The organism is Gemmatimonadota bacterium, assembly GCA_016712265.1.
Classification (GTDB): domain Bacteria; phylum Gemmatimonadota; class Gemmatimonadetes; order Gemmatimonadales; family Gemmatimonadaceae; genus RBC101.
In genome coordinates this window covers 229,277-286,947 of record JADJRJ010000029.1, presented here as the reverse complement: position 1 = coordinate 286,947, position 57,671 = coordinate 229,277, and the positions used below count along the sequence as shown (strand labels likewise).

The 57,671-nt window shown below is 67.4% G+C and carries 47 protein-coding genes, 1 tRNA gene and 1 pseudogene (2 of these 49 running past the window's edge); 30 read left to right on the top strand and 19 right to left on the bottom strand.

The annotated features are described in order from the left end of the window. Both IPK85_15095 and IPK85_15090 read right to left on the bottom strand, forming a co-directional pair. Positions 1-1,117: the 5' portion of a BatA domain-containing protein gene (locus tag IPK85_15095; protein MBK8248716.1), read on the bottom strand. It extends 689 nt beyond the left edge of the window; only the first 1,117 of its 1,806 coding nucleotides appear in the window; the start codon lies at positions 1,115-1,117; its stop codon lies off the left edge, out of view. Then, entirely contained in the window at positions 1,114-2,025 is a 912-nt protein-coding gene (locus tag IPK85_15090; protein MBK8248715.1) for a DUF58 domain-containing protein, read from the bottom strand. Before IPK85_15090 ends, IPK85_15095 begins: the two co-directional genes overlap by 4 nt. 159 nt (positions 2,026-2,184) lie before the next feature. Between IPK85_15090 and IPK85_15085 the strand changes: the two genes are divergently transcribed. The 13 genes from IPK85_15085 (at position 2,185) to IPK85_15025 (ending at position 15,115) form a co-directional block, all read left to right on the top strand. Next, a complete protein-coding gene (locus tag IPK85_15085) occupies positions 2,185-3,852 on the top strand; it encodes a DUF4384 domain-containing protein (GenBank protein MBK8248714.1) in 1,668 nt (555 codons plus the stop codon). A gap of 105 nt (positions 3,853-3,957) precedes the next feature. Then, positions 3,958-5,754, top strand: a complete 1,797-nt coding sequence (gene lepA / locus IPK85_15080) for an elongation factor 4 (protein ID MBK8248713.1) — start codon at positions 3,958-3,960, stop codon at positions 5,752-5,754. A gap of 38 nt (positions 5,755-5,792) precedes the next feature. Continuing rightward, the gene (locus IPK85_15075) at positions 5,793-6,794 is read left to right on the top strand and encodes a glycosyltransferase family 9 protein (GenBank protein ID MBK8248712.1); all 1,002 of its coding nucleotides are present in this window, start codon (positions 5,793-5,795) and stop codon (positions 6,792-6,794) included. Between the two features lie 5 nt (positions 6,795-6,799). Further along, positions 6,800-7,576 (top strand): sulfite exporter TauE/SafE family protein, encoded by a 777-nt coding sequence (locus IPK85_15070; GenBank protein ID MBK8248711.1) that lies wholly within the window; start codon positions 6,800-6,802, stop codon positions 7,574-7,576. Between the two features lie 48 nt (positions 7,577-7,624). Beyond that, positions 7,625-8,626, top strand: a complete 1,002-nt coding sequence (locus IPK85_15065; protein ID MBK8248710.1) for an ROK family protein — start codon at positions 7,625-7,627, stop codon at positions 8,624-8,626. A gap of 11 nt (positions 8,627-8,637) precedes the next feature. After that, positions 8,638-9,597 carry a carbohydrate kinase family protein gene (locus IPK85_15060; protein MBK8248709.1) on the top strand — a complete coding sequence of 320 codons (960 nt, stop codon included), beginning with the start codon at positions 8,638-8,640 and terminating at the stop codon, positions 9,595-9,597. Continuing rightward, a complete protein-coding gene (locus tag IPK85_15055) occupies positions 9,594-10,484 on the top strand; it encodes an ATP-binding protein (GenBank protein ID MBK8248708.1) in 891 nt (296 codons plus the stop codon). Before IPK85_15060 ends, IPK85_15055 begins: the two co-directional genes overlap by 4 nt. Continuing rightward, positions 10,481-11,041, top strand: coding sequence for a hypothetical protein (locus IPK85_15050; protein MBK8248707.1), 561 nt, complete (start codon positions 10,481-10,483; stop codon positions 11,039-11,041). The genes IPK85_15055 and IPK85_15050 overlap by 4 nt, the downstream gene beginning before the upstream one ends. Then, positions 11,038-11,331 carry a hypothetical protein gene (locus IPK85_15045; protein MBK8248706.1) on the top strand — a complete coding sequence of 98 codons (294 nt, stop codon included), beginning with the start codon at positions 11,038-11,040 and terminating at the stop codon, positions 11,329-11,331. Before IPK85_15050 ends, IPK85_15045 begins: the two co-directional genes overlap by 4 nt. 94 nt (positions 11,332-11,425) lie before the next feature. Next, positions 11,426-12,121: a cell division ATP-binding protein FtsE gene (gene ftsE, locus IPK85_15040; GenBank protein ID MBK8248705.1), complete on the top strand. Its 696-nt coding sequence runs from the start codon at positions 11,426-11,428 to the stop codon at positions 12,119-12,121. Beyond that, positions 12,118-12,969: an ABC transporter permease gene (locus tag IPK85_15035; protein ID MBK8248704.1), complete on the top strand. Its 852-nt coding sequence runs from the start codon at positions 12,118-12,120 to the stop codon at positions 12,967-12,969. The genes ftsE and IPK85_15035 overlap by 4 nt, the downstream gene beginning before the upstream one ends. Further along, positions 12,966-14,162: a peptidoglycan DD-metalloendopeptidase family protein gene (locus IPK85_15030; protein ID MBK8248703.1), complete on the top strand. Its 1,197-nt coding sequence runs from the start codon at positions 12,966-12,968 to the stop codon at positions 14,160-14,162. Before IPK85_15035 ends, IPK85_15030 begins: the two co-directional genes overlap by 4 nt. 83 nt (positions 14,163-14,245) lie before the next feature. Continuing rightward, positions 14,246-15,115, top strand: coding sequence for a deoxyribonuclease IV (locus IPK85_15025; protein MBK8248702.1), 870 nt, complete (start codon positions 14,246-14,248; stop codon positions 15,113-15,115). Here the strand turns inward: IPK85_15025 and IPK85_15020 are convergent. Continuing rightward, the gene (locus tag IPK85_15020) at positions 15,112-15,813 is read right to left on the bottom strand and encodes a hypothetical protein (GenBank protein MBK8248701.1); all 702 of its coding nucleotides are present in this window, start codon (positions 15,811-15,813) and stop codon (positions 15,112-15,114) included. The genes IPK85_15025 and IPK85_15020 overlap by 4 nt on opposite strands. A gap of 130 nt (positions 15,814-15,943) precedes the next feature. Here IPK85_15020 and rpiB point away from each other — a divergent pair, with 130 nt between their 5' ends. The 5 genes and pseudogenes from rpiB to IPK85_14995 all read left to right on the top strand — a co-directional run bounded on the left by rpiB (position 15,944) and on the right by IPK85_14995 (position 23,554). Next, a complete protein-coding gene (gene rpiB, locus IPK85_15015) occupies positions 15,944-16,582 on the top strand; it encodes a ribose 5-phosphate isomerase B (GenBank protein ID MBK8248700.1) in 639 nt (212 codons plus the stop codon). Between the two features lie 55 nt (positions 16,583-16,637). Further along, positions 16,638-18,056 carry a peptidase dimerization domain-containing protein gene (locus IPK85_15010; GenBank protein MBK8248699.1) on the top strand — a complete coding sequence of 473 codons (1,419 nt, stop codon included), beginning with the start codon at positions 16,638-16,640 and terminating at the stop codon, positions 18,054-18,056. A gap of 191 nt (positions 18,057-18,247) precedes the next feature. Continuing rightward, positions 18,248-20,553, top strand: a pseudogene (locus IPK85_15005) (NADP-dependent malic enzyme). Between the two features lie 67 nt (positions 20,554-20,620). Then, entirely contained in the window at positions 20,621-22,201 is a 1,581-nt protein-coding gene (gene pckA, locus IPK85_15000; protein ID MBK8248698.1) for a phosphoenolpyruvate carboxykinase (ATP), read from the top strand. 135 nt (positions 22,202-22,336) lie between these two features. Then, complete coding sequence (locus tag IPK85_14995) at positions 22,337-23,554, top strand: HD domain-containing protein (GenBank protein ID MBK8248697.1); 1,218 nt, start codon at positions 22,337-22,339, stop codon at positions 23,552-23,554. Here the strand turns inward: IPK85_14995 and IPK85_14990 are convergent. The 4 genes from IPK85_14990 to IPK85_14975 all read right to left on the bottom strand — a co-directional run bounded on the left by IPK85_14990 (position 23,551) and on the right by IPK85_14975 (position 27,288). Further along, positions 23,551-23,745: a hypothetical protein gene (locus IPK85_14990; GenBank protein ID MBK8248696.1), complete on the bottom strand. Its 195-nt coding sequence runs from the start codon at positions 23,743-23,745 to the stop codon at positions 23,551-23,553. The two genes, IPK85_14995 and IPK85_14990, sit on opposite strands and share 4 nt — an antisense overlap. Continuing rightward, positions 23,723-24,511 (bottom strand): Stp1/IreP family PP2C-type Ser/Thr phosphatase, encoded by a 789-nt coding sequence (locus IPK85_14985; GenBank protein ID MBK8248695.1) that lies wholly within the window; start codon positions 24,509-24,511, stop codon positions 23,723-23,725. The genes IPK85_14990 and IPK85_14985 overlap by 23 nt, the downstream gene beginning before the upstream one ends. Further along, positions 24,512-25,771: an FHA domain-containing protein gene (locus IPK85_14980; protein MBK8248694.1), complete on the bottom strand. Its 1,260-nt coding sequence runs from the start codon at positions 25,769-25,771 to the stop codon at positions 24,512-24,514. It lies immediately after the preceding gene. A gap of 131 nt (positions 25,772-25,902) precedes the next feature. Beyond that, positions 25,903-27,288 (bottom strand): S8 family serine peptidase, encoded by a 1,386-nt coding sequence (locus tag IPK85_14975; protein ID MBK8248693.1) that lies wholly within the window; start codon positions 27,286-27,288, stop codon positions 25,903-25,905. 120 nt (positions 27,289-27,408) lie between these two features. Here IPK85_14975 and uvrA point away from each other — a divergent pair, with 120 nt between their 5' ends. Next, positions 27,409-30,216, top strand: a complete 2,808-nt coding sequence (uvrA, locus tag IPK85_14970; protein MBK8248692.1) for an excinuclease ABC subunit UvrA — start codon at positions 27,409-27,411, stop codon at positions 30,214-30,216. Here the strand turns inward: uvrA and IPK85_14965 are convergent. Beyond that, on the bottom strand, positions 30,213-31,022 hold the full coding sequence (locus IPK85_14965; protein ID MBK8248691.1) for an SDR family oxidoreductase: 810 nt from the start codon (positions 31,020-31,022) through the stop codon (positions 30,213-30,215). The genes uvrA and IPK85_14965 overlap by 4 nt on opposite strands. A 60-nt stretch (positions 31,023-31,082) precedes the next feature. Here IPK85_14965 and IPK85_14960 point away from each other — a divergent pair, with 60 nt between their 5' ends. The 3 genes from IPK85_14960 (at position 31,083) to IPK85_14950 (ending at position 34,330) form a co-directional block, all read left to right on the top strand. Then, positions 31,083-32,585 (top strand): bifunctional metallophosphatase/5'-nucleotidase, encoded by a 1,503-nt coding sequence (locus IPK85_14960; protein MBK8248690.1) that lies wholly within the window; start codon positions 31,083-31,085, stop codon positions 32,583-32,585. Between the two features lie 106 nt (positions 32,586-32,691). Beyond that, complete coding sequence (locus IPK85_14955; GenBank protein ID MBK8248689.1) at positions 32,692-34,188, top strand: serine hydrolase; 1,497 nt, start codon at positions 32,692-32,694, stop codon at positions 34,186-34,188. A 69-nt stretch (positions 34,189-34,257) separates the two neighbouring features. Then, positions 34,258-34,330 (top strand) — tRNA-Asn (locus tag IPK85_14950). 90 nt (positions 34,331-34,420) lie between these two features. Here the strand turns inward: IPK85_14950 and IPK85_14945 are convergent. Both IPK85_14945 and IPK85_14940 read right to left on the bottom strand, forming a co-directional pair. Beyond that, the gene (locus IPK85_14945; GenBank protein ID MBK8248688.1) at positions 34,421-34,819 is read right to left on the bottom strand and encodes a hypothetical protein; all 399 of its coding nucleotides are present in this window, start codon (positions 34,817-34,819) and stop codon (positions 34,421-34,423) included. Continuing rightward, complete coding sequence (locus IPK85_14940) at positions 34,819-35,295, bottom strand: hypothetical protein (protein MBK8248687.1); 477 nt, start codon at positions 35,293-35,295, stop codon at positions 34,819-34,821. The genes IPK85_14945 and IPK85_14940 overlap by 1 nt, the downstream gene beginning before the upstream one ends. 79 nt (positions 35,296-35,374) lie before the next feature. On the opposite strand from IPK85_14940, the gene IPK85_14935 reads away from it, so the two are divergent. Beyond that, a complete protein-coding gene (locus tag IPK85_14935) occupies positions 35,375-35,992 on the top strand; it encodes a DNA-3-methyladenine glycosylase I (GenBank protein ID MBK8248686.1) in 618 nt (205 codons plus the stop codon). Between the two features lies 1 nt (position 35,993). Continuing rightward, positions 35,994-36,377 (top strand): phage holin family protein, encoded by a 384-nt coding sequence (locus tag IPK85_14930; GenBank protein ID MBK8248685.1) that lies wholly within the window; start codon positions 35,994-35,996, stop codon positions 36,375-36,377. A 67-nt stretch (positions 36,378-36,444) separates the two neighbouring features. On the opposite strand, the gene IPK85_14925 is transcribed toward IPK85_14930, so the two are convergent. The 4 genes from IPK85_14925 to IPK85_14910 all read right to left on the bottom strand — a co-directional run bounded on the left by IPK85_14925 (position 36,445) and on the right by IPK85_14910 (position 45,196). Continuing rightward, positions 36,445-39,411: an AAA family ATPase gene (locus IPK85_14925; protein ID MBK8248684.1), complete on the bottom strand. Its 2,967-nt coding sequence runs from the start codon at positions 39,409-39,411 to the stop codon at positions 36,445-36,447. 101 nt (positions 39,412-39,512) lie between these two features. After that, the gene (locus IPK85_14920) at positions 39,513-40,910 is read right to left on the bottom strand and encodes a hypothetical protein (protein ID MBK8248683.1); all 1,398 of its coding nucleotides are present in this window, start codon (positions 40,908-40,910) and stop codon (positions 39,513-39,515) included. Positions 40,911-40,931: 21 nt separating this feature from the next. Next, positions 40,932-44,045 (bottom strand): SusC/RagA family TonB-linked outer membrane protein, encoded by a 3,114-nt coding sequence (locus tag IPK85_14915; GenBank protein MBK8248682.1) that lies wholly within the window; start codon positions 44,043-44,045, stop codon positions 40,932-40,934. 170 nt (positions 44,046-44,215) lie between these two features. Beyond that, on the bottom strand, positions 44,216-45,196 hold the full coding sequence (locus IPK85_14910) for a calcium/sodium antiporter (GenBank protein ID MBK8248681.1): 981 nt from the start codon (positions 45,194-45,196) through the stop codon (positions 44,216-44,218). 69 nt (positions 45,197-45,265) lie between these two features. On the opposite strand from IPK85_14910, the gene IPK85_14905 reads away from it, so the two are divergent. The 3 genes from IPK85_14905 (at position 45,266) to purK (ending at position 48,606) form a co-directional block, all read left to right on the top strand. After that, a complete protein-coding gene (locus IPK85_14905) occupies positions 45,266-46,915 on the top strand; it encodes a D-aminoacylase (GenBank protein MBK8248680.1) in 1,650 nt (549 codons plus the stop codon). Between the two features lie 99 nt (positions 46,916-47,014). Continuing rightward, positions 47,015-47,473, top strand: coding sequence for a 5-(carboxyamino)imidazole ribonucleotide mutase (gene purE / locus IPK85_14900; protein MBK8248679.1), 459 nt, complete (start codon positions 47,015-47,017; stop codon positions 47,471-47,473). After that, on the top strand, positions 47,470-48,606 hold the full coding sequence (purK, locus tag IPK85_14895; protein ID MBK8248678.1) for a 5-(carboxyamino)imidazole ribonucleotide synthase: 1,137 nt from the start codon (positions 47,470-47,472) through the stop codon (positions 48,604-48,606). The genes purE and purK overlap by 4 nt, the downstream gene beginning before the upstream one ends. A 39-nt stretch (positions 48,607-48,645) precedes the next feature. Here the strand turns inward: purK and uppS are convergent, their stop codons facing one another. From uppS to IPK85_14875, 4 genes are all read right to left on the bottom strand, one after another. Beyond that, entirely contained in the window at positions 48,646-49,335 is a 690-nt protein-coding gene (gene uppS / locus IPK85_14890) for a di-trans,poly-cis-decaprenylcistransferase (GenBank protein ID MBK8248677.1), read from the bottom strand. A 53-nt stretch (positions 49,336-49,388) separates the two neighbouring features. Continuing rightward, the gene (locus IPK85_14885) at positions 49,389-49,730 is read right to left on the bottom strand and encodes a transcriptional regulator (protein MBK8248676.1); all 342 of its coding nucleotides are present in this window, start codon (positions 49,728-49,730) and stop codon (positions 49,389-49,391) included. A 34-nt stretch (positions 49,731-49,764) separates the two neighbouring features. Next, positions 49,765-50,418 carry a hypothetical protein gene (locus IPK85_14880; protein ID MBK8248675.1) on the bottom strand — a complete coding sequence of 218 codons (654 nt, stop codon included), beginning with the start codon at positions 50,416-50,418 and terminating at the stop codon, positions 49,765-49,767. A gap of 155 nt (positions 50,419-50,573) precedes the next feature. Beyond that, positions 50,574-53,726 (bottom strand): hypothetical protein, encoded by a 3,153-nt coding sequence (locus IPK85_14875; protein MBK8248674.1) that lies wholly within the window; start codon positions 53,724-53,726, stop codon positions 50,574-50,576. A gap of 172 nt (positions 53,727-53,898) precedes the next feature. Between IPK85_14875 and IPK85_14870 the strand changes: the two genes are divergently transcribed. Then, a complete protein-coding gene (locus tag IPK85_14870; GenBank protein ID MBK8248673.1) occupies positions 53,899-55,215 on the top strand; it encodes an aminopeptidase P family protein in 1,317 nt (438 codons plus the stop codon). Here the strand turns inward: IPK85_14870 and IPK85_14865 are convergent. Then, the gene (locus tag IPK85_14865) at positions 55,205-55,921 is read right to left on the bottom strand and encodes a L,D-transpeptidase (GenBank protein MBK8248672.1); all 717 of its coding nucleotides are present in this window, start codon (positions 55,919-55,921) and stop codon (positions 55,205-55,207) included. The two genes, IPK85_14870 and IPK85_14865, sit on opposite strands and share 11 nt — an antisense overlap. 196 nt (positions 55,922-56,117) lie before the next feature. Between IPK85_14865 and IPK85_14860 the strand changes: the two genes are divergently transcribed. Together IPK85_14860 and IPK85_14855 are read left to right on the top strand one after the other, a co-directional pair. Next, positions 56,118-57,227, top strand: a complete 1,110-nt coding sequence (locus tag IPK85_14860) for a hypothetical protein (GenBank protein MBK8248671.1) — start codon at positions 56,118-56,120, stop codon at positions 57,225-57,227. A gap of 57 nt (positions 57,228-57,284) precedes the next feature. Next, on the top strand, positions 57,285-57,671 hold the beginning of the coding sequence (locus IPK85_14855; protein MBK8248670.1) for a N(4)-(beta-N-acetylglucosaminyl)-L-asparaginase. It continues 810 nt past the right edge of the window; the window shows 387 of its 1,197 coding nt (coding positions 1-387); it begins with the start codon at positions 57,285-57,287; its stop codon lies beyond the right edge, outside the window.

Below are 57,671 nucleotides of genomic sequence, written 5' to 3'. Positions count from 1 at the left end.
GGCGTTCCAGGGTGCGGTTCGCTGTGCCGATCCGTGTCGGGTCGGACGGGGCGACGAGCAGCGCCGGGAGACGTGTTGCCACGTCGGCCGAGGCAATCACGACGTCGCCACCCATGGTGACCCGCTGGCTCTGGACGAGTGCCTCCACCGCGGTACGGAGGAATGCTCCTGCGGAGGGATCCGGCAGGACCCGTGGCGCTGCGCCTGCCCAAACGGCAAAGTGCCTCGCGTCATCTCCGCGCAGCTCGTCAGCCTCCAGCTCCACGACACCGGCCCGCCATCCCGGCTCCGCCGAGGTGCCATGCACGGTCAGGTCTTCCCCGCCCCGCGCCGTCCCGCTCGCCAGTCGCTGGGTGCCTAACGCGATTCGGTACGTCGCCGAGTCCGAGCCCGCGGACCGCGCCACGACCGAGCCACGCGGCGTCCAACGGGCCGGCCGGGCGTCCGCCTGCACGATCGCCCGGTTCGAGATCACGGGCAACACCGGCGCGAGCACGGAGACGGCGACCGCGCCGACCGCCACCGTCCCATCCCAGGCACTTGCCTGGCCGTCGGTGACCACCACGACCTGCTGCGCGCCGAGACCGGCACCGGCGACAAGTCCTGTCGCACGGGTGATCGCCGTGGCAAGGTCGCCCCGACCCGTCAGCGCATCCGCCCGATCGATCGCGTCAAGCACCTGCTCCCGCGAGCCACCCACGACCTGGCCATCCGCCGTTACCAGCCAGATCCGGTCGGACCCGGTGGCGGCGGACGCGGCCTGCCGCGCCGCCGACCTGAGCGTTGCGAGCACCGGCTCGCCGCTGACAATCGCCGAGGTGCTGAGCGAATTGTCGAGGACGATCGCCATCGCCGTGGGCACATGCCCGGCGCCGAAGAACGCACCGAGGGGTCGCGCCGCGGCGAGGGCCAGCATCAGGACGGCCAGCACGCGCAACACCATCAACAGCAGGTTGCGCATCTTGAGCTGCCGCACGTTCTCGCGCTCGGCGCGGGCCAGGTACGCCACCGCCGGAAAGTCCACCTCGGAGTGAATGCGTCGACGCAGCAGGTGCAGGACCAGGGGAACGGCCGCACCAACGCCGAGCAACAGGAGCAACGGCTGAAGGAAACTCACGGAAGTCGCTGCCTCGCGGCAAACGCCTTGCGCAGCGGCACGCCGAACGGCTCGTCGGTGAAGACCACTTCGTAGGACACCCCAAGAGCGGAGAGGCGGTCCCGCCATTCCTGGATCGCCCGGTCCACCGTGCGCCGATACGCCTCGCGCACTTCCGAGGCCGTCGCCGGCACCTTGAGGTTTGTCTCCGTATCGGCAAAGACACCCTCGGGCACCAGGTCCAGCTCACGCTCGGACCGGTCGAGGATGTGCAGGACCGTCACGTCATGGCCACCGGCGCGCACCGCCCGGAGCCCGGCCATCGTCGCCTCGGGGTCCACGAGCAGGTCGCTGACCAGAATGACGATCCCCGGGCGCGAGACCATGCGACCGGCATGCATCATCGCCGTCCCCATCTGGGAATCCCCGCCGCCGCCGGGCTCCTCCAGTGCCTTCATCAGTCGGCGCCAGTGGATGGTCCGGGCCTTCGGAGGGATCACGCTCCGCACCTGGTCGTCGTAGCGGACCAGCCCGACGGCGTCCTTCTGCTTGAGGAGGAGGAGGCTGATGGACGCCACGATCTGCTCGGCGTACTGGAGCTTGGTGATCCCCGTGGTCTTGCCCTTCCAGTCCATCGACTTCGAGACGTCCAGGACGATCGCCGCGCGGAGGTTGGTCTCCTCCTCGAACTGCTTGATCATCCACTTGTCCGCCCGGGCAACGACCTTCCAGTCCATATACCGGAGGTCGTCCCCCGGCTGGTACTGGCGGTACTCGGCGAATTCGACGCTGAAACCTTTCCGGGGGCTCCGGTGTAGCCCCTGCAGAAATCCCTCGACGACCCACCGCGCAACGATCTCCATGCGGCCGAGGGAGGCCACTTGAGCGGGGTCCAGCTGGTCGGCGCGGGGGTTCCGGACGGTTTCCATAGAAGGGGCGGAAGGTAGGGGCGGGACGCGGCTGGTGGGAGGGCAAGGGAAAAACCGGTGGCGCATCGGGCGCCGACCGATACCTTAGAGAGGCGGTCCGGGGACGTACCTGAAAGACGGGGTAGTCGTCGAACACCACACGGAGAGGGAGATCAAACCATGCGACGCTTGAGATTCGCGATGGGCCTGGGGGCCTTGTTGGCCGCCCCGCTGCTCGCGCAGAACACCGTGCGCTGGAACGATGTGGTCCGCTCGCTGGATCCCCTGGACGGCGACCCGCCGGCCGTGAAGGTGTGGCTCGACCAGCGCGTGGCCAGCTGGGGCCAACCGATCCGTGTGGGATTCCGGGTTGAGGAGGACGCCTTCGTCGTCGTGGCGCGCGTGGATAATGACGGGCGCCTCACTGTGCTCTTCCCCGCCGGCCGGACTCGCGCCGCCGAAGTGAAGGGCGGCGAGGACAACTTCATCCGGTCCAATCGCCTGGGCGGTGCGACCTTCGCCTCCGGTGAGTATCCCGGGGCCACCGGCTACGTCTTCGCCATCGCCAGCCGCACCCCGATGGACCTGACTCGCCTGCGATCCAATGACTTTTCTGCGTGGGTCACTGGAGTGCCACGGAGCGCGCCTGTCTCGCGCTACAACGGTGACCCGTACCGCGTCATCCAACGCTTCGCTCGTGTAGTCGCGTACGGCGACGCCGCCGAATTCGACTATGACCTGGAGTATTACTCGGTCGACCAACCGACCTTCGTGACGACCAGCAGCTACTGCGGCTATGGGAACATGGGCTCCGCCATGTGGCGCACGCCCAGAGCCGGATGGTGGAACCGCGGCCTGATGTTCGACGAATACGACCCCGTCTCCAGCTATGGCGGCTGGAATGGCTGCTCGCCGAACTTCAACTGCCTGATGCCAACGCTCGGGATGTGGGGACTCGGGGTGCCGTACTTCTTCTACGGCGCGACCGGGTATGGGTGCGGCCTCACCCCAACTCAGGTGGCCACCACGGGGACGACCGGCGTACCGCCGGTCGCTCCTCCGCTGGACAGTCCGCCGGTCAACCCGTGGGCCCCCGACTCGATCTCGCGGCCAAACGTTGACAAAGGAACCAACGCGGACGGCCAGAATGCCAACGGCCCGCACATCATGATGGATCGGCCGAACCCGGTTCCGGGGACCTGGAACGACCGGGACGACCTTTCCTTCTCGATCCCGTCGCGCGCGCTTCGCGCGATGCGCGGTGCCAACCGCACGGACAATGGGGCCACGCCGATCAGTGCGCCGGGAGCCAACGCCAGCGGCCCGATCCCAATGCCTGATCGGCCGACGATCGAGAATGCCCCGCAGCCCACGATTGACTGGGTGCGGCCGCCGCGGTCGTTCGACGCCCCGCCACGCGACCCGGTGGATCGCATGCCGTCGCTCGGTGGACGCCGCACCGCCGTCGCTCGCGGTGAGGACATGCCTGGCCGGCCCATCGGTCGGAATGACATCGGGCCGCCGCCCCGCATGGGCTCGCCCATGTTCGATCGGGAGCCGGGCCGGAACTCCGGCTTTGTCCCGATGATCCGCTCCTCCGATGGAGGCCCCCGCTGGAACAGCGGGACCAGCGGCGGCGGCATGTACAGCCCGCCCGCATCATTCGGTGGGGATGGGCGCCCAATGGGCGGCCAGGTGTACACCGGGTCGAGCACCCCTGCACCGATCTCGACCAGCACATCGGGCTCGAGCGGCACCACGGGCACGAGCGCGCCCCCGATCCCGCCGAGCGGGTCGAGCAGCTCCGGCACCTCGGGGTCCTCCGGCAGCGAGAAGAAGCCGCAGTAGCTGCAACATCGCCATTCGGGCGACGAAGGGGTCCTGCGCTGAACGCGCGGGACCCCTTCTGCTAGATTGGTGGGCTGTCCCAAGTCCCCGCACCGCAGGCTACTCGTGAAGCTCGACCAGATTCGCAACTTTTGCATCGTCGCCCACATCGACCACGGCAAGTCGACCCTTGCCGACCGGCTCATCGAGGCGACGGCGACGCTGGAGAAGCGCGCGATGAAGGCCCAGGTACTGGACACGCTCGACCTCGAGCGGGAACGCGGCATCACCATCAAGCTGAACGCGGTCCGGATGGGGTACACCGCTCCGAGCGGACAGTCGTACGAGTTGAACCTCATCGACACCCCCGGGCACGTCGACTTTACCTACGAGGTGTCGCGATCGCTGGCCGCCTGCGAGGGGGCCATTCTGGTCGTTGATGCGTCGCAGGGCATCCAGGCGCAGACGCTGTCCAACCTGTTCCTCGCCCTGGACGCCGGACTGGAGATCATCCCGGTCCTGAACAAGATCGACCTGCCGGGCGCAGAACCCGAGCGCCGCAAGCAGGAGGTGCACGACCTGATCGGCGTGGACCCGGACGACATCCTCCTGGTGAGCGCCAAGGAAGGCCTGGGCATCCCCGCCCTGCTGGAGGCCATTGTCAAGCGCGTGCCTCCGCCGAAGGGCGAGCCCGACGCCCCACTGCGGGCCCTGATCTTCGACTCGTATTACGATCGGTATCGCGGCGCCATCCCGTCGATCCGCGTGGTGGACGGGGCGATCAAGCCCGGGATGAAGATCACCTTTGGGGCAAACGATGCCCAGTATGAGGTGAGCGAGGTGGGGTACCTGCAGCTCCGCCAGGTGAAGGCCGAGGTGCTCACCGCCGGCGAAGTTGGGTACGTCCTGGCCAACGTCCGCACGGTGCAGGAGACGCGCGCCGGCGACACCATCTTCGACGCGGTCAACAAGGCCCCGGAGCCCCTGCCCGGCTACAAGGACGTGCACTCGATGGTGTTCGCCGGGATCTACCCGACGGAGACCACGCAGTACGAGGCCCTGCGCGACGCGCTCTCCAAGCTCAAGCTCAACGACGCCTCCCTCAACTACGAACCCGAGACCTCCACCGCCCTCGGCTTCGGCTTCCGTTGCGGGTTCCTCGGCCTCCTGCACATGGAGATCGTGCAGGAGCGCCTCGAACGCGAGTTCAACCTCGACCTCGTCACCACCGTGCCGAACGTGGAATACCACGTGTATCGCACGGACGGCGAAATGGCGTTGATCGAAAACCCCGCGAAGCTCCCCGCCCCCGCAGAAATCGAGCGGATCGAGGAGCCGTATGTGAAAGCGCGCATCGTCTCACCGACGGAGTACATCGGCCCGATCATGACGCTGGGGACCGAACGTCGGGGGGTGTACAACGGGATGCGGTACATCGACACCACGCGCGTCGAGTTTGACTGGGAGTTTCCGCTCGCCGAGATCATCCTCGACTTCTACGACCGACTCAAGACGATCTCCCGCGGCTACGCCTCGCTCGACTACGAGATGGCCGACTACCGGCCGGGGAAGCTCGTGAAGCTCGACATGCTGATCAACGGCGACGTGCTGGACGCGTTCTCCGTGATCATCCACACGGACAAGTCCTACGACTGGGGGCGCAAGATCGCCGACAAGTTGAAGGAGTTGATCCCGCGCCAGCTCTTCGAGGTGATCATCCAGGCGGCGATCGGCACGAAGATCATTGCCCGGACCACGGTGAAAGCCCTGCGCAAGGACGTGCTCGCGAAATGTTATGGCGGCGACATCTCGCGCAAGCGCAAGCTCCTGGAGAAGCAGAAGGAAGGCAAGAAGCGCATGAAGAGCGTGGGGAGTGTCGAAATCCCGCAGGAGGCCTTCCTGGCGGTCTTGCAGGTCGACTAACTGGCGCGCCGGCGTCAGCGACGGGAGATTCCCCGCACATGCGCGCCACCCCGTCCCTGGTGATTCAGACGTCGTTCCTCGGCGACGTGGTGCTAACGACCCCGTTGGTGCGGCGCCTGGCCCAACGGGGACCGGTCACCGTGGTGACCACCCCCGGCGCCGCCGCCCTGCTCCAGGGGCATCCCGATGTGGCGCGCCTGGTGGTGTACGACAAGCGCGGCGCCGATGCCGGCATTGGCGGGTTTGTTCGGATGGCGAACGCGCTGTCCACGCATGCCGGGGACGCCGTCGCCTACCTCGCCCAGGGCTCGCACCGGACCGGCGCCCTGGCCCGCGCCGCTGGCTACCACCATCGCGTGGGCCTGGCCACGTCGACCGGGCGCATCTGGTACACGACAGCCCTCAGCACGCCTGAGGGCATGCACCACGCCGAGCGGCTCTGGCGGCTCGCGGGAGACATGCCCCCGACGGCCGATGACCTGCGGCCGCACCTCATGCCTGCCGGGACCGACCTCGCGGCGGCTGAATCCTTGCTGCAATCGCAGGGCGCGTTGCACGAACCGCTGGTGGCCCTCGCCCCGGGCAGCATCTGGGGAACCAAGCGCTGGCCCCACTACGCCGAACTGGCCGGCGCACTGCGTGGGCTGCGTCCCGTGGTGATCGGGTCGCGCGATGACGCGGCCCTCGCCGCCGAGGTGGTGGCGGCAGCCCCGCACGCCATCGATGCCACGGGACGGCTCCCCCTGCTGGCGTCGGCCGCCCTCATCGGTCGCTGTCGCGCGGTTGTCACCAACGATTCACTGCCGCTCCACCTGGCCACGGCCACGGACACACCAACGGTGGCGATCTTCGGGCCGACGTCACCAAGCTTCGGCTTTGGCCCGCTCGCGACACGCCACGTCGTCGTGGAGCACCGCACGCTCACCTGCCGACCGTGTCACCGACACGGGCCACCGACCTGTCCGTTGGGCCACTTTCGTTGCATGACCGAAGTGACGGTGCCCCAGGTCGTGGACGCGCTCGCCCGGGTGACGGCGTGACCGCACTGCTCGCCCACGGAATCGCCGGGCTCCTCCTTCCCCTTGCCGTTGGCGTGGTGCTGGGACTGCTCGGAGGCGGCGGATCGATCCTGGCGCTCCCGATTTTCCTCTATGTCTTTCAGGTCCCGACCAAACCCGCGGTGGCGATGAGCCTGGCCGTGGTGGGTATGGCGGCCTTCGTCGGCTTTCTGGGTCACTGGCGACAGGGAACCGTCAGTCCCCGCATCGCCCTGCCGTTCGGCGGTTTCGCGATGCTGGGAGCCTTCGTCACTGCACGCCTGGCGCACCTCGTGCCCGAACGCGTGCAGCTCGGACTGTTCATGGCATTCGCGCTGACCGCGGCCGTGTTGATGCTCAGGGACGCCGCCCGCACGCCCGCGCGCGACGCCCCGGTCGAGGAGCTCCGCCCAGTGTTTTCGCCCCTGCTCGGCGCCCAGGCCCTGGGCGTCGGGATGCTGACGTCGCTGATCGGTGCTGGCGGCGGCTTCGTGATTGTGCCGGCGCTCGTGATCCTCGCACGGGTGCCCGTGAAGGTCGCCGTGGGGTCGTCCCTCCTGATCATCACGATGAACGCCCTGGCGGGATTCGTTGGCTACGTTGGGACGGTGGCGATCGATTGGCCCCTCGTCAGCGCGTTTACCGGTGTGGCGGCGCTCGGGGCGCTCGCCGGGACACGTCTTGTTCGGTATGTGCCACAGCGGCGCATCAAGCAGGGGTTCGCCGTGCTCATCCTCGTGCTCGGAGCCATGGTGATCGCTCGCTCTCTCGGCGTGATCGGCTAGATTGGGGCCAGCGCGTTCCGCGCGCGTCCCTGCCCTTCACTTCGACGGATGACAAGCCGCAAAGCCGGGAAGTTCATCGTGGGTGTCGACCTCGGCGGCACCAACATCGTGGTCGGCTCTTTGAGCGAAGACGGATCGCGGGAGTACGCGATGCGTTCCGAGCCTACCCGGTCGGGTCAGGGGGCAGACGCCGTGGTGGACCGCATGGTGCGGATGATCGACACCGTGATTGCCGAGACAATTGCGGCCACCGGAGCCAAGCGGTCGGCATGCCTCGGCGTGGGGGTGGGCGCCCCGGGCCCGCTCGATCGGGAGGCCGGGGTGGTGCTCACGACGCCGAACCTTGGATGGACCAACTTTCCACTGCGTGCGGTGATCGCCGAGCGGGTTGGACTGCAGGCCACGCTGGACAATGACGCCAATTGCGCGACGCTGGGAGAATGGTGGCTCGGCGCGGCCCGCGGGGGGCGCAACGTGGTTGGCATGACGATCGGGACAGGGATTGGCGGCGGGCTGATCCTGGACGGCCGACTGTACCACGGCGTCTCCGACGTCGCAGGAGAGATCGGGCATACGACCATCGACCTGACGGGCCGACGCTGCAAGTGCGGCAACTATGGGTGCCTGGAGGCGTATGCGTCCGGGCCGTCGATCGCGGATCGAGCGCGCGAGGCCATGGGCGACGACACGTCGTCGCGGCTCTACGCCATGGTGAACGGCGACCTGTCCATTCTCACCGCCGCGACGGTGTATGCCGCCGCCCAGGCAGGGGATGACACGGCGCTCGATGTGGTGCGCGAGACCGCCCGATTCCTCGGCACGGGGATCGCCAACTTGTTGAACATCTTCAACCCCGATGTCGTCGTCATCGCGGGTGGGGTGACGCAGGCCGGGGATTCACTGTTCGAGCCGATGCGACGCGAGGTGCGGCGGCGGGCGTTTCGCGCGGCGGTGGAAGCTTGCCGCATTGTGCCGGGGTCCCTGCCAGGGACGGCCGGCGTGGTGGGCGCGGTGGCGACGTTTCGGCAACAGGCCCTCGGCGCGGTGTGAAGCGGGTCGGGGTGATTGGCTCGTTCGTGTGGGACATCATCCACGGACGAGACCCGGGGCGTCGCCCCGTGGAGGAATGGGGGGGGGTGACCTACGCGCTCTCCGGGTTTGACGCCGCGCTGACTAGTGACTGGCAGGTGGTCCCGCTGGCCAAAGTCGGGCGCGATCTGTGGCCACGCGCGTGCCAGTTCCTGCGCACGTTGCGGCGGGTGGCCCCAGACGCCCACCCGATCGAGGTCGAGCAGCCTAACAACCGGGTGACACTGCGCTACCTGGATGACGAGCGCCGTTCCGAGGTCTTGACCGGCGGCGTGCCACCGTGGCACTGGCTCGGCCTCAAGCCGCTCCTCGCGGACCTCGACGCGCTCTACGTGAACCTCCTGAGCGGCTTCGAGCTGGACCTCGAGGTGATGCAATTGATCCGGCAGCACTTTCGCGGGCCGATCTACTGCGACCTGCATTCGCTGTTCCTCGCCGTGCAGCCCGATGGGTTGCGCACGTGGGAGCCGATCCCCAACGTCGATGGCTGGCTGCGCTGTATGGACCTGCTCCAGGTGAACGAGGAGGAGATGCGGATGATGGCCGACGACCCGATGGCGCTCGCCGCCCGCGCGATGAATGCGGGGGTGACGTCGTTGATCGTCACGCTCGGTGCACGCGGTGCGGTGTTCGTGAATGCGCCACACTTCTCGCGGCTGTCCGACCTCGCGACACGCGATCGTGCCGCCTTTGTGTCGGGGCCAGTGCAAACGGCGCTAGTGCACGCGCACGCGGCGCGTGTCAAGGGGACAGATGGCGACCCCACGGGATGCGGTGATGTGTTTGGTGCCACACTCTTCTCGCGACTGCTCTGTGGTGATACGTTTTCGGTCGCGTTACACACCGCCCACACGGCCGCGGCGCGCAACGTCGAGTTCCATGGAGCCTCCGGGCTTGCGCACCATCTTCGCGGCGAGTTGATCCCCACGTGACAACGGTCATCACCGTTCCACCATCCCTCGACGACCAGACCCTTGAAACGGTGCTGGACCAGCTGGCGCCGCTTCCCGCGGACCAGAAGGTGCTCGTGGATGCGCGTCACACGCGATGGGCATCGCCGTATGGACTGACGGCCTTGCTCACCATCGCGCAGTCGCGCGCGGAGCGGGCCTCGTTCGCTGGGCCCGAGACCGAGGAGACGGCGAGCTACTGGCAACGGGCCGGCTTCTATGAACACGCCGAGCGCGTCTTCGAGATGCACGGCCACGTCCCGCGGCCACGCGGCCACGCCGGGGAGTCGCAGGTACTGCTCGAGATCACGCCGGTCGCGAAGAGCGATGACGTGCACGAAGTGGTGGAAAAGATCCAGTCGAAGGCGCAGACGATCCTCGTCAACGAGTTGCACCTGGACCCGATGGCGACGATGCGGTTTGCCATGACGCTTTCTGAAGTTTGCCAGAACATCGTCGAGCACGCCCAGACGACCGGGTGGGTGGCGGTGCAGACCTATCGGTACCGCCAGCGGTTGGGGCGACGGGTCGTGGTGATCGCCGTCTGCGACGGCGGAATCGGGTTTCGGCGCTCGCTGGAGTCAGCGCAGGGCCGCAAGCTCAGCGACCGTTGGGACGACGGGATGGCACTCGAAGACGCGATGTTGCGTGGCGTCAGTCGCTTTCGGGACCCGGGCCGCGGCCAGGGACTCGCCGGCGTCCGACGGTACGTGGGAAAATGGGATGGCAAGCTGGCCATCCGCAGCGGCACAGCACGGATTGCGCTCATCCCATCGTGGGACGAGGATATCGCGCTCCGGGAAGGGCTCGCGCCCTTCCCCGGATCTCAGGTGCAAATCACGATTCCGGAACGGGTGGCCAAGGGTTGACCTACCACATCGCCATCGACGTCAGCTCCGTGCTTCGCCGCACGGTCTGCGAGCTGTATTCCAACCTGGTCACCCGTCCGACGGGTGCGACCGTGCGTCGCGCCATCGAGGAGGCGTTGGTCGGGCTCCCCGAGCCCAACGTTACGGTGATCGATTTTTCGCATGTCACGCTGCTCGACTTTTCGTGCGCCGACGAGATCGTCGGCAAGCTGCTGGATGCCCAGCAGCGGGCGGACGGTCGGCCGCGCACGTACTTCCTGATCCGTGGCCTCCACGAGCCGTACCTCGAGGCTATCGAGGCGGTCCTCGAGCGCTACGACCTCGCCGCCCTCGTCCAGGACCCGTCGGGGAACGTGCACCTCGTGGGGACCCTCGACGACGGTGCCCGTCGTGCCTGGCACGTGGTACGCCAGCGTGGGTCGGTGCAGGTCCAGGAGATCGAGGACGAACTCGGTGAGCCGTTGGTCCCGTGGGAAGAAGTCGTGAGCCAGCTCTCGTCACGACGATTGGTCGTGCGGCGCGACGACGGGCGGGTGGCCCTCCCCCAGGCCTCATGAGCCTCCTGCGCTCCACCCCGCCACTCCATGTGGTGGGATTTGTCGCCACTCGTCGTGGCGACCCGGAGCGCGGCCCGCTCGCCAGCCTGCGTACCGAGGAAGCGGTGGCCCGGTTGATCGAGGACGGGGAGCTCGTGTACCTCGTGGGCCCGCGACGCAAGGAAATGGTCGAGGTCCGGTACGATGACGCTGTGCCTCGCGGGGCGGTGGTCATTCGCGACGTGAGCGGGGTCAGCGTCTCCGAGGTGATCCGCCTCGAGAAGCGTCCCCCGCCCCGCGCCCCGACCTGAGCACGCCGCGGCCCGTTACCTTTTCGTCGGTCAAAGTGTCCGAGGGTGGGAGCGACCTCGCTCGCCTGAACCCTCGCAACGACCGGACCGTCGTGTGATTCGTTTCTCGCACGTTCACAAGGAATACCCCCGCACGGGCGTCGCCCTCAACGACGTCTCGTTTGCCGTCAACCGTGGCGAGTTTGTCTTCCTCACGGGACCGAGTGGTGCCGGGAAGAGCTCGATCCTCAAGCTCATCTACATGGACGAGCTGCCGACCAAGGGAGACGTCATGGTCAGCGGCACGCACTCCACCGGGGTGAAGCGCAAGGCGATTTCGCTGCTACGCCGCAAGCTGGGCGTAGTGTTCCAGGACTTCCGGCTCCTCGAGGACCGGAGTATTGAGGCCAACGTCGCGTTTGCGCTGGAAGTGATCGGTACTCCGCGCGACAAGATCCGGCCCAAGGTCGCCCGGCTGCTCACGCAGGTGGGGCTGGCGTCCAAGGCGACGAACGTGCCGCGGGAGCTGAGTGGTGGCGAACAGCAACGCGTCGCGATCGCACGCGCCCTCGTGAACGACCCGTTCGTGCTCGTCGCGGACGAACCGACGGGGAACCTCGACGACCGCGCCACGCGTGGCGTCTTCCAGCTGCTGCGGGAGATCAATGCCGCCGGGACAGCGGTGGTGATGGCCACCCACAACCTGGAGCTCGTGAAACGCGAGAACCTCCGCGTGCTCGAGATCAACCGCGGCCAGGTGGTCTACGATACGAACGACGACAAGGGCCGCGCCCCGGAGCTCACCCCATGAGCCTCGCGCTCCGAGAAGCGATGATCGGGTTCCGGCGGGCCCCGATGCTCTCCGTCCTGTCCATCACGACGATCGCCTTTTCCCTGTTTGCCTTTGGGCTCTTTTCGCTGGTGGCGATCAACTTGCGAAGTGCGCTCGAGCAAGTGGAGTCACGCGTTGAGATCCGTGGATTCCTGGAGGAAGGGGTCAGTGCCGAAGCGGTGGCCGACGCCATGCAGGTCATCGGCTCATACCCGGAAGTGGCGCGGGTGGAGTACGTGAGCCCGGAGCAGGCCCTCGACCGGGCGCGCGAAGAGCTCAGGGAATTCCGGGACGTCTTCGAAGCCGGGTTCCTGCCGGGTTCGCTGGACATTCAGCTGCGTGAGGGATCCCGGGACCCGGTGAAGGTGGCTGAGGTGGCGCAACGCCTTCGCGGGTTCAACTTCGTGAACGACGTGCGCTTTGGCGCCGAATGGATCCAGAAGCTCTACACGATCCGCAACATCGCGACGGCCGCCGGGATCATCCTCGGGCTGGCCTTTGCCGCCGTCGCGGTGATCATCATCAGTGCGACGATTCGCATGGCCGTGATGGCCCGCGCCCGCGAGATCTCCATCATGCGACTAGTGGGAGCGACCGACGGCTTCATCCGTCGCCCATTCCTCATCGAGGGATTCATCAAGGGGGTCCTGGGTGGTGCCTTGGCGCTCGCCCTCACATGGATCGCGAGCCTGGTCATCAGCAAGTACTTCATCCAGACCGAGTTCTTCGCCCCAGGCCTCGCGATGCTTGGCCTCCTGGGCGGCGCGGTGATTGGCGTGGCCGGGAGCGCGATCTCCGTCGGACGACAGATCCGGCACGTGTCATGACGCCGGTACGGCGCGGCGTGTGCCGCCTGGCGCGTACGCTGGTCATCGCCGCCCTCCTCCCGGGGGCGGCGAACGCCCAAACGGCGGAGCAGCGTCTGCGCCAGCAGCAGAATGAGCTGGAGGCCATCCGCAAGGAACGCGCAGACCTGCAGAAGCGACTCGGTGAACTCCAGGGGAAGGCCCACGACCTCAGTGAGGAAGCGACCAACCTCCGACGCCAGGCCGACGCGACCGCACGGCTCGTGCGGCAGCTCGACGTCCAGCTCGTCGAGATCAATCGCGATGTGCAGGCCTCTGAAGAAACGCTGCAACGGGCCGAGCAGGAGGTCAGCCGCAAGCGTGGCTCGCTCAAGCAGCGATTGATGGACATCTACAAGCGCGGCCCGATGTACACCACGGAGGCGCTGCTCTCGGCGCGGTCGTTCGGCGAGCTCGTGGGCCGATACAAGTACCTGCATGAGCTCACCCTCAACGACAAGGCGGCGGTCAAGAACGTCGAACGCCTCTACGAGGAAATCGACGCGCAGCGCACCCTGTTAGTGCGGCTCCAGACCGAGATCGAGAGGAACCGCGGGGAGAAGGCGCAAGAAGAGACCCGACTGCGCTCCATGCAGGGGCAGCGACAGCGTTCCCTGCAGGAGGTGCAGCAGACCGAGCAGCAGGTACGCGAACGTCTCGCGCGCATCCAGCGCGATGAGCAGCGCCTGGGCCAGCTGTTGGCGAGCATGGAGGACACGCGACGGCGCAACGAGGCACGACCCAATGCCCCTGCCCCATCGGCGAGCACACTCAAGACCACCGACCTCGGGCGGCTGGACTGGCCGGTCGACGGCGACATTCTCTACTCGTTCGGTCGGGTGATCAACCCGAACAACACGGCGGTCCGCTGGAACGGGGTGGGAATTGGTGCGCCCTCAGGGACCGCGGTGCGTTCTGTGGCCGCTGGAACGGTCACGTACGTGCAGCCCATCGGGACGTACGGGCTCACCATCATCGTCCAACACGGGGGCGGTGACTACTCTGTCTATGGCTCGTTGAGTCGTGCGGATGTGCGCGTGGACCAGCAAGTGACGAAGGGCCAGGTGATCGGCGGAGTCGGTGCCGCCGACCCGGACATGCCCCCGCACCTGCATTTCGAGATTCGTCCGAAGGGGCGCGCGACGGATCCGCTAGGTTGGCTGCGACGGCAGTAACCTGCCCCCCGGGCGACAGGTCGCAGGTTTCCAGATCGCGCATCGGGCGCAGTAGACTTGTCGGGACACCTCGCGACGCCGCCCTGCCTGTGCCCCCACGTCCCCTTGCGCCTCTCGGTGCCCACGTCTCCGTTGCGGGTGGGGTGTCGACCGGCATCGCCCGGGCGCAGGCCATCGGCGCGACGGCCATGCAGATCTTCACCAAGACCTCCAACCAGTGGAAGGAGCCAGCCATCGAGGAGGAGGAGCGCGACGCGTTCCGATGCGCCCTCGCGGAGTCGCCGATCGCGTTCACCAACGCGCACGACTCCTACCTGATCAACCTCGCCTCGCCAGATCCCGTCCTCTGGGTCCGTTCACTGATCAGCTTCACGAGTGAGTTGCGACGATGCGAGGCCCTCGGGTTGCACGCCCTCGTGAGCCACCCGGGGAACTTCATGGACGACCGCGCCAGCGGGATCGCCCGCAACGTCGCGGCGATCACCCTGGCCCTGGAGGCGGTGCCGGGCCGCGTGCGGCTCTTGATGGAACTCACGGCGGGTAGCGGGACATCCATCGGTTCGTCGTTCGAGGAGATGGCACTCCTCCTCGACGCGCTCCCCCGATCGCTGCAAGCGCGAGTTGGCGTCTGCCTGGACACCGCGCACGTCTTTGCCGCCGGCTACGACCTGCGCGATCACTGGGACGATGTGTGGCAGTCGTTCGACGGCACCATTGGCCTCGACCGGCTCGGCCTCCTGCACCTCAACGACTCCAAGGCGCCCCTCGGCTCCCGAAAGGACCGTCACGAGCTGATCGGCGAAGGGGCCATTGGCCTCCACGCCTTTCGCCGCATCATGGCGGACGAGCGCCTGACCCCGATCCCCAAGGTGATTGAAACACCCAAGGGGACGGACGAGGTGACCAACGACCGCCGGATGCTTGCGCTTCTGAGGGAGGCGGCCGGCGGTTAGGCCGCGCGCGGCGCGGGCAGGGCGTCCAGCACGCGCTCCCGCACCCGGACCCAAGCGGCCGGACGGGACAATCCACTGGCAGACGCCGCATGGGCGGCGGCCACCATTCCGGTCATTGCCACCAGTTCGCCATAGTCCTCGAGTAACGCGAGGAACTCGCGTGGGGCGCGCGGCGAGCGCCACCCTTCATGCAGTGCGTCAAACCCGATACCGCACATCGCGACGACGCCTGCGGCAAGCACGAGGTCGAGGTTCGCGCGTCGCACATTGCGACTCGCCCGTCGCCACGCGAGTGCCAGGACAAGCAGGGTCACCGAGGACACACCGGCGAGATAGATGATCTCGCCCACGTCACGCCCGCGGAGGTGCAGCAGGAACCGGGGAAGCCCGAGTCCCCTCGCAATGGCGACCCCCATCTGCTCGTGCACCCCAACGATGTCATCCAGGAGTAAGGTGGTGCACAGGGCAGTCCACACGGTGAAACTCCAGTCCTTCAAGCGAAATGCGCGACTCCCGAGCATCCCGATGACGAGGGCGAGCTTGGCGTAGCCGACCACCTCGGCCAGTCCGCCGTCCCGCGTGACATCAAAAAACGTCAGGGTGCCATCTGCGGCGGTTCCCATCGCCACGTGGGCGACGAGAACGCTCAGGTCGAGCGCTAGCATGGCGTAGAGCCAAGGCTTCAGGACGGATGGCATGCGGGGCATTCGTGTGAGACACGACCGTTACGATGGTGTGACCACGTCACAATCCGTGCCACCGTAGGTGAACCCCCGACAGGGGTCGCCGAACTGGCCGACGGTTTGGTCGCCTCCTAACTTGGCCGGCATGGCCACTTTGCGACGGCGTGTGCTCACGGAGAAGGAGGTTCGGCAGGCCGCCAAGGCCGGCCAGAGGTCCCTGGACCCCGCCGGAGCCATCGTGACACCAGCCGCCAGAGACGCGGCGTCCGCCCTGGGCGTCTCGCTCGAGGTGAGGCTATCCCCGGTTGTGCCTTCGCCTCCCTCGGCCCTTACGGGACCCGCCGCTATAGTGGTGGGCGCAGACCACGGAGGTGTTGCACTGAAGGACACCCTTGTTGCGCACCTTCGGACGGCCGGCCATGAGGTGAGCGACGTCGGGACCTTTGGCACGGCGGCCGTCGACTACCCGGACTTCGCGGCGGCGGTCGCGCACGCCGTGGCCTCGGGCCAGGCGCGGTTCGGAATCATGATTGACGGTGCCGGGATCGGTAGCTGCATGGCGGCCAACAAGATTCCTGGCGCCCGCGCGGCGGCCTGCCACGACGTCACCACGGCCGCCAACGCCCGGGAACACAACAACGCCAACGTGCTTACCCTCGGCGCCGGGCTACTGGGCACACGGCTGGCGCTGGACGTTGTTGACACCTTCTTGCGCACCCCCTTCGGCGGGGGGCGCCACCAAGCCCGGGTGGACAAGGTCGACGCCCTCGATCGGCGCCGGTAGTTCCGCGTCGGCGAACGCGCTTGCGCCGCGCCGAGCGGCGCGCGAGGCTTGGCCCATGCGAACACAGATCCTGACCCTCTGCCTCCTGCCGCTGGCCCTCGTCGCGCAAGAGACACCGACCCAACGCGCCGCTGCCGCCGATGTCGTGCGACGCATGGCGGAGTTGCACAAGACGGTTGACGCCGCGGCGCTCGCCACCCGCCTGACGAGTCGCGCCAGCCCGTCTCGCGATGCCGTCATCGCCCGTGCGAAGGCGCTCTGGGACACCGAGCTGCAGGCGATGAGCGACGACATCACCAAGCATCCCGAGATCGGCTTCAAGGAAACGCGGTCGGTGAAAATCCTGGCCGACTACCTGACCGCACATGACTTCACGGTGGAGATGGGGGTGGCCGGGCTCAGCACGGCCTTTGTCGCCCGGTACAACAAGGGGACCCCCGGCCCGAACCTCGGCGTGATCCTCGAGTACGATGCGCTGCGTGGGACGGTGCGGGACTACCACGGCGACCAGCACAGCGCCCAGGGGCCCGTGGGGATGGCCGCCGCCATCGCGGTCGCGGAGTTCCTGACGAAGACCCGGACGCCTGGCACGGTGACGGTGATTGGGACCCCCGCCGAAGAGATGATGCCCCCGCCGTCCAAGACCCTGATGCATGAGAAGGGGGTCTTTACCGGGGTCGACGTGTTCGTGCGGTCCCACTCGTCCGTGAACACCCAGCGGCCGGCCCCGGGGTTCGGGACGTGTTGCCTCAACATCGATGGGGTCCGCTATGTGTTCACCGGTGCGCCGGCGCACCAGATGATGTCGTGGGAGGGCCGCGATGCGCTGTCCGCGGTGGTGCGATTCTTCAACAACGTGGACGGACTGCGCAAGAGCATCCGTCCCGAGGCGCGGATCCAGGGGATCATCCCTGAGGGAGGCAAGGCGCCTAACGTCGTTCCGGATCGCGCCGTGGCGGACTTCTACATCCGCTACCCCGACGAAGTGTACCTCGCCCAGATCCGCGAGTTGATCGACAACGCCGCGCGCGGCGCCGCACTCGCGACCGGGACCAAGGTCACCATCGAGCCATACGGCAGCATGCGCGACGGGATCTCGGTGGGCGCGCTGAACGAGGTGGCGTTTGCGTACCTGAAAAAGTTCGGCTCCACGCAGGTCGTGGCGGAACCGCAGAAACCGCAGGGCTGGGAGGAAACCGGCTCGGTATCACGGGACATCCCTGGGGTCGGGTTCAGCGCGTTTTCGTCGTCGGGCGGTTTTCATACCTACGAGATGGAGACGGACGCCCTCAACGAGATCGGGCACACCGGCTTCCGGTTTGACGCGATGGGGATGGCCGCGTTGCTCCATGACTTTGCCACGGACGCCGAGTTTCGGTCGCGGGTGAAGCAGGAGTTCGCGGGGACGAAGTCGTTATTCGCGGACTACGTCGAGGCGTTGCGAAAGGCGTATCCGGTGCCGGTGGTTCCCTGAGGAGAGTGGGCGTGGCGGGTGGACATGCGGCGACCCGCGCCGCGGGCTCTCGAGGGCGAAGCACGAGTAGCACGAGTAGCACGAGTAGCACGAGCGGCACGGGGGACAGGCGTTTCGGACCGGACCGGCGGTGACCCGTGCCGCCCCGGACTCGTGCCGCCCGCGCCGCACGGTCTTGTAGATTGCAGGCCATGAAGCGCAAAGACGCCCTCGACTACCACGCGAATCCCCGTCCCGGGAAGATCGCCGTCGTCCCGACCAAGCCGCTGACGAATTCGCGCGACCTGGCCCTCGCCTATTCCCCCGGGGTCGCAGAGCCCTGCCTGGAGATCCACAAGAACCCGGACGACGCCTATCGCTACACGGCCCGGGGGAATCTGGTCGCCGTGGTCACCAACGGGACGGCCGTACTGGGCTTGGGGAACATCGGCGCACTCGCCGGCAAGCCGGTGATGGAGGGCAAGGGCAATCTCTTCAAGCAGTTTGCCGACATTGATGTCTTTGACCTGGAGGTGGGGTCGGAGAATCCGGACGACGTGATCCGGTTCTGCCAGCTCCTCGAACCGACGGTCGGGGGGATCAACCTCGAGGACATCAAGGCCCCCGATTGTTTTTACATCGAGGAGACGTTGCGGAAGACCATGAAGATCCCGGTCTTCCACGACGACCAGCATGGAACCGCGATCATCTCGGGGGCAGCGCTGCTCAACGCCCTCGACGTGGTGGAGAAGAAGATCGGCGAGGTGCGCGTGGTGTTCAGTGGGGCCGGGGCGTCGGCCATCGCGAGTGCCGAGCACTATGTGCGACTCGGTGTGAAACGCGAGCACCTGATCATGTGCGACAAGGCCGGCGTAATCTACCAGGGCCGCGCAGATCACATGGACCCCTACAAGGCGCGCTTCGCCAACGACACCCCGGCGCGCACGCTGCACGAGGCCCTGGTCGGTGCCGATGTGTTCGTCGGCTTGTCTGCGGCGGGGGCGATGAACCGTGAGATGGTCGCCGTGATGGGCCCCAACCCGATCATTTTCGCGCTCGCCAACCCGACCCCCGAGATCCTCCCCGAAGAGGTGAAGGCGGTCCGCGACGACGCCATCGTGGCCACCGGGCGCAGCGACTATCCCAACCAGGTCAACAACGTCCTCGGCTTCCCGTTCATCTTCCGCGGTGCCCTCGATGCACGCGCGACCGAGGTCAACGAGGAAATGAAGATGGCCGCCACCCGCGCGCTCGCGGCGCTGGCGCGGGAAGACGTGCCGGATTCGGTGTCGGCGCTCTACGGGCTTCGCAAGGTGAAGTTCGGGCGCGAGTACCTGATTCCCTTCCCCTTTGACCCACGCGCCCTGCTCTGGGTCGCCCCAGCCGTCGCGTGGGCGGCCGTTGCGAGTGGCGTGGCGCGCGAGTTCATCGACCTCGAGGAATATCGGCATTCCCTGGAAAGCCGGCTCGGCCGCGCCCGGGGGATCATGCGCGGCATCATCAACCGCGCCACGGCCGACCCCAAGCGCCTGGTCCTCCCTGAAGGGGAGGCCCGCAAGATGATCCGCGCCGCCCGGATCATGGTCGACGAAGGGATCGCGTCCCCCATCCTCCTCGGCAACGAGGATACGATTCGACGCCGGGCGGCCGCGGATGGCATCCCGCTCGACGAAATCGCGATCGAGGACCCCGCGCGTTCTCCGCGGCGCGAGGCGTATGCGCACGACCTTTGGGAGCGACGCCAACGGAAGGGGCTCTCTCTCGCGGAGGCCCAGCGGCTGGTGTTCAACGGGAACTACTTCGGCGGGGTCATGGTCAACCGCGGCGACGCAGACGCCCTCCTCACCGGCATGACCACCACGTACCCGGAGGCCCTGCGTCCAGCGCTCCAGGTGATCGGGGCCAACCCCCGACTGGGGTCGTCGCAGGGATGTACATGCTGGTCTTCGACAAGCAGGTGATTTTTTGCGGAGACACGACCGTCAACGCGGAGCCCACGTCAGAGCAGCTCGCCCAGATCGCGCTCGCCGCCTGCCGGATTGTCCGGCTCTTCGGGCAGGACCCGAAGGTGGCCATGCTCTCCTATTCGAACTTCGGCTCGGTACGCCAGCCGGAAGCCGAACGGGTGGCCAGGGCAGTCACCCTGGTCCGCGCAGCCGACCCCACGCTGATGGTCGACGGGGAAATGCAGGCCGATACTGCGGTGGATGGGGCGATGCTGGCGGAAGCGTTCCCGTTTTCCGCCCTCAAGGAAGCGGCGAACGTCCTCATTTTCCCGAACTTGAGCGCGGGGAACATCGCCTACAAGTTGTTGCACCACCTGGGGGGGGCCACAGCGATCGGCCCGATCCTGGTGGGGATGGCCCAGCCGGTCCACATCCTGGAGCAGGGAGCCGAGATCCAGGAGATCGTGAACATGGCTGCCGTCGCCGTGATGGACGCGCAGGAACGGAACAAAGCCTCCTCCACCCGCCAGCCGGGTCGACCGGGTACCGCCCGGGCGTTTTCTTTTCTCTGAGCCGACTCCGCTCGTCCTAGAGGGCGAGTGGACGGCACATCTGACTCCTGACCTTCTGAGTTTCCCAATGCCTTCAAACCTCCTGGCCGGCCAGGGCCTGAACCCCTCCGGCACGGTGCATGTCAACCTCGTCGCCCCCGAACTCTTTCAGGCGGCGATTGCCCGCGGCGAGGGCACCCTCGCCGACATGGGCCCCTTCGTTGCGGTCACGGCGCCGCACACGGGGCGCTCGCCGAACGACAAGTTCGTGGTCAAGGAGGGCTCGACCGAGGCAGACGTCGACTGGGGCAAGGTGAACCAGCCGTTCGCCGAGGAGAAATTCGACCTGCTGTTGGGTGACGTGCAGGCGTACCTCAATGGCCTGTCGGACCTGTTTGTCCAGGATCTCCATTGCGGCGCGGACCCGGCCCACCAACTAAGCGTCCGGTACGTCACGCCGAACGCGTGGCATGCCTCGTTTGTGCGGAACATGTTCATCCGCCCGGATGCTGCCGGCCTCGCCGCGTTTGCCCCCAACTTCACGGTGCTGCACGCTCCGGAGTTCCAGGCCGACCCGGCCCGGCACGGGACCCGCACCGGGACCTTCATCGTCCTGCACCTGGCGCGCCGGACCATCCTCATCGGCGGCACCCGCTACGCCGGTGAACTCAAGAAGGCGATGTTCACGGTGATGAACTACCTGATGCCGAAGACGGGCGTGCTGTCCATGCACTGCTCCGCCAATGTCGGCGCCGGTGGCGACGTGGCCCTCTTCTTCGGCTTGTCGGGCACGGGCAAGACGACGCTGTCCGCCGACCCCGAGCGCGGACTCATTGGCGACGACGAACACGGGTGGTCCGACACCGGCGTCTTCAACTACGAAGGCGGCTGCTACGCCAAGGTGATCAACCTGTCGCCCGAGGCCGAACCCGACATCTTCGCAACCACGCAGATGTTTGGCACCGTCCTGGAGAACGTGGTCCTGGACGACAAGCGCCGGGTGAAGTTCGACGACCAGTCCATCACGGAAAACACGCGGGCGTCGTACCCGCTGCACTACATCCGCAACCATGTCCCGAGCGGACGCGCCGGCCACCCCCAGAACATCGTCTTCCTCACGGCGGATGCTTTCGGTGTGTTGCCCCCAATCGCGCGCCTCTCGCGCGACCAGGCGATGTACTACTTCATGTCGGGCTACACGGCGAAGGTTGCGGGCACGGAACGCGGCGTGACGGAGCCGCAGGCCACCTTTTCCTCGTGCTTCGGCGCGGTGTTCCTGGTCTGGCACCCCACCAAGTATGCCGAAATGCTGGGCCGACTGATCGACCAGCATGGGTCGCGGGTCTGGCTGGTCAACACCGGGTGGAGCGGCGGCGCCTACGGGACCGGCAAGCGCATGAAGATCGCGTATACGCGGGCCATGGTCCGCGCGGCGCTCTCGGGCAAGCTGGACGCCGTGACGACGTTCACGGACCCGATCTTCGGGCTCAACATTCCCAGCGAAGTCCCAGACGTGCCCGCGGGCGTGCTCAACCCACGCTCCACCTGGTCCGACGGGGCCAGCTACGACGCGCAGGCAAACAAGCTGGCCGAGATGTTCCGCAAGAACTTCGAGAAGTTCGGAAACGTCGACGCGAAGATCGTCGCCGCCGGGCCCGGCGCCCGTTAGGCGCCGTGCACGGCCTGCGCGACTGAGAGGGTGACCGCGGCGCTCGTCGCCCGGTCACCCTCTCGGCTTTCTGCCGTCGCCGGCGCACCATGCGACCGCCAGCGACCCTCCCCTTCCTCCCTCCCCTGCTCCCGCGTGGACATCATCCGCGATCCGCTCTGGAACAACATTCGCGTGGACGCCCGCGCACTGCGGCTCGTCGACACGCCGACCTTCCAGCGCCTGCGGCACGTCCGCCAGCTGGGCTGGGCCTACCTGGTGTATCCCGGCGCCACGCATGCACGCTTTGAACATGCGTTAGGCGCGTACCACCTTGCCGGGGTCGCCCTCCAGCGACTTGAGGAGGACGGCAGCATCGCCGGCATCGACGCGACCGAGCGCACCATCGCGCGACTGGCCGCGCTCCTGCACGACGTGGGGCACTATCCGTTTTCCCACGCCCTCGAGGAGATTGGGGCCCCACACCACGAGGAGGTCGCCCGCCCGCTCGTGACCGAGGGGGCCATCGCATCCATCCTGCGCGAGGTCGCCCCCGACGCCCCCGAACGCGTCCTCGACCTGATCCGTGGCCGGTCCACCTCGCCATTGCAGGGGCTGATCAGCGGGTCCCTCGACCTCGACAAGATCGAGTACCTCAAGCGCGATGGCCTCATGTGCGGCGTGCCCTACGGCGAGATCGATGTCGACCGGCTGATCCATGCGCTGACGGTGGCGGTGGATCCGGTCGCCGGCCGCCCGGTGGTCGCGATCCGGGAGAAAGGACTCTCGGCGCTGGAATCGCTGCTGTTCGCCAAGTACCAGATGTACCGCAACGTGTACTGGCACCACGCCGTCCGCAGCGCGACCGCGATGTACAAGCGACTGGTCGAGCACGCCATCCGCGACGGGGCCGTGACGGTCCATGCGCTCGCGGGCTACGCTGATGAGTCGTTGCTCCACACCCTGGAGCAGCGGCATCCCTCCCCCCTGCTGACGCGACTGCGCACGCGCAACCTCTTCAAGCGTGCGTTCGAATGTCCGGCTGCCGAGCTCCCTCCAGAGGTCGTGGACGCGGCCTCCAGCCGCGAGCAGCTGAGCAAGGCCGAGGCGCGACTCGCTGCGACGTCGGGGCTCGGCCCTGAAGACGTGCTGGTGGACTTTCCGGAGAAGACCCAGATGCTGGGTCTCGACATGCCAGTGGTCAGGCGAGACGGTTCGGTGCAGCGCCTGACCACGGAGGGGCTCTCGGGCTCGATCAACCTCCCGGTACTCGCCGATGCGTTGTATCAGTCGGCGCGCTGGCTGCGGGTCTTCACCGCTCGCCCCGTCACGCTGTCGCGGGAGGCGGTGCTGTCCGCCGTTGCGTCGGCCTAGCGCTTCTCGCGCCCCCTCGCATCCGCGAGTTTGCGCCCGATGCCGCGATAAAACGCGGCGTGGTCACCCTTGCCTTCGGCGTCCAGACCACGGGCACAGGCCTCCAGCGCGAAGAGGATGTTCCCCAGGTACAGGCCTGCGACCTCACCGACCGTTTCGGACGCCTCGTCAGGTGGTGACGGGTTCTGCATGGCGCGGGGTCGGGTGTTCAGGACCGCCGTTGTCAGTGGATGCGATCTGGATCACGATGGCGGTGATGTTGTCGAGGCCACCACGATAGTTGGCTTCGGCGATCAGCGCGTCCACGAGCCGTCCTGCCGAGGCGCGGGAGAGGAGCAGCTGCTGGATCCGCCGGTCGTCCACCATCCCCGTGAGGCCGTCGCTGGCGACCAGGAAGACGTCTCCGGGGCGAAGGTCGCCGCTGTACGCGTCCGGCTCCACTGACTCCCCAGCCCCAACGCAGCGGGTGATCACGTTGCTGTAGGGATGGTACCGTGCCTGTTCCGGGGTCAGCAGCCCGGCATCCACCTGCTCCTGCACATACGAATGGTCCTTGGTGACCTGCTTGAGCGCCCCGTCTCGGAGGAGATAGATCCGCGAATCACCGACCTGCCCGATGAGGAAGCGCCCGTTGGCAACGACGAGCACCGATGCGGTCGTTCCCATGCCCTGCTTGTCCGCTTCGGCGATGGTGCGATCGTAGACCGCCCTATTGGCCCGCCGAATCGAATCGGCGAGATGTTCCAGCGCGGCGTTGTCAGCCGGTGAAAGGTCGGTCAGCTCACGGGAGACGATCTGCACCGTCATCTCCGACGCGACTTCGCCAGCCGCATGGCCACCCATTCCGTCCGCGACGATAAAGATGCCGCGCTCCCGGGTGGCGTGGGCGAAATACGCATCCTCATTCCCGGAACGAATCATTCCGACGTCGGTGCGAGCCGCGAATGTCAGGTCCATTTACGGTTCACCACCAGTGACAGCCCATAACACGAGGGCGACGAGGGCGAGGAGGACGATCCACAACAGTGAGGCCAAACGGGACGGCGCCTTGACGGGGCTCGGCTCCTCGGTCGCATGTTCCGCGAGTTCCTTGAGTCGCTCTGCCGCGCGTTTCGGGTCGGGTCCCTTGACCCCAACAATAACCCGAGTCTCCCCCGAAGGTCGAGCGGTCGGGCCGGATGGACGAAAGACCACCTTGACGCCGCCAAACCGCAGGTCGCTACCGGACGCAATCTTGAGGTCACCCTGGAGACGCTCGCCCCCAGCGTATGTCCCGTTCGTGGAGCCGAGGTCGCTCAGGTACCAGCCATCCTCGCGGAGCTGCAGCTTGGCGTGGCTGTCGCTGACGCTCTCGTCAGGAATCACCACGTCGTTGTGCAGCCCTCGTCCCACGTCAATGCGTGGAGACCGCAGCTCATAGCGGGTCCCCTTGGTCGGCCCTTCGTTGCGCACCTCGAGGGTCCCGAGCAGCAGTTCCGGCGGCTTCGTCGCCGCCTCCGGGCGTCGGGCCGCAGCAAAACTGCCCGTCGACGCCAGCTGGGGGACCGCGGTGGCCACGAGCGGTTCCGAGCGATCCGAGTGGAACCGGAACTCTTCCAACCCAACGCGGATGGTGTCGCCGCGACCGAGCGGCACCTCCGTGAGCACGCGCGCCCCATTGACGAGGACTCCATTCGTACTCGTGTCGAGCAGGAGGTAGCCCGTGGGGGTCTCGCGGATGGCGAGGTGGCGACGCGACACGTCCGGTCGGGCAACCACGACGTGACAGGTGGGATCGCGCCCGATCAGCAAGCCGTCGCCACCGATGGGGTACTCTCGCCCGTCGGTCTGGGACACGAGACGTCCCCCGGAGCGGCTGATCGCGGCCGCGGGGCTTGCAACAGCGATCGGCGCGTCCTCGTTGACCGCCAGGGGAACGGTATCGCCCAGCAAGGCCTCGTCCCCAAAGCGCAGCTCCCAGCCCGCGATCTGGACGGCATCGCCATGGAGGAGTGGCGTTGGCTCCTGAACCGAAACGCCGTTGAGGCGGACGGCGTCGCCGTGCCCAGCCAGGGCGGCTCCCCCGCCGACAATTTCCACGGATGCAGCCGCCTCCAAGGCGGTCGCCACGTCGTCGGTCGGCGACGGCAGCCGGACGTCGACCCCGGCACCCCAACCGATGCGGTTCACCCCCTCGCGCAGCGGATACCTCGAATCGCGGAGCTGCAGAAAGGGCATTCAGGTGGAGGCGGCAACCCACGAAACAGAGACGCCGCCCCTACCAGAGGCGGCGCTCTAAGGAAGTGCGGGAAACTATTCGGCCCGCGAACCCGCTCGCAAGCGCGACCGTGATCTCCGGCTCGAAAGGCTCAGGGGCAGGCCAGGGCGGCGGCGACATCCAGCCGACCGGCCCCGTACATCCAACGACTCCCAACGCGCTGGGATGAGGCTCGGAAGCACGCCTCGTGCTGCGCAGGGGATCGATTCCCATTCGCCGACTCCACCACGGCGGCGGCAGCAGCCACGAGCGGGCTGGCAAAGCTCGTCCCGGAGGCGAAGACAAAAGAGCGAGCGGTGCATGAGAACGGCAGCGAACGCGCGTACTGGCTGCACGCGGAGATGACCAGATCCTCCGTGACACCGCCGGCCACAAGGTCCCCACCCGGTGCCACGATGTCCACGGTGCGAACGCCGCCGTGGTTCGAGTACGACGCCAATCGGTCGAAAGACGATTGATTGAATGGGGCCGTGGCACCGACCGACACGACGTTGGCCAACATCGACGGGATGTGTACGATGCGAGACGGCACTTCGTCGAAGTTCACCCCCAGGTTGCCGGCGGCCGCGACGACGAGCGACCCGCGGGCGTTCGCGTAGTCCACCGCCGCCTGCATGTTGGCGACGAGGCTCGCGAAAATCGGCTCCTTGGCGTCGATGACGGCACCGAGGGACAAGTTGATGGCATCCGCGTTCCAGTCAGCGGCCTGGAGGATCCCGAAGAGGATGTCGGCAAAGGTGCCGCGCCCATCCTCCGAGAGCACCTTGATCGAGCACAGCCGCGCGTCCGGCGCGACCGAGGCGACCCCAATGCCATTGCTGGCGACCAGCCCCGCGATAAAGGTGCCGTGAAAGTCGTAATCGAGCGGTGTGACGTCAGAGGCATAACGCGGCAGCGCGATCCCGGAGATGGTCATGGACGGATCGACGTTCCCCGCAAGATCGAGATGTTGCGGATCGATCCCGGTATCCAGGATGCATACCAGCTTCCCTGCCCCGGTTCCGGACGGTCCCCAAGCGCGGTCCGCCCCCGACGAGCGAATGTTCCACTGCACCGGATAGAAGAAGGCTCCACGCTGGTCCGTCCCCTGAACGCCCAGCCGCTCCGACGCAACCGCGGCGCGGAGCGCGCGGGGCAAAGGACGGGCGAAAACCTCACGATCCTCTGCCACGGCGGCCACGCTGGCGGACGTCGCCAGCGTGCCGACCCCGCCCACCGCAAGCCCGGCAACCTGCAGCACTCCGATCTGGGGCATCTCTCGCACGACGCGTCCGCCAAGCGCCTCAACCGTCGCGCGCGCCCCTCCCCGTTCACCGGCCCGGTAGCTCACCAGATGCGTGCCCGTCGCCCTCCCCTCATCCGCCGCGACGACGCTGGCGAGCGCCGTTGCGGATCCTGGCCCTGCCACGGGGTCCGCCGCGCAACCGGCCGCGAGGACAATGAGGGCCGTGGTCTTCAGGGACGATGCGGTGCGCATGCAATCTCCAGCAAATGGGAAGGGGCCAACGATGCTGCTGACACCTGAGTCCGTCAACGGTCAGAACGTCGTGTCCGGGCGAGGACACGCCCCACGGGTGACGCTCGTTACGTTTCCGGCGTGAAGGACGCGATCATTGTCCACGGAGCCCGCCAGCACAACCTCAAGGACATCACGGTCCGCATCCCACGGCGGGCGGTCACGGTGGTCACCGGCCCCTCGGGATCGGGGAAGTCATCGCTGGCCTTTGACACCGTGTATGCCGAGGGACAGCGGCGATACGTGGAGTCGCTGTCCGCGTATGCGCGACAGTTCCTTGAGCGCATGGAGAAGCCCGATGTCGACTACATCGAGGGCATCTCGCCGGCCGTCGCCATCGAGCAGCGGAACCCCGGGCGCTCTTCGCGCTCCACCGTCGGGACCTCCACGGAGATCTCCGACTACCTGCGTTTGCTGTGGGCCAGGATCGGGGAGACCGCCTGTCCGCACTGCGGGCGCATTCTCAAGCCGGACACGACCGGAGATATCGCGGAGGCGATCTTCGGCCACCCGCAGGGGACCCGTTTTCTCGTCACCTTCCCCCTGCGGCCTTCCCAACACGTGACGACGCAGGCGCTCGTGGAGAGCTTGCGCGAGCAGGGATTTCTTCGGGTGGTTGTTGACGGGAGTGAGGCGGTGCACCTCGATGAGGTCGCGCAGCGTGAGATTCCGCTCGTGGGTCGTGCGGAGGTCCTGGTCGTGGTCGACCGACTTGCGGTGCAACCCGACATGCGCGGGCGGATTGTTGAAGCCGCGGGTGCGGCATTTCGCCATGGGGACGGCGAGTGCGTGGTGGTCGTCGGGACTGGTGCCGCGCGCCGTATCGAGCGGTTCACCGAGCGCCTGGAATGTCCGAACGATGGGTTCCGTGCGCCGCACCCGTCCCCGCAGCTGTTCTCGTTCAACAACCCGCGCGGGGCCTGTCCGACGTGCAACGGGTTCGGCGCGAACCTCACGTACGACGAGCAGCTGATCATCCCGGATCCCGCGCGAACGCTGCGTGACGGGGCGATCGACCCCTGGACCAAGCCCCGGTACGAGGGACGCCGGAGCACCCTGACGACCTTTTGCCGCGACCAGGGGATTCCCATGGATGTGCCCTGGCAGTCGTTAGGCGCCGCGCACCGCGAGCTCCTGCTGCACCGTCCCACGGCGCGCGGGTACCGTGGGATCTTTCCGTTCCTGCAGGACCTCGAGGCCAAACGGTACAAGCAGTACATCCGCGTCTTCCTGCGGCAATACCAGTCGGCGGTCGAGTGTGCCGAGTGCCGGGGAACGCGATTACGCCCGGAGGCCCTCCTGGTCCGGGTCGCGGGGCGAACGATCGCCGAGGTAAACGCCCTTCCCGTGCGCGCGTTGCGCGACTGGATCGAAGGGCTCACGCTTCCCGCGTTCGCGCAGCAAGTGGCGGTGCACATCCTGCGCGAGGCCCGCGACCGCGTCCGGTTCCTCTGCGAGGTGGGGCTGACGTACGTGACGCTGGACCGGGCTACCCGCACCCTCTCGGGGGGCGAGGCCCAGCGCATTACCCTCGCGAACTCGTTAGGTGCCTCGCTCATCGACACCCTGTACGTCCTCGACGAGCCGTCCATCGGGTTGCACCCGCGGGACCTCGACCGGTTGCTGGCGTTGCTCAAGCGCCTGCGGGACGGCGGCAACACCGTCCTGGTCGTGGAACATGATCTCGAGGCGATCCGGGCGGCGGACCACATGATCGAGCTGGGCCCGGGCAGCGGGGAGAACGGGGGGCGCGTCGTGTTCGAGGGGCCGGTCGCCGACGCGGCCGGCAGCCCCCTAACGGGGCCGTACCTCACCGGCGCGATGGCCATCCCGGTGCCGAAGCGGCGCCCCGTGAACCGCGGGAAGCTTGTGCTCCGCGGGGCACGGGAGCACAACCTGCAGGATGTCGAGGTCACCATCCCGTTAGGCGCGCTCACCGTCGTCACTGGGGTCTCGGGGTCCGGTAAGAGCACCCTCGTCCATGACGTCCTGTATCGAGCGCTCGAGGCCCGGCTCACCGGGGAAACCTCGGCCAAGCGGCACCTCGGCGAGCGCGTGGGTACCGTGCAGGAACTGGTCGGGGCGGAAGCGCTCGACGCGGTCGTCCTCGTCGACCAGGAGCCGATTGGGAGGTCGCCGCGGTCGAACCCCGTGACCTACATCAAGGCCTTCGATGAGATCCGCCGGATCTTTGCGTCCGCGCCAGCGGCGAAGAAAGCCCGGCTGAGCCCGTATCACTTCTCCTTCAACGTGAAGGGAGGACGTTGCGAGCGGTGCGAGGGCGCGGGCGCGCTCCAGGTCGAGATGGTCTTCATGGCCGACGTGTTTGTCCCGTGCGACGACTGCGCCGGTCGACGCTTCCAGCAACGGGTCCTGGACGTGACGGTCAACGGGCGGAACATCCACGACGTCCTGCAGCTGACGGTCGACCAGGCCATTCGTGCCTTTCCCCACGAGGACAAACTCGGGCAAGCGCTCTGGCACCTGCAGCAGGTCGGGCTCGGGTACCTGCGCCTCGGACAGTCGGCCACCACGCTCTCCGGAGGCGAGGCCCAGCGCGTCAAGATCGCGCGCGAACTCGCGACCTCTTCCCGCGGCATGGGTCGGCGCTTGTACCTGATGGACGAACCCACGACCGGCTTGCACATCGACGACGTGCGCAAGCTGGTCGGGGTGCTCGACCGCCTGGTCGATGCCGGGCACACGGTGTTGCTCATCGAACACAACCTCGACGTCATCAAGCTGGCCGACTGGATCATCGACATGGGCCCGGACGGCGGCGACGGGGGTGGTCGGGTGGTCGCCATGGGCCGACCAGAAGACGTGGTACGGGTCGACGCCTCACACACCGGGCGGTTTCTCCGCCCCCTGCTTGGCCTGTCCCGTTAGTTCGTCGGCTTCATGCGGGCGAGTTGGATCTTGCGAATCGTCGCGGCGGACCAGCTGCGCGGCAGATAACGACCCAGCGCGGCCGCGACCACATTGCGCGCCCCCGTGATCACGACCGGCTTGCCTGCCATGGTACCGCGAAAGGCGCGGTCGGCGACATCTGCGGAGTCCATCGGAGGTGGACCACCGGGGGCCGAGTCCGAGGCCAGGCCTGCCGCCACCTTGAAGCCGGTCGTCGTCGGGCCCGGGCAGACCGCGGTGACGGTCACGCCAGTACCAAGGCACTCGTTATGCAGTGCCTCTGACAGCGACAGGACGTACGCCTTGGACGCGTAGTAGGTCGCCATCAGGGGCCCGGGCTGGAACGACGCCACCGAGGCCACGTTCATGATGTGCCCGCGACGGTTCGCCCTCAACCAGGGCAGCACCCCGCGCGTGAGGTGGGTGAGCGCGGCGATGTTCACTTCGATCAGCACGCGCTGACGTTCCATGGCGATCTCGTGGAACCATCCGTGGGTCCCCAGGCCCGCGTTGTTCACGAGCGCATACAGGCGATCGCGCGCTCCCTCGAGGGCGGCGAGCACTCGGTCGCACTCCGCCGGCTGCGACAGGTCGGCGGGAAGGACCTGACACCGGGCCCCGTGCTGGGCGAAGAGCGTGCCGGCCAGTTCGCGGAGCAAGAGCTCTCGACGGGCGACGAGGACGAGGTCGAAGTTGGCCAAAGCGTAACACGCCGCGAGGTCGCGCCCGATCCCCTCGGATGCCCCGGTGATGACGGCCAGGGGCCGCGGTGGCGGAGTAGTCATGGGGGAAAGCTCCACCGTTCCCCGCCTGTCGTCCACGGCGCCCGCGCACAGATTTCCGGGATGCGCGTTCCCTTTCGCCTCCTCAGCACCCTCCTGGTGGCCGCCTGCGTGGGCGGCGGACGCTCGTCTCCGCCCGGCGCTCCGGCCGTCGCCGGAGGGGCGACGCTCACCTTCCTCCATGTCAACGACGTCTACGAGATCATGCCGGTCGAGGGGGGACGGGTTGGCGGACTCGCGCGGGTCGCGGCGCTCAGGCGACGCTTGGAGGCGGAACGCGGCCCCGTGCTCTTCACCCACGGTGGCGACTTCTTCTCCCCGTCCGCGCTGGGTACAGCCCGAGTGGACGGCCAGCCACTCGCGGGGCGTCAGATGGTGGCGGTGCTCAACGCCGCGGGGCTCGATTGGGCCACGTTAGGCAACCACGAATTCGACGTCAACGAGGCGACCTTTCGGCAGCGGGTCGCCGAGTCCCAGTTTCGCTACGTGACCGGGAACGTTACCGATACCGTCGGACAGCCGTTCCCAGGCATCCTGTCACGGGCGATTGTCCCGATGCGCACCCGGAGCGGGCGCGTCGTGCGGGTCGGCCTTGTCGGGACGCTCACCCCGGTGAACCGCGTGCCCTACGTCCGCTATGGCGATCAGTACGCCACCGTCCGCGCGCAAGTCGCCACGTTCAAGGACTCGGTCGATGCGGTCGTCGCCCTGACGCACCAGTACTTCTACGAGGATGAGCGGCTCGCGTCCGATATCCCGGAGCTGGATCTCATCCTTGGGGGCCACGAGCACAAGAACTATCTCCTCCGGCGCGGGCGACAACTCGCCCCGATCGTCAAGGCGGACGGCAACGCGCGCACAGCCCAGGTTGTCACGATGCACTTTGGTGCTCCCGGGACGCGCCCTCGCGTCACGACCGAGCTGGTCCCCATCAACGACCAGCTGCCGGCCGATACCGCGGTGGCCCGCGAGGTGGAACACTGGCTGGACCAGGCCTTTGTGGGGTACGAGCGCGCTGGCTTTCGTCCCCGTGAGGTCATCACCGAACTCCGGGAACCGCTCGACGCCCTCGAAACGACGATCCGCTTTCGCGCGTCGAACCTCACCGATCTCGTGCTCGCCGCGATGCGACGCGAAGCCCCCGGCGCCGAGATCGGGTTCTTCAACGTGGGCAGCGTGCGGATCGACGACGTGATCCCGGCCGGCCCCATCACGCAGTACGACGTGATCCGCATCCTGCCGTTTGGGGGACCGCTCGTCACGGTACAGGTCACGGGCGCCCTGATGGCCCAGGCGCTACTGACGGCGCGCGCCAATGCGGGCATCGGCGGCTTTCTCCATGCCTTTGGCGCGCGGGTCGAGGGCGAACGCGTCCTGGTCGGCGACAACCCGATCGACCCCGCGCGACGTTACACCGTGGTCACCACCGACTTCATGCTCACCGGCCGAGAGACGCGCCTGGGGTTCTTTTCGGCGACCAACCCGGGGATCACCGATCGGAAGAACCTGAGGGACATCCGGATGCCCCTCATCGAGGAACTCCGCGCATTGGGCAACCAGCGTTAAGCAACCGCCGCCTGGGCACCGGCCCGCTGCCGGCCGGTGCGCGGAGGCCCCTCATCTGGACGCGACGTGGGTTGCGGTCCACCTTCCCCTCCCCCGACCCCTCGAGATGCCCACGCCAACACGGATTTTCCTCGTCCTCGCGTCCGCGACGTCGGTCGCCGTGGCACAGCAGGCCCCCGCGCCGATCCCGACTAAGCCCCGCGCCGCCGTGACCGCCCGGGGCGACTCCCTGCAGCTGCCCGGCACGTGGACGCCGGTGCCGGGTGATGCCCTCGCCCACCACACCGCCGGGTTCGCGACTACGCTGTGCGCGGCCGTCTTCATCACCGGGCTGGACCCGAAAGACGCCGCCGCGAACGTCTGGTTCTTCACCGGCCCGCTCGAGTTCCGCGGCGAGGTGCGGGACACGGTGATTGACCGTGCCCGCCAGGAGGTGCGGCTCACACTGAAGAACGGCGTCACCCGTGTGGCGAAGAAGTATGGCAGTCAGGGGTGTGTCGCCCGGCCCATTGGCGCCGACTCCGTGTTCTTCCGGCCCTCAGTCGTGAAGGGCAACTTCGCGCCAGCGACGGCGCCGTTCCCCGCGGGTGATGCCCTGCCTCGCGCGCCGTGGCCCAGCGGGGTGGACTCCGCATTGGTGGCGCAGGCGATCACCGAGGCGTTCGGTCCGCCGGACGCGATGACCCTCGGCTTCGTGGTCACCCACAAGGGACGGATCATCGGCGAGCGTTATGCCCCGGGGATCAAGCCGGACACTCCGCTCGAAAGCTGGTCGATGGGGAAGAGTCTCACCGGGACCCTCGTCGCGCGCCTCATGCAGATGGGGGTGTACACGCTGGAGCAACCTGCCCCGTTCCCCCAATGGCAGAAGGCCGGTGACCCACGCCAGGCGATCCGCATCATGGACATCATGCGGATGTCGAGCGGTTTGCGCATCCGGGCCCCGCAAGACCCGGACTATGACGCAAGCAAGGGGTATCCCGATCACCTCTACCTCTACACCGGGACAGCGGATTCGTACGAATGGGCGGCCACGCGCCCCCAACAGTGGAAACCCGGCACGGTGGGCCGATATCGCAATTCCGACCCCGTCCTCGCCAGTTACCTCGTGCGTCTCGGTGCGGAGAAGCTCAAGCAGGACTACCACGCCTTCCCGACCCGCGCGCTCTTCGAGAAGCTGGGGATGCGAGGGTCGGTCCTCTACACCGACCCCTATGGCAACTTCCTCGGGCAGGGCTACGAGGCGGTGTCGGCGCGGGACTGGGCGCGCCTGGGCAACCTGTATCTCCAGGATGGAGTCTGGAACGGTGAGCGGCTCCTTCCGGCCGGCTATGTCCAGCACGCTCGTACCATCGCGCCGGCCTGGCTGGCCGACGGGCGCCCCGTCTACGGCGGTGGGTTCATGTGGGTGAACGGGGATGGCGCACAGCCGCTCCCCACGACCGCCTTTGCCATGCTTGGCGCTGGCGGCCAAAGCGCCTGGATGGTCCCCTCCCACGGGCTCGTCATCGTCCGGATCGGGAAATACCGTGGATCACAGGTGGGGGACCGCGCCTTGCAGCAGGGGATGAAGACCCTGATGCGGGCGGTCAAGGCGGGCTAGGCGGAGCAACGGGCGGACAGGCCGTCCGTTGACCCTGTCTGGGGGGGGCTGATAGCTTTCGCGGCTCATTCCCGAGTAGCTCAGGTGGTAGAGCAGGTGACTGTTAATCACCCTGTCGGGGGTTCGAGTCCCTCCTCGGGAGCTCTATCGAAAGGCCCGTCGCGAACGTCGCGGCGGGCCTTTCGTTTTCCTGGTGCCGGTCGCGGCCTTCGCCCCGTGTCCCGGCCGGATCCTAGCGCCGCCGCATCGAGCCGTGGAGCACAGCCTGACGAATCAGGTCGTGCAGCCCGGGCCGGGACAGGTCGGACACTCGCCGCACCTCCACGACGCGAACCTGGCGCATTGTGGGGCGATCGGCGAACAGGCCGTGCGGGTCCTCGAGTTCCATTCCTCCCTCGAACACCAGGTCGATTCCGCCCGCCACCGGGAACATCCCGACGAAGTAGCCAGCCTGTGGATCCCGAAAGCCGACCGCGTTCCAGCCGGGATACGGCCGCTCGAACATCGTGGGAATCGTCTTCCTGACCAGCCGGCGGCAGGCCGTGGCCAGTCGCTGCTGCGGCAGCTCCCACCGCTCCAGGATAGCACTCGCCCCCGCTTCGTCGTCGACATCCGCCTTCTTCGGAGGCATCAGAACTCGCGAACCGGGGGAGGCTGGTCGCGACCGACGCGTCCCGTCGTGATCTCGGCGCGGGCGTAGTTCTCGCCTCGCACAGCCCCTCCCCCCAGGCGCCTGAGCAGCGCCATCTGGCCGACGTGGGTCAGTGCGTCTGCGAGGGGACCTCGCAGGAGTGCCTGGGTGTCCAGGTCGCTGACTTCGCGCGCCTGCAGGAGTGCGTCGAGGGTCGCGATCGCCTCGTAGAAGCGATCTACCAATCGGTCCCAGTCACGCTCGGGTGACTCGACCCAGGCGACCTCACCCCGCACCATCGTCGCCGCCCAGTCCATCAGGTCTCCCATATGTGCGAGGATATCCGCCGGCTGTCGCGCTCCGGCACCGGCGTCGAACGATCCAAACCCCGGGGGGACATCGCGCACGACCTTGTTGGCGCGATAGGCGAGGGTGGCAAGCGCATGCCGGAGTAGTGCCTTGGCGTCCAATGACATGTCGTGGTGAATTGGCGAGTGGGCAGAGTCTCGACGCGATTGCGAGAACGCGCAAGGTCACTGTTGATTGATGTCAATCATGCCACGCGTCCCTCCGCCACCCGCACGGTGCCCCTGGTGCGGCACCGACCCGCTGTATGTCGCCTATCACGACGCCGAATGGGGTCGTCCGGTCTCCGACGACCGTCGGTTGTTCGAGAAGTTATGCCTGGAAGGGTTTCAGGCGGGATTGAGCTGGATCACGATCCTCCGGAAGCGCGAGCATTTTCGTGCGGCCTTTGACGACTTCGACTTCGCGGTCGTGGCCCGCTACACCGCACGCAAGGTGGAGCGCCTGCTCGCCGACGCGGGGATCGTGCGCCACCGGGGCAAGATCGAGAGCACCATCAACAACGCAAAGCGTGCGTGTGACCTCGTCGACGAACGCGGGTCGCTGGCGGGGCTTGTGTGGTCGTTCGAGCCGCCTCCGAGCGCACGCCCCAAGACGTTGACGTGGGACGTCCTTCGCACGATGGGCACCACCCCGGAGTCGACGGCCCTGTCCAAGGAGCTCAAGCGCCGGGGGTGGAGCTTTGTCGGGCCCACCACGATGTACGCCGCCATGCAGGCGATGGGGATGGTGAACGACCATATCGAAACCTGCGACACCAGGACCGTCGTAGAGAAGATGCGTCGTTCCTTTCGCCGGCCCGGATGACATGACCCTCCTGCTCAGATTGGCCATCAACGCCGCCGCGTTGTACGCGGCCACGCGTTTCGTGCGCGGCATCGCCTACGAAGGCGAGGCGCTCGGATTGGTTGGCGTTGCCCTGGTGTTCGCCGTGGTCAACACGTTCATCAAGCCGGTCGTGAAGTTCTTCTCGTTTCCCGTGATCTTCCTGACGCTTGGCTTGTTCACCTTGGTGGTGAACGGCTTGATGTTGATGCTGACCGCGCACTGGTCGAGTGCCCTCGGGTTCGCCTTCACCGTGCGCGGCCTGGGGGCCGCATGGAAAGGCGCGCTGGTCGTGTCGATCGTGAGCTACGTGCTCGGGTGGCTGCTGGTCGAGGACGAGAAGGAGCGCAAGCGCCGCAAGGATTGAGGATTGCCAGGCTCTGGTGAGCGCGCTCCCTCACCCTGCGCTGACACACGTTCCGCTGCGCCCGTCCCTACTCCGCGAACCGCGGATCTGCGCGCACGAGGTCTGCCAGCGCGGCGCGGGAGTCCACTTGCACCTTCTTGAAGATGTTGGCGAGGTGCGTGCTGACCGTGCGCGCGGAGATGTCGAGCCGCTCCCCGATCTCCTTGTTCGTCAAGTGTTCAGCTACACAGCGCGCAATGTCGAGCTCCCGGCCGGTCAGTGCGCCCGCCCCTTCACTGACCGCGCGCGGCGGGAGCCGCACGCCCAGCGAGCGCAGGGCGCTCCGGGTGCCGCGCAACTCGGCCTCTGCCCCGGTGCGCAAGAAGACGTCGTGGGCGTGGCGCAGCTCGCGTACCGCCTCATCCACGCGTCCGTCCGCCGCCAGCACCTGCGCGGCGTTTCGTCGCGCGCGGGCGGCGTGAAAAACAAAGGGGACGGCCTCCAGCTGTTCCGCGGCAGCGAGTAGTTGTTCCGCAGCATCGGCCCTTCCATCGCGCAGGCGGGCCACAAGGGCGTCGATGGTCGTCGCCCAGGCCAACGCGAGCTTGTGCTGCAACGGAACTCCATCCCGCCGCAGTCGATCGGCCACCTCGAGGGCGCGATCGTAGTCCTGCTGCCACATGGCCGCCTCAGCGATGAGGGGCAGCAGGCGGTGAATGCCCCACGCAACCAGGCCATGCCGGTCAGAAAGGGCCAGCCCTCGCTCACCCAGGTCGCGCGCCTCCTCCCAGTTCCCTTCGGCGAGCGAGGCGGCTGCGCGGCCGGTATGTGCGAGGACCACATTCTGCACGGCGGCGGCGGGGACCGTCCCCGGCAACCCCGCTCCACTCAGTTCCCACGCCTCGTCGATCCTGGCACGGGCAGATTCCCGCTCCTCCTGAGCCAGGAGCACGAGTCCCTCCCACACGAGCAGGCGCGGGAGCAAGGTGCGCGGCGCGACGGCGCGGGCGATGGGAATGGCGCGGCCCGCCAGTGCGCGCGCTTCGGCCCACTCTCCCGTCGCCGACGCATATTCAATGGCCACCTCCGCCGTGAGGGCGGCCCGCACGGGGGAGCCTAACGACTCCGCGAGACGCTCCGCCGCGCTCCGATGCTCACGCACCCCGTCGCCATTTCCGGTGAACCCCTCCAGGATGGCCAGGGCCCAGTGCACCGACCAGGCGATCTCATCGTTGTGCGCCAGACGGGCGGCGGCGAGTGCGAGCTGCGCGTGGTGCCGCGCGGTCGCGCTGGGGCCCGTCCAGCCGAACAGCTGGACCAGTGCCCGATGTGCATTGGCGATCCCCTCGGCATCGCCCGAGGCTTCCACCCGCTCCATCACGTCGCCGACCACGGCCTTCCCCTCCTCCATGCGGCCAAGCGACTGCAGGACCACGGCCGTCGACACGCGGGCCGTCACTTCCAATCGCAGGTCGTTCGCGAGGGTCGCCGCATCGATCGCCGCGCGGCTCGCCGCCAGTGCATCGTCCGGCCGCCCGGCTACCGCGGCCGCACTCGCCATGTGGCGCAGGATGCGCGCGCGGAGGCCATGTGCCCCGTCTGCATCCGCCAGTTGGAGCGCCTGCGCGTGATGGGAGGCCGCCCCTTCCATGGCACCAGTGCGCCACTCCGCGCGCGCCAGGTCGCTGAGCAACTCCGCCGCTTCGGTGGGTCGAAGGACAACCCCATGCTGGCGCACACTCCGTTCGGCTTCACCCAGCCAGCGCACCGCTTCGTGATCCGCGCGTCGTGCCAAAGCGTCGCGCCCCGCCGCTATCAGGTGCGGGAGCGCCTCGACGCTCCCGCCAAGACCGGCTCGCACCAGGTGGCGGGCCAAGCTCGCTCCCGCATGGGCCCCGTTGCCGTCGAGGTGCGTCGCGATCGCGCGATGCAGGCTCCGCGCCCGCGCGTCCGAGATGCCCTGCTCCACCACCCGCTGCACGATGTGGTGGGTGAAGGTGTAGGGGCCATCCGGTTGGTTTGGCGCGGCGAGCACCTGCCCCACGGTCAGCGCATCGAGCACCTGGGCCAATGGCGCGGCGTCGAGGCCGGTCACCGCCTCGACGCAAGAGATTGTGGCGACCGTGCTCGCCAGGGCGACAGCCTCCGCAACCGCCTGGGCGCGTTCCCCGAGGGTCGCGAGTCGTCGGTGCACGGCCCCGGCCACCGTACTTGGTAGGGTCTCGGGGACCCCGCGATCCAGGCCCGCCCACTCGCTGCCTTCTCGTCGCAAGTGTCCACTGACGAGCATGGACTTGAGCATTTCCTCGACGAAGAAGGCGTTCCCCCCGGTCTGCTCGTGCAAGCGGGTGGCGAACTGTTCCGCGGCGGCCCCACCCTGACCAAAGACACGCAGCACCAGCTCCTGGAGGTCGGCGCGGGTGAGGGGTCGGAGCGCGCGCTGCGTGGTGCGCGGGCCCATCGCCCGGAGCAGCTCGTCCAGTGTGGCGCTTCGTGCCGTGCCGGTCACCCACGACACCGCGAGGAGCACGGGGACCGCGTCGAGGTGCCGGCCAATGAAGTGCGCCAGTTCGATGCTTGGCGTGTCCGCCAGGTGGAGGTCCTCCAGCACCACGAGCATCGGCTGCCGCCTGGCCGCGCGGGCGAGGAACTGGCCAACGTTCCAGAACAGGTGGCCCTTGTCTTCGACTTCGCCGGGCCGCGGGCCAATGGCCGGCACAATGGCCGTCAGGTCGCGTTCCAGTCCGCGGGCCAACGTGGCCAATCCCGGCCCGAGTTCCTGTATGAGCGGCGTCAACGCGTCGGTCCAGGGGCCGTACGGCCGGTCCCCTTCCAGGGCGAACCCGCGCCCCGCCAACACGCGCGCGCCGCGTGTGCGGGCTTCCTCCGCGAGCAACGCCAGCACGCGCGACTTGCCAACCCCGGACTCGCCGACGACCGCTGCGAGCCCCCCCCGGCCATCGAGGGCGTCATCCAACGCCAGCTGCAACGCCTGCGCGTCGGCTCGCCGCCCGACGAGCGGCAGTGGGAAGATGGAGCGTCCGGGACCCGTCACGCCGTGCCTGTCATGAGAGACGGAAGCTCGCTCCCGATTCGCGAAAACGGAACGGGGGAGCCACGATCGGCTCCCCCGTTTCGTTTGTCACTTCCAACAAATCACGCCTTGCGGTCGAGACAGGCGGGCGCGCCGTTGAGGTTCGGGTTGGTGGACTCGTCCACGGTGACCGGCAGCACCACGTCGTCGCCGTACCGCGAGGTCTTGTAGTGAATGCCCACCGGATACACGTCCTCGGGCGCGCGTCCGAACTGCCGCACCAGCCGACGCATGTCACCGAGGCGCTGACCACGGCTGAAGGTCCAGAAGGCCTTCTCGTAGAAGTGCAACGAGACCCGGGCCGAGTCCGACGCCGGCATGGTAAGCGGTGCCAGCGCGGTGGCCCCTAACGTTACGGTGCCTACGGACGTCACGCGGTCCGTTCCCGTGCGCAGCCCATTCAGGATGGCCAGCCACTGCGTGGCGTTGCCGCCACGCAGCGCCGCCTCGGCCTCGATCAACCGCGCGTCGATGCCGTTGACCACGTCGATCGCGGTCAGGCGGTCATACAACGTGGTCGTGCGCACAAAGGTCCCACCATCCTGGCCGACCGTTCGCGTGTCGGTCACGGGGAGGCGCGGGTCGCGCGCCGAGAAGAACGGAATGGCGTTCTTGACGACGAGGTTCCGGCTGTTTCCTTCCAGGTTGTCCGCGACGGAATAGCGCTTGGCCGAAGTGCCCTGGTTCCAGATGATGTTGTCGCTCGTGGTGAGCGAGAACGTCGACTGATATCGGAACGAGGTCGGGATGCCCGCCACGGTGGTCGCCGCCGCCGCAAACTGGTTGTTCCCGAGCTGCGCCCGCGCCTTGCCCACACGGGCCGCGCGTTGGATCAGCACGGACTGTGCGTCAGTGCCCGTGGCCACGAGCAACGCCGAGTCGAAGGATGCCATGGCCGCGGTGAACACAGTAGCCACCGGGAGTGGCGCGGTGTAGACCGGCGTCTGGGTCGACCCATCCGACAGCGGAATCCCGTTGCAGAAGTCCGACGCCAACTGCAACTCGGCGAACCCGCGGGCAAAGAACATCTCGCCCATGAGCGCCGTGCGCGTGGCGTTGAACTCCTTCAGGAGGGCAGCCCCTTGCGTCGCCGCTGTCCGCACCAGATAGAGGCGGCGCAACATCCCTTGAACCTGTGAATTGTTGTCCAGGATCTTACGCCAATCGGTTTCGTCATTCTGGATGAACGTCGAGCTGGTGCCCCATTCGTCGGCCAACAAGCCGCCGAACATCCAGGTACTCTCGGCCCCGGCGGTCACGTTGCGCAGGCGACCGAGGGCGCCGTTCGCCACCGCAATCGCCCCCGCGGCGGAGCTGGCGTTTTCCGGCATGATGAGATCCGGATCTTCGACATCAAGGAGCGAGTCTGTCACGCCGCTGCAGGCCGCGAAGGCCGCGAGCATCGCGGCCGTTCCGGCCGCCCGCGTGAACCGCCCGCCGAAATGCAATACTGCACGCATGGAATGTGTCCTCGGTGAGCGTTAGTAGACGAAGTTGAAGCGGAAGACGACGTACGTCGGCGGCCCAAGGGTCTGGAACTCCGAGGGGACGTCGTTATCCACCGTGGCCTGGAAGTCCGACTCGGGGTCGGTGCCGCGGTAGTTCGTCCACAACTTCAGGTTACGGGCCGACGCGACGACGCTCGCGTTCTTCGCCCGGAAGATCGTCCGCGCGATGCTCGGCGAGAACGTGTACTGCAGCGAAGCCTCGCGGAACCGGACGTATTCGCCCGGTTGGAAGTAGCCGGCGTTCGTGCGGGCCGGGTGCTCCAGTGCCGCGGTGACCATCGCCTTGTCTTCGAGCGTGGCATTGGGATTCATGCGACCGCCGCAGTTCGGGCGGGTGCAGCGAATCCGCTCCGTGTTGTTGTACCAGCGGTGCCCGCCACGATAGTCCAGCAGGGTCTGGATGCGCAGCTTGCGATTGAGGAATTCGAACCCGGTGCTCAACGTCGCGAGGTTTCGCGGCTGGGTGTACCCGATGAACGTGTCCACCGAGTCAACGAAAATTTCGTTACGCGCGGTGTCGGCAAAGTACGTGATCAGGTTGTCACCATTCTTGTCCTTCCAACCCAGGATCTTGTTCTCCCAGAAGCCGAACAGCGGATATCCCTCGACCACGCGGGTATTGGTGCCGATCTGCGGCGGCGTGCCGCCAAGCGAAATGAGCTCGTTGGAGTTGGTAGAGTAGCTCAACGAGAGGTCCATTGCGAAGGCGCGGCGATCCAGCACCTGGGCCGTGGCCAGCGCCTCGATCCCCTGGTTGCGTACGGAGCCGAGGTTCTGGCGTACGGACGTCGCCGAGCCAAGGGACGGCGGGACAATCGCCGAGATCAGGGCGTCCTTCGTCGTCTTGGTGTACCCGGTCACGTCCAACGTCAGGCGGCTCTTGAACAGGCGCGCCTCAAACCCACCTTCGTACTCGGTGCTGCGCTCCGGCTTGAGGTTGGAGTTGCCCAGCGCCGAGATCTGCAGGCCGGGCTGGTCCGTGCCGAGGATGTTCTGCTGCGACGTGTTAAAGAAGCGCAACGCGTCGTTCGGGCCCGGCTGCACGCCGGCGGCGCCATACGAACTGCGGAGCCGCAGTTGGTCGATCCAGCCAATCTCGGGGAAGAAGGACTCGTCCGAGATGACCCACGACAAGCTCGCCTTCGGGTAATACACACGTTGGAAGTCCGTACCGAAGGCGCTGTTCTGGTCGGTGCGAAGAGCGCCCGTCAGGAACAATCGGTCATTGAGGGCGACCGCCTGTTCAATGAAAACGCCAAACGTCTTGATCAGCGTCGTCGCCTCGGTCGCCGTGCGCGTCACCGCACCATTGGGCGTCTGCGCCCCGGGAGGCAGTTCCGTTCCCGACGCCTGGCCCAGGTCGGTAATCGTGTTGATGTACTGCGCGCCAACGGTGGTCTTGAGGTTCATCCAGGCACGCGGGTTGAACTGGGCGGTTGAGCCCAGGTCGACCGTGGTGTTGCGCGTCGCGCCGCGGGAGTTCGTCTTGAACCCGTTGCGATACGTCGCCGTGATCGGCGGCCCCTCACCATTCGGCAGGTAGCGGTCGTCCTCGCGCGCACCGTAATCGTTGCCGAAGACAAACCGATTCTGCAACCAGGAGGTCGGACGCCAGTTCGCCGTTGCCGCCAGGATGGTCCGGTTGATGTATTGCTGGTTCTTTTCCTGCCAGGTGTACCCCGGAGTCCAGGCGCGGTAGCCGGCCAGGTCCGTGTTCAACGGCGCCGCAGCGCCCGTTAGGCGTGCCGGCAAGCAGATCCGGCACCCAGGGCCACCAAAGACCTGCGAACCCAGCCCAGCGGTCGCGTTGGACTCCAGGGAGAAACGCTGCGTCAGGTTGGTGAAGCCGGTCGACAACGCCAGGTCCAGCTTGGGATTGACGGCGGAGTTCAGGTTGAGTCGCACGCTGTTCTTGCCGAGCGTATTGGGACGCTCGGTGTAATCCCGAATCGGGAGCCCCTGCGCGTTCATGCGATCGCGCTCAAACGTCGGGAGCTTCATCACACCGACTTCGTCCTCGCGCTCGCCGGCCAGGAAGTACCGGACCATCTCTGTCCCGCCCTGCAGCTGGGCACCGAACTGCGAGCGGTGGCCCATCCCAACCGGGGTCAGGTCGTCTTCCTCGAAGATGTTCAGGTCGGCGACTGAGTCGATGGAGCACTGCCCCACACCCACCCGCTGCAGGTTGCAGAAGTTGAACGCTGCGTTCGTGCCTGCGGGCAACTGCTTGCCGAAGAGGGTGTAGGCCGTCGGATAGGTGTTGCGGTCCTTGATCATCCCGCCTTCGGCATAGGTGCTCCAGCGGGCCGCCCCTGCGCGACCACGCTTGGTGTTGATCACCACGACGCCATTCGCCGCCGCCGTGCCGTAGAGCGCGGCCGCGGAAGGTCCCTTGATGATCTCGATGTTCTCGATCTCATCCGGGTTGATGTCGCCCACCCGGCTCGGCGTCGCGCCACCCGTGGGCAGGTTCGTATCGTCCGGGTTGCTCGTCATCCGGATCCCGTCAATCACGAACAGCGGCTGGTTGGACAACGAGAGCGACGACTGGCCGCGGATACGCATGCGGCTGCCGGACCCAGTCTGGTTGCCCTGCGTGATCGCGACGCTCGTCGTGCGTGCCGTCAGCAGGTCGTCGACGTTCTTGATCGGCGTCTTGTCCACGATGCTCGAGGCGTCGATGCTCGAGATCGTATTCCCGACCTCCACCGAACGGGTCTGCCCCGTGGCGGTCGTAACCACCGGCGCCAGGCTCACCGCCACCTGGGTGAGCACGATCTCGATGTCCTGCGTGCCACCGGCGGTCACGGTGACGTTCTGCTTCTGTTCCGAGTAGCCAACGCGCAGCACGCGCACCACCTGCGCACCCGCCGGAACGCCGCGCAGTGTGTACTGCCCTGCCGCATTCGTGAGGCCACCCAACGTGGTGCCCACCACGAGGACCTGCGCCTGGTCCACGGGGGACCCGCCCGCGTTCACGCGGACATTGATGGTACCCTGCGTCCCTTGGGCGCCAAGAGCGGTCGCGCCTAACGCGACCAGACCGACGAGGGAGCGCAGGTGTCGTCCGAACGAGTGAATCCTCATCTCGGAGTCTCCTGGGGTGTGGGGAAGAACCGATCCACCGCCCGCTTTCTCTGCCGACCACGCGGTGGGGATCGCGCGGGACGGCTCGGAGCGGTGTCGGTCGTCCCAACGTTAGGACCGGGTACAGGCGTCGTCAATCGAAATCTCGCCCGGATTCCCGCGGCTCGTCCCTAGCCGGTCGTCCCCCCGAGAAGAAGGGCGAGGTATACAGCGTACGACGCGAGGAGCAGCGCCCCGTCCAGGCGCCCCAGTTCCATCCGTCGCCGCATCAGGGGGAGCAGGGCAAAGGACGTGCCCAGCATCCACCACACATCGGACCGCAGGGCCTCCGGGGGGACCGCAATCGGGGTCACCAGCGCCGTCGTCCCCAGGATTGCCAGGACATTAAAGATGTTCGATCCGATCAGGTTCCCAACCGCCACGTCCGTCTGGCCGCGGCGAGCCGCTATCAGAGACGCCGCCAGCTCCGGGGAACTCGTCCCAGCCGCCACGATCGTCAACCCGATGACCCGCTCCGACATCCCGATCGTCCGGGCGATCGTCACGGCACCGTCAACCAGCCAGCTCCCGCCGACCACCAGCAGCACGATCCCCACGGCCAGCAGACCTACCGAGAGCCCAACCTCACGCCACCGCTTGGGGAGCCCGCGGTCTTCCGCCATGGCCTCGAACTGCGCCGCCTCGTCGGCGCGCATCTCCTCCCGGGACAGGCGAATCGCAAACCAGGTGAAGAGCACCAGAGCCGCGAGGAACGTGAGCCCCTCCAGCCGGTCGATCACGAGGTCCCGCATGAACATCACACCGATCCACGACGCCGCGAACATGAAGGGCCACTCGATCTTTACGACCGATCCACGCACTGGGAGGGGGATCACGAGCGCCGTGATCGCCAGGATCCCCACGATGTTGAACATGTTGGACCCCACGACATTCCCCACCGCGATCGCCGGCGAGCCGTCCCGCGCCGCCAGCAACGAAACCACCAGCTCGGGGAGCGAGGTGCCCATCGCGACCACAGTCAGGCCGATAACCGCCGGCGTCAGCCCCGCAATCCGTGCCAGGGTCGTCGCCCCGCGCACCAGCAGTTCCCCACCCACGGCGAGGGCCGCGAGACCTGCGATTATCAAGAGGGTCGCCATCGGAGTGCTCATTCCGGCAATTTAGGTCGCCGACGACCGGGTTGGAGCGCAGATTCACTCGCAACCCCCTACCCACCCTCCATGCCCCGCTGGCCTTTGTTCGCCGCTGCCCTCGCAGTCGCCTGCGCCGCCCCGCCGACCGACGGACCGCTCGACGTGGTCATCCGGAATGCGAGAGTGGTCGACGGCACAGGGTCGCCCTGGTACCGCGCCGACGTGGGGATCCGGGGCGACGAGATCGTGGCCATCGGCGACCTGTCGTCGCGCGCCGCTACCCGCACCATCGACGCGGCCGATCGCGTGGTCACCCCAGGGTTCATCGACCTCATGGGGACCTCCACCCGGCCGCTCCTGACGGAACCCAACGCGGCCTGGTCGCGGCTCGCGCAGGGCATTACGACGATGATGGTTGGGGAAGGTGGATCCGAGGCGCCACAATCCCCCACCACCCTCGGCGACGGCGCCACGTTGCCGGATGGCTCCAAGGCCAGCTGGCGCACTTTCGCCGAGTACTTCGCGCTGCTCGACAAGGCCGGTGTGCCGATGAACGTCGTGCACAACGTCGGGGCGGCGCAGGTACGCGAGGTCGCGATGGGTGTAGAGGACCGTGCTCCCTCGCCAGACGAAATGACGCGCATGAAGGCCATGGTGGACAGCGCCATGCTGGACGGCGCGGTCGGGATCTCCACCGCCCTCATCTACCCACCAGGAGCGTATGCCACGACCGAGGAGCTGATCGAGCTGAGCAAGGTCGCCGCCGCACGCGGGGGCGTCTACTTCTCTCACATGCGCAACGAAAGTGCGGACCTGCTCACCTCAATCCGCGAAGTCATCCGGATCGCTGAAGAAGCGAAGATCCCCGCGCACGTCTACCACCTCAAGGCCGCCGGCCAGGAGAACTGGCCCCTCATTCCGCAGGCGATCCAACTGATCGCCGATGCCCGCGCGCGCGGCCTCGACGTCACGGCGGACATCTACCCCTACATCAGGAATGGCATCGGGCTCGGCTCGTTCCTGCACCCGCGACACTACGCCAAGGGCGACTCCGCCTTCGTGCCCACGCTGGCCGACCCCGCCGTGCGCCGCGCCCTGCGACAGGAAGTGGAGGCCACCCGCGACTGGGAGAACTGGTACCGTCACGTCGGGATGAACTGGGACAACGTGCTGATCACCGGCGCCGGCCCCAAGGTGGACCAGGCCTTCGTCGGCCTCTCGGTGCGCGGCGTCGCGAAGGCCCGCGGCATCGACGAATGGGACGCCTTCTTCGACCTGGTCCTGAATGGCCCGGTGGACGTCGCCCCGCAAAGCATGAACGAGGAGCAGAAACACCAGGCCCTGCGCGCTCCCTTCGTGGCCAACGAGGTGGACTCACCTCTCGCCGACCCGGCCACCACGAAAAGCGCCCACCCGCGCGCCTTCGGCGCCTTTCCGCGCCTCATCGCAAAGTACGTCCGCGAGGACAAGGTCCTCCCCCTCGAGCAGGCCGTGCAGCGCATGACGGCGCTCCCGGCGAACATCCTGCGCCTGCGCGACCGCGGCCGTCTGGCCCCCGGCATGAAGGCCGACCTCCTGGTCTTCCACCCGGACTCCATTCAGGACCGGGCGACCTTCGAGAAGCCGCTGCAGTACGCCACCGGGATCGACTACATGTTCGTCAACGGCACTGCCCTGATCGACAACGGCACGCGGACCACCGCCAAGGCCGGTCGGGTCCTTCGCCAGGGGCGGTAGCTCGGCGATATTGCCCGTCCGACCGCACGTATCACGATTCGACCGCCCCACCCGACGACGATGCCCGAACCACATCCGGCCCCTCTGATCGGCATCATCATGGGGAGCAAGTCCGACCTCGAGCACATGCAGCACGCGGCGGCGATGCTCGATGAGCTCCAGGTGCCGTACGAGATGCGCGTCGTCTCGGCGCACCGCACCCCGGATTGGATGTTCGAGTATGCCTCATCGGCCGCGTCCCGCGGCCTGAAGGTCATCATCGCGGGGGCCGGCGGCGCCGCGCACCTCCCGGGGATGGTCGCCGCGAAGACCGTCGTCCCGGTCCTCGGGGTCCCCATTCCCGCGACCGTCCTGAACGGACACGACGCCCTCCTGTCCATCGTCCAGATGCCCGCCGGCGTCCCGGTGGGAACGCTCGCCATTGGCAAGCCCGGGGCGATCAACGCGGCGATCCTCGGCGCCGAAATTGTCGGGAACGAACGACCCGAGGTCCGGGCACGTTTGGTCGCCTGGCGGGAGTCGCGACGCGACGAGGTCCTCGGCCAGTCCCTGCCGTGAGCGTGATCCTGCCCGGGGCCACCATCGGGATCCTCGGTGGTGGTCAGCTCGGCCGCATGACCGGGATGGCCGCGCGATCGTTAGGCTACGACGTGCAGGTGCTCGATCCCGACCCGCATTGCTCGGCGCGGGCGGTGGCCAGTCGCGTGATCACGGCACGTTTCGATGACGCGGACGCGGCAGCCGACCTCGCGCGTGAATGCGACGTCGTCACCCTCGAGATCGAACAGATCGCCCGCCCTGCCCTGGAGGCCGTCGCCAACCTTGCGCCCCTGCGCCCACGCGCCGAGGCGGTGTTCACCATCCAGGATCGCATCCGCCAGCGCACCTGGCTGGACCAGCACGGGTTCCCGGTGGGTCCGTTCCGCGCCGTCTCCAGCGCCGATGAATGTGCCGCAGCGGTGGCGGCGCTGGGTCCGTCGATCTGCAAGGCCCCCATGGGCGGGTACGATGGGCGTGGCCAGGTCCGGGTGAAAACCCCAGACGAGGCCCGCGCGGCCTGGCACACGTTAGGCAGCAGCCGGGTCATCGTGGAGCAGTTCCTCTCGCTCGACCTGGAGTTGTCCGTGCTGGTCGCGCGCCGCGAGGATGGCGCGTGCGTGACCTATCCGCCGGCCATCAACCATCACGTGGACGGCGTGCTCGACTGGTCGATCTGCCCCGGCCCGCTCCCGGAGCCCCTGGTCCAGCACGCGCGGCAGGTGGGCCATGCGATCGCCGAGACGATGGGCATCGTGGGATTGATCGCGTGCGAGCTGTTCCTCACGACGGACGGGCGCCTGCTCGTCAACGAACTCGCCCCGCGGCCACACAACACGTATCACCACTCCGAGCGCGGCGTCTCCACGAGCCAGTTCGAGCAACTCGTGCGCGCCGTCTGCGGCCTGCCCCTCGGTGAGGTGCGTTCCATCGCGCCCGCGGCGATCGCGAACTTGTTAGGCGACCTGTGGGAAGGGATCACACCGGACGTCGCCGGGGCCCTCGCCGTGCCCGACGTGCGCCTGCACCTCTACGGCAAGACGTCCGCGCGCCCGGGCCGCAAGATGGGACACCTCTCGGCCGTTGCCGAGAGCACCGACCTCGCCCTGGAGCACGTGCTGGAGGCTCGACGCCGCTTCTCCCGACAGGGCTGACAACCGACAGGGAGCCGGGACCCGCGCGCGACGCGCAGGCTACGCGCGGGCCGCGACCTGTCTCGAGAGCCCGCCAAAGCGACGGTCGCGGGCGCGGAAGTCCTCCACCGCGGCGTCAAAGTCCGCCGTGCTGAAATCCGGCCACATGCGGCGAGAGAAATACAGCTCGGCATAGGCGCACTCCCAGAGCAGGAAGTCGCTGAGCCGTTGCTCGCCACCGGTGCGAATGAGCAGGTCCACGTCCCCCGCGCTACCGTCATCGTGATTCACGCTCGCCAGCAGCGAGGAGAAGTCCTCACGGCTGAGCGAGACGCCCGGCGGCACCGATGCAGCGGCCCGGACCATGGTGTCGCGCGCCGAGTAGTCGACGGCGAGCCGCAGGTGGAGGGACCGGCACTCCCGGGTCGCGTCTTCGGCGGCGTCGATGGAACGCCGGAGTTCGGGCGACAGGCGATCGCGTCGACCCACGACACTGATTCGGATGTCGTTCTCCAGACACTTCGGGGTCTCGGCGGCCAGGTGGCGGCGAAAGAGCCGCATCAGCGCATCGACCTCGTCCTGTGGGCGACTCCAGTTGTCCGAGGAGAATGCGTACAGGGTGAGGACGCGAATCTCCGAGCGCCTGGCGTGTTCGACCATCTGGCGCACGGTCCGTGCGCCGGCGAGGTGCCCAGCCGTCCGCGGACGACCGCGCTGGTTTGCCCACCGGCCGTTGCCGTCCATGATCATGGCGACGTGGCGCGGAAACTGGCGCGGATCGTGCCCCGCATGTGGGTGCGGTGTCACGCGCGGGCCTCCCGGGTCGCCTTGATGATCGCTTCCATGTGTTCGAGGTATCGTTCGAGGGCAGCACGCCCGGTCGCCGTGAGGGCGAACGCCGTTCGTGGCACGCGCCCCTCAAAAGACTTTGTGCAGCTGATGTACCCCGCCTCCTCGAGCTTCCGGGCGTGAACGCTGAGGTTTCCGTCCGTCGTCGCCAGGACCCCCTTGAGGTCGTTGAACGACATCTCGGCGTGGACCGCCAGCGCACTGACGATCCCGAGCCTGATCCGTTCGTGGATGAGACGATCCAGCTCGGCCGCGGTCGCGCCCGAGGTTGCCTCGGCGCCCGGCGGGGCCGGCAGTTCATGCTCCGCCACCCGGGCGGCACCCTGACGCCTAGCCACCGAACCTCCGGGAAATCAGGAGCCCGAAACCGAGGTGAAGGCCGCCAAAGCCCAGGGCCATCAGGGCGCTGAGGAGTTCCGCGCGGCTCGCTTCACTCCACGCCGTGGCCAGGGCCACCGGCGCTGCCAGGGCGAGGGCACCCATCGCCATGAAGCTCGCCCCCATGACGGGAATGATCGGTGTGGAGAGCGCGCCACCGGCCATCACCGCCGCGCCGTACATGATCAGCCAGACCCCGGGGAGGGCGACAAACCACCCGGCGCGCAGGGCGACCGCGGTGAACACGGCGCCGGCAACGAGGGAGGGAAAGAAGGCCAGGGCCAACTTGCGGGCGAGCGCCGCAGAAACCGCCGTGTCGGTCGCCCGAGCCTTTCGCCAGGTGGCGATCGCCGACTGCACAAAGGCAAGGACCGCGGCCGTGATCCAACTGAGGATCCAGCGGGGGGAATTGAGCTCGTGCCCGGCGACCGAGTAGGCGAACAGGGCGATGATCCCGGAGCCGACGATTCCCTTCCCGGAGAGCGCCGTGAACGTCCCGGCGCTTTCCATCGTCTCCCGGATGAACCGGAGGTTGTCGATAGCCCGATCGGAGAGCCGTGGCGGGGGCTCGTCGCGTTCAAGGCGGAGGGGCGGCTTGGAGCTCATACGGGAGGCAGAATAGCCAGCCCGGGCGGTGGCTGTCAAGTACTTTGCACTACAGAGCCGAACCCGTGCCGGGGACGTTACAGGCCTCGGCCGGGGATGCAAAAGGGCGCCGAGCGGCAGAGGCCGTCGGCGCTCTTCCCTGCACCAGCGAGGTCCTACATCGCCGCGCGGTTCCCGAGGATCTTGCGCGTCTCCTCGATGCGCAGATCCAGCTCCTTCCGGAGGACGGCGTACCGCGTGATCGCGTCGCGCCCGATTTTCTGGTCCGACTGCATGGTCATCGAGTAGAGGTACTGGATGTGCGCCTGCAGTTCGGGCTTGGAGTACCGGATGGCCGGGGTCACGATCTTCGCCCGCAGTTCCTCGAGCATCTTGAGCGTGTCGGCCGCCGTCGTCGCCCCACGCAGGCGGGTCCGGCCTTCCTCGATCGCGGCCGCGAGCTGGTTCACCTCGGTGACCATGTCACGCACCTTGAGGTTGTGCTGCAGCTGCTCGCGGAGCGCCACGAGGGTGACGCCATCGCGGGTGATGCGCGGGTCCATGCGAACCACGAGGGGCTGTGAGAGCGTCTGTCCCCCAGCGGTGAGCTTCACCGTGTAGGTGCCAGGCAGGATCATCGGGCCATTGCGACCGCTGCGACCCGGGTTGGCGTCCCACGGCCCGGCCATCTGGAGGTCCCAGGTGAAGCGATTGTGGCCGGCGGCCTTCGGCAGGCGTGGCGTCCCGGAAATCTCTGTCACCATGCGCCGCATGCTCGGCCCCGTGGTCGCCGTCTCCCCCGAAGCTTCGCTGGTAAAGCTTCGCACGGCTCTTCCGGTCCCGTCGAAGATCTCGAGCTTCACGTCACCGCCTGCCCCATTGCCCAGCCAATAGTCGATCTGCGCACCCATGGGTGGATACTGCGGATCCGCCGGGTCGGTGCGGTTCCCTTCAACGCCGCCGAACGAGCCGGCATACCGCTGACGATAAGCATCGGTCGGCTTGTAGAGGTACGCCGACGAGGCTAGCAGGTTGTCGCTGACCGCACGGACCGTCGAGAGGTTGTTCAGGATCCAGAAGGACCGACCCTGGGTGCTCATCACCAGGTCGCCCCGGTGCACGCGCATGTCGGTGATCGGCACCGACGGCAGGTTGAGCTGGAACGACTGCCACTTCTTCCCGTTGTCAAACGAGACGAAGATCCCGAACTCCGTGCCCGCGTACAGGAGCCCCTCCCGCTCGGGGTCTTCGCGCACGACCCGCGTGGGGTGGTCGCCCGGGATCCCGTTGTCGCCCGGGGTGAGCAGGGTCCACGACTTGCCGTAGTCGTCCGTGCGGTAGATGAACGGACGGAAGTCGCCTAACAAGTAGCAGTGCACGGCGTAGTACGCGGAGCCCGCGCGATGCGGCGACGGCTCGATGTTCTGCGTGCGGCACCCGTCCGGCGGGCCCTTGAAGTTGTTGCGCGTGAAGTCGCTGGAGGTGGCGACGAGGCCGCGCGGGGTAATGTCGGTCCAGGTGCGACCGCCGTTGCGGGTGACGTAGAACGGCCCATCGTTGGCCCCGGTCCAGATAACCCCGGGCTCCTTGATGGACTCCCGGATCGCATAGACCACGGAGAAGTACTCCTCACCCGTCACGTCGATCGTGATCGGGCCACCACTCGGGTCCTGCTGGCGCTCGGGCGGGTTGAGGGTGAGGTCGGGTGAGATCGTCTGCCAGGTGATGCCCCCGTCCCGCGTGCGGTGCACATACTGCGAGCCGTAGTAGACCGTGTTGGGCTCCCACCGCGAGACTTCCATGGGGGACACGCGCTGAAAGCGCAGGTCCATGTCCTTGCCTGGGTTGCCGTACAGCGACTGACCGCCGGTCCAGTACGGCTGCTCCTGGCCCGAACGCATGCTCATGCGCGAGAACTGGCCCTTGCACGCGCCGTACACCGTGTCCGGGTTGGTCCGGTGCGGCATGATCGGCCCGGTCTCGCACCCCGGCCCCTGCATCCACTCCTGCATCGGGGAATCCGGGCGCCCACTCGTTAACGGCAGGCTCGGCACGATCAACGTGGAGTTGTCCTGCTGGGCGCCATACAGCCGATACGGGAACTGGTTGTCCACCTCGACCTGGTAGATCTCGGCCGTCGGCTGGTTATACAGCGTCGACCAGGTACGCCCGCCGTCGATCGTGACGTTCGCCCCGCCGTCGTTGGTCTGGACCATGTAGTCCGGCATCTCCGGGTTGATCCAGAGATCGTGGTTGTCGCCGTGGGGCACGCTCTGCGAGCGCCACGTCTTGCCATTGTCGATGCTCTTGTAGAATCCTTCGCTATACGTCCACAGCGTGTTCGGATCCCGCGGGTGCACAGTGATCCCGGTGTAGTAGAATGGGCGCGTGAGCATCGGGCCGAAGTTGCTCAGCAGGGTCCAGCTCTCGCCCTGGTTGTCCGACCGATACACGCCACTGCCGGGCTTGGCCTCGATGATTGCCCACACCGAGTTCGGCGACGCCGGGCTCACCGCGAGGTTGCTCTTCCCGAACAGGTCCGACGGCAACCCGCCCGCCAGCTTCTTCCAGGTGGTGCCGCCGTCTGTCGACTTGTAGATGCCCCCTTCGCGCGCCCCGGAGATGATCGTCCACGGCTTGCGTTCGGCGCGCCACATGGAGGCGTAGATCACACTGGGGTTCCCCGGCATGATCTCTACGTCCACGGCGCCGGTGGAATCCGACACGAAGAGCACCTTCGACCAGCTCTTGCCGCCATCGGTCGTGCGATACACGCCGCGATCCGCGGTGGGCTTGAACGGGTTGCCGATCGCCGCGACAAAGGCGATCTCCGGATTGGTGGGGTGAATCTCGACGCCGCCAATGTTCCCCACAGTCGCCAACCCGATGTGCGCCCAGGTTGCGCCGGCATCCGTCGACTTCCAGATCCCGCGACCGATCGCGACGTTCGAGCGGTAGCCGTCCGACCCCGTCCCCGCGTACACAATGTTCGGGTCCGAATTCGCGACATCGATGTCACCCATCGACGCCACGTTGAAGTACTTGTCCGAGACGTTGAACCAGGACTGGCCGGCGTTGGTGGTCTTCCAGACCCCACCACCGGTGGAACCCATATAGAAGGTCAGGGGCTGCTGCGTCACGCCCGTGGCGGTCGTCACACGGCCACCGCGAGCGGGACCAACATTGCGGTACCTGAGGCCGGCAAAGGCCGTGGCTGGAACGTCGCGCGTGAGCGTCGGCGCGGTGTTCCGTACGGGCCGAACCTGCGCGGCCGCCGGGACAGTGGTTGCCGCGAGGAGGAAGGCGAACGAGCGAATCGGGCGAATCATGGAAGGGATGGAGGCGGGGGGGCCTGACGTGCCACCAATACAACGCAAAGGTGCGGGGCGCCGCTGTGACGGCCCGCGCTCCCAATCTGCGGCCCCGCGCGGGGTCGAGCCAGTGGAATCGCCGCGCCTCAACCGCGCGCGCTATCTTCTGCCCGCCCCCACCCCGCTCGCCATGTCGCCACGCGTCGCCTGCCTGTGCCTCACTTTGCTGCTCGCGGTCCCCGCCGCGCACGCGCAGTCGCACTACGAATCCCGCAACCGCTGGGCACGCCTGTGTGAGATCCGTCGCGAAAAGTTCGACCGGATCCTCCCCGAGGCGATGCGCGAGAACGGCGTCGACATGTGGATCGTCGCCATGAAGGAGGGCAACTACGAACCGCTGTGGAACATGCTGGGCCGTGGCTACGTGGGCACCGTCGGCTACTACATCTTCACTGACCGCGGCGGCGACCGCATCGAGCGCGCCGCCATCGGGATCACCGACCACAATCGCGCCGCGTGCGGTGCCTACGACATCGATTCACCCAGCGTGGGACTCGCGGAGTTCGTCACCACCCGCAATCCGCGCAAGATCGGTCTCAACATGTCCGAGGAGATGGGGATGGCGGACGGGCTGACGCACACCCTGCATGCCCACATCGTCCGCGAACTCGGCCCCGCGCTGGCCACCCGCCTGGTCTCCGCCGAAAAGATGGTGAGCGACTTCAGCTCGCGCCGGGTCGCCAGTGAGATCGTCGCGTTTGGGGACGCGACCGAGATCGGCCGACAAATCGCCGAGCGCGCCCTGTCGAACGAGGTCATCACCCCTGGAGTCACCACGCTGGCCGAGGTCGCGTGGTGGATCCAGGAGCAAATGCTCACCCGGGGGCTCGGCGCGTCGTTCGAGGTGCCGAGCATCTATGTGACCGGACCCAACGGGATCGAGGCAACCTCCAACGACCGCATCATCCAGCGCGGCGACATCCTGATGATCGACTTCGGGGTCGGGTACCTCAACATGTGGACCGACCAGAAGCGCATTGCCTACGTGCTCAAGCCAGGCGAAATCGCGCTCCCGGCGAGCATCAAGAACGCCTTTGACCAGGCCGTGAAGGTGCGCGAGGTCATCCGCAGGACCGCGAAGGCCGGCAAGACGGCCAAGGCGATGCTGGAGGACATGAACACGGCCATCACCGCTGCCGGCTTCATGGCGATGCGCGGCTTCAACCAGGTGCGGGAGGACAGCAGTACCGAGTTTATCCTCGGCTGCCATTCGGTCGGCGACTGGGGACACGGGATCGGGCCGTCGATGGCGTTCTTCAATCCCGGACGCCTCAACTACGAGATCCGCCCGACGAACCTGTTTTCCATTGAGCTGTTCGCCTACACCCCCATCCCGGAATGGGGTGGCAAGAAGCTGCGCATCCCGCTCGAGGACGACGCGATCGTGACCTCGCGCGGCGTCGAATGGCTGTCGCCGATCAACCACCGGATCCAGCTCATTCGCTGAGCGTAGGCACCCAGGCCGAGGGCCGCGTGATGCGACGCGTGAGCCACTGGCTGATCGCGCGCCGATCGACCGCCGTGGTGTCGACCCCCGCCTGCCCCAGGACAGCGAGCGCCTGCGTGAGGGTCGCCCCGCCCCGGCGGTAGACGTCGGGGTAGCGCCACAGCGTATCCGCGCGCCACTCGATGAGGTCGTAGCGCAGGGCAGCCACGATCGGGGGAACCACGTCCACGCGTCGAGTGGCCGTGTCCGTGGCCATCGCGTGGACGACCCCCGTGTCGATGCCCGACGCCACGAGCAGCAGCCGCGCCAGCGCGATCGCATCATCGTTCCGCATCCGCAGGCACCCGTGTGATGCCGCCTGCCCGACACTCTCCGGAAACGGCGTGCCGTGGGCGAAGATCAACTGGCCGAGCGAGATCTTCACCCGACCCATCGGGTTGTCCGGCCCGGGAGGCGTCACCTTCTCCCCGCGCGCCCATGGGCTCGCCGGCGGAATCCACCACGGGTTCCATTCGACCGCCACCGCGGCGAGCATCCCGGTCGGCGTCTTCCACTGACGCGCCCCGATACTCACGGCCCACGTCCCCACGCGCGACGTATCCCGCCAAGCCGCCAGGCGGTACGCCGGCAGGTTGATGTCCAGGCGGAGCACCCCCGGCGCTGGCTGTGCCGACAATCCTGCGCATGCGACCACGAGGGTCGTCACCGCCCATCGAGCGCGCGAGCTGAATGTCCCCATGATCCGTCGCGGGGTGGGCCGCTCTCCTGTCCGGGGTCCTTCCGCAGCCTGCTCCCGGGACACAATGGGGTGGCCCTGCGTCCACGGAACAGGGCGGTTTCCCCTACGTCATATACCCCAGTCGCCCGAGCCACTCATCGGTGGATCGAGACGGAGGCGCCGAATGACAACCAACAACGCCTGCGTGAAGCTCGCGCTGGCGGGACTCGCGTGGTGCGTGCTGTGTGCGGGGTCGTGTGCCACCGCACCGAGGGACAGCGTGCCGCCCGACTCCGCCGCAACGGGAAACCGCTCCTTCCGCATGGGCTTCTCCGGCTTTCCGCCAAAGAACGACTTCGCGGCGGCGGTCGCGTCCATCACCATGTGGTCCGCGCGCGCCGACGCCGCGATCCTCCACGTGGAACCACCCTGGAAGCTCCTCCTCAGCGGTGGTGATGTCGCGGGGTATATCACGCGCGAGTTCGACGGACTGGCCACGTTCTATCGCAGCAAGAACCTGCCGATCTTCGTCACCTTCGACGGCACCGATGGCCTCGGCCGTGAGAAGGAGGCCCGGGAGCTGCGCGAGCTGGGGCGCAGCATCGCCGAGCCGATCGTTCAGCAACGTTTTCGTGAATTCGTCCGGTCCGTTGTCACCGTCGTCCGTCCGCAGTACGTGGGGCTCGGCGCCGAAACCAACCTTATCCGGCTCGCCGCGCCGCGCGGCGTTTACGATGGCCTTCGCGCCATGACGGCCGCGGCCGCCGCTGATGTGCGGGCGAACTTCCCATCCCTCACGCTGTACACGACGGTGCAGGCCGAGGTGGCCTGGGGGCGACTGCAGAAGACGAATCGGTACGAAGGGGTGGACGACGACCTCCGCGACTTCCCCTGGATCCAGGCGCTCGGCGTCTCCAGCTATCCGTACCTGGGAGGATTCGCCGCACCGTCCGAGATTCCGATCGACTATCTCTCCCGGTTGACGGGCGGGCGCGCCCTTCCCCTCTTCATCGCCGAGGGCGGTTGGTCCTCCGCCAACGTCACCGGGGTCGCGTCCTCGGCGTCGCAACAGGCGGCATACATCCGGCGCTTTGGCGAGGTCGTGGCGGCAGCGCGCGCAGTGGCATGGCTGCAGCTCAACTTTGCGGACATGGACGTGACCTCGTTTGACGTGCCCGCGGGGTACGACGAGATCCTCTCGCTCTTCACCCGACTGGGGCTGGTGGACAGCGAGTTGCGGCCCAAGCCTGCGCTCGCGGCATGGGACTCGCTCTTCGCCCTGCCGCGCCGGTGACACTTGCGCCGGCCGGGCGCGGGAGGACTATTCCCGTCCTCACCCTCCCTGCCCGCCATGGTCACCCGCCGAGAGTTCGTCCGCAGCAGCACCGCCGCCGTCGCCACTGGTGCCCCACTCACTGCCCTCGCCGCTGACCACGCGCGGGCCCCCGCCGTGCGCGCGCAGCGCGCGGTGAGGCCGGTGGTGATTTCTGACTACTCCGGCTGGGAGTTCCGGAACGGCGGCACGGAGAACGCCGTCCAGCGTGCCTTCCGCTTGATGACCGAGGGCAAGGACGTGCTCGATGCGCTGATCGCCGGCGTGAATATTCCGGAACTCGATCCCCTCGAGACCGGGATCGGGTACGGCGCCCTGCCTAACGCCGACGGCGTCGTCCAGCTGGACGCCTCGTGCATGCACGGGCCACGCAAGCGGGCGGGGGGCGTCGCGTGCATCGAGGGG

What these genes read in the sequence shown, in the direction of transcription:
- IPK85_15090 (MBK8248715.1), bottom strand. Translation starts at nt 2,025, where the DNA reads ATGGAAACCGTCCGGAACCCCCGCGCCGACCAGCTGGACCCCGCTCAA.
- IPK85_15085 (MBK8248714.1), top strand. Translation starts at nt 2,185, where the DNA reads ATGCGACGCTTGAGATTCGCGATGGGCCTGGGGGCCTTGTTGGCCGCC.
- IPK85_15075 (MBK8248712.1), top strand. Translation starts at nt 5,793, where the DNA reads ATGCGCGCCACCCCGTCCCTGGTGATTCAGACGTCGTTCCTCGGCGAC.
- IPK85_15065 (MBK8248710.1), top strand. Translation starts at nt 7,625, where the DNA reads ATGACAAGCCGCAAAGCCGGGAAGTTCATCGTGGGTGTCGACCTCGGC.
- IPK85_15045 (MBK8248706.1), top strand. Translation starts at nt 11,038, where the DNA reads ATGAGCCTCCTGCGCTCCACCCCGCCACTCCATGTGGTGGGATTTGTC.
- IPK85_15035 (MBK8248704.1), top strand. Translation starts at nt 12,118, where the DNA reads ATGAGCCTCGCGCTCCGAGAAGCGATGATCGGGTTCCGGCGGGCCCCG.
- IPK85_15030 (MBK8248703.1), top strand. Translation starts at nt 12,966, where the DNA reads ATGACGCCGGTACGGCGCGGCGTGTGCCGCCTGGCGCGTACGCTGGTC.
- IPK85_15020 (MBK8248701.1), bottom strand. Translation starts at nt 15,813, where the DNA reads ATGCCATCCGTCCTGAAGCCTTGGCTCTACGCCATGCTAGCGCTCGAC.
- rpiB (MBK8248700.1), top strand. Translation starts at nt 15,944, where the DNA reads ATGGCCACTTTGCGACGGCGTGTGCTCACGGAGAAGGAGGTTCGGCAG.
- IPK85_15010 (MBK8248699.1), top strand. Translation starts at nt 16,638, where the DNA reads ATGCGAACACAGATCCTGACCCTCTGCCTCCTGCCGCTGGCCCTCGTC.
- pckA (MBK8248698.1), top strand. Translation starts at nt 20,621, where the DNA reads ATGCCTTCAAACCTCCTGGCCGGCCAGGGCCTGAACCCCTCCGGCACG.
- IPK85_14990 (MBK8248696.1), bottom strand. Translation starts at nt 23,745, where the DNA reads ATGCAGAACCCGTCACCACCTGACGAGGCGTCCGAAACGGTCGGTGAG.
- IPK85_14985 (MBK8248695.1), bottom strand. Translation starts at nt 24,511, where the DNA reads ATGGACCTGACATTCGCGGCTCGCACCGACGTCGGAATGATTCGTTCC.
- IPK85_14980 (MBK8248694.1), bottom strand. Translation starts at nt 25,771, where the DNA reads ATGCCCTTTCTGCAGCTCCGCGATTCGAGGTATCCGCTGCGCGAGGGG.
- IPK85_14975 (MBK8248693.1), bottom strand. Translation starts at nt 27,288, where the DNA reads ATGCGCACCGCATCGTCCCTGAAGACCACGGCCCTCATTGTCCTCGCG.
- IPK85_14965 (MBK8248691.1), bottom strand. Translation starts at nt 31,022, where the DNA reads ATGACTACTCCGCCACCGCGGCCCCTGGCCGTCATCACCGGGGCATCC.
- IPK85_14960 (MBK8248690.1), top strand. Translation starts at nt 31,083, where the DNA reads ATGCGCGTTCCCTTTCGCCTCCTCAGCACCCTCCTGGTGGCCGCCTGC.
- IPK85_14955 (MBK8248689.1), top strand. Translation starts at nt 32,692, where the DNA reads ATGCCCACGCCAACACGGATTTTCCTCGTCCTCGCGTCCGCGACGTCG.
- IPK85_14945 (MBK8248688.1), bottom strand. Translation starts at nt 34,819, where the DNA reads ATGCCTCCGAAGAAGGCGGATGTCGACGACGAAGCGGGGGCGAGTGCT.
- IPK85_14940 (MBK8248687.1), bottom strand. Translation starts at nt 35,295, where the DNA reads ATGTCATTGGACGCCAAGGCACTACTCCGGCATGCGCTTGCCACCCTC.
- IPK85_14935 (MBK8248686.1), top strand. Translation starts at nt 35,375, where the DNA reads ATGCCACGCGTCCCTCCGCCACCCGCACGGTGCCCCTGGTGCGGCACC.
- IPK85_14930 (MBK8248685.1), top strand. Translation starts at nt 35,994, where the DNA reads ATGACCCTCCTGCTCAGATTGGCCATCAACGCCGCCGCGTTGTACGCG.
- IPK85_14920 (MBK8248683.1), bottom strand. Translation starts at nt 40,910, where the DNA reads ATGCGTGCAGTATTGCATTTCGGCGGGCGGTTCACGCGGGCGGCCGGA.
- IPK85_14915 (MBK8248682.1), bottom strand. Translation starts at nt 44,045, where the DNA reads ATGAGGATTCACTCGTTCGGACGACACCTGCGCTCCCTCGTCGGTCTG.
- IPK85_14910 (MBK8248681.1), bottom strand. Translation starts at nt 45,196, where the DNA reads ATGAGCACTCCGATGGCGACCCTCTTGATAATCGCAGGTCTCGCGGCC.
- IPK85_14905 (MBK8248680.1), top strand. Translation starts at nt 45,266, where the DNA reads ATGCCCCGCTGGCCTTTGTTCGCCGCTGCCCTCGCAGTCGCCTGCGCC.
- purE (MBK8248679.1), top strand. Translation starts at nt 47,015, where the DNA reads ATGGGGAGCAAGTCCGACCTCGAGCACATGCAGCACGCGGCGGCGATG.
- uppS (MBK8248677.1), bottom strand. Translation starts at nt 49,335, where the DNA reads ATGATCATGGACGGCAACGGCCGGTGGGCAAACCAGCGCGGTCGTCCG.
- IPK85_14880 (MBK8248675.1), bottom strand. Translation starts at nt 50,418, where the DNA reads ATGAGCTCCAAGCCGCCCCTCCGCCTTGAACGCGACGAGCCCCCGCCA.
- IPK85_14875 (MBK8248674.1), bottom strand. Translation starts at nt 53,726, where the DNA reads ATGATTCGCCCGATTCGCTCGTTCGCCTTCCTCCTCGCGGCAACCACT.
- IPK85_14870 (MBK8248673.1), top strand. Translation starts at nt 53,899, where the DNA reads ATGTCGCCACGCGTCGCCTGCCTGTGCCTCACTTTGCTGCTCGCGGTC.
- IPK85_14860 (MBK8248671.1), top strand. Translation starts at nt 56,118, where the DNA reads ATGACAACCAACAACGCCTGCGTGAAGCTCGCGCTGGCGGGACTCGCG.